Below are 56424 nucleotides of genomic sequence, written 5' to 3'. Positions count from 1 at the left end.
GCCAAGCCGTTCTGCACCAGCTACTGGGGCGGCCGTCCGACCCAGGACCAGATGTTCACCACCGCCTACCTGTCCACCGCGGACTGGAACGACACCCGCTTCAACAACGAGCAGTTCGACCAGATGCTGGTGGCGGCCCGCGGCGAGCTGGACGTGGCCAAGCGGACGCAGATGTATGCCGACATGTCGACCATCCTGCGTGACGAAGGCGGCCTGATCTGCCCGATGTTCAACGACTTCGTTGAAGCGACCACCGACAATGTCGACGGCTTTGTCGAAGGCATCCCGGGCCAGGTCCTGATGAACGGCTATGCGGCCAGCAAGATGTGGGTCAAAGCCTAAAATGTCTCCGATCGTAAAACTCCTGGCTCAGCGCATTGCGCTGAGCCTCCTTCTTTTGCTGCTCATCTCAGTCGTGATCTTCGCTGGCACCATCGTTCTGCCGGGCGACGTCGCACAGTCAATCCTGGGTCAGTCGGCAACACCGGAGGCACTGGCCAACCTTAGGGCTGAGCTGGGTGTGAACGATCCTCCCGTACAACGCTATTTTGCCTGGCTCTTCGGCGCCATGCAGGGCGATCTTGGCACCGCGCTTACCAGCGGCCAGGACATTGCCCAGGCTCTCAGCAGCCGTTTCTGGAATACCCTTTTCCTCGCCTTCTGGGCTGCCGTGGTTGCGGTTCCGCTGGCGATCTTCCTGGGCCTGCTGGCCGTCCGTTTCAAGGACCGCTGGCCCGACAAGATGATCTCTGCCGTCACCCTGGCCTCGATCTCGATCCCCGAGTTCCTGATCGGTTACGTTCTGATGTACTTCATCGCGGTGAAGCTGCGCTGGTTCCCCTCCGTGGCCATGGTCAACGACTCCATGGGCCTTTTTGACAAGCTGAACGCTATCGCGCTGCCGATTGCCGTGCTGACGCTGGTTGTTCTGGCGCACATGATGCGGATGACCCGCGCTGCGATCCTGAACGTGATGCAGTCGGCCTATATCGAAACTGCGGAACTCAAGGGCCTCAACGCCTTTCAGGTGATCTACCGCCATGCTTTCCCCAACGCGATCGCGCCGATTGTGAACGTGGTGATGCTGAACCTCGCCTATCTGGTGGTCGGCGTCGTGGTGATCGAGGTGGTCTTTGTCTACCCCGGCATGGGCCAGTATCTGGTTGACCACGTGTCCAAGCGAGACGTGCCTGTTGTGCAGGCCTGCGGCCTGATCTTTGCCGCCGTCTATATCGGCCTCAACATGATTGCCGATATCGTCGCCATTCTGAGCAACCCGCGCCTGAGGCATCCGAAATGAAGAATATCCCCATTTCCGCACTCATCGGGCTGTTCTTCACCGCCCTCTACTTCCTTGGTGCCATCTTTGCGCCGCTGCTGGCCCCCTATGGCGTCGGCGAAGTGGTCGGCGATGTGTGGGAGCCCTCCAGCGCAGATTATCTGCTGGGCACCGACAACATCGGCCGCGACCTTCTCAGCCGGATGATTTATGGCGGCCGCACCACCATCTTCATCGCCACCGCTGCGACCGTCCTGTCCTTCACCCTGGGCTCCGTCCTCGGCTTCTTTGCCGCGGTGATGGGCGGCTGGATCGACCAGGCCCTGTCGCGCTTCGTCGATCTGGTGATGTCGATCCCGACCCTGATCTTTGCGCTGGTGGTGCTGTCGGTTGCGCCGGTCACCATTCCGATGCTGATCATTGTGATGGGCCTTCTGGACGCCACCCGCGTCTACCGCCTGGCCCGTGCCGTTGCCGTTGATATCGAAGTGATGGACTACGTCGAGGCTGCCCGCCTGCGCGGCGAGAAGACCGCCTGGATCATCTTCCGCGAGATCCTGCCCAACGCGCTGTCGCCGCTGATCGCGGAGATGGGCCTGCGCTTCATCTTTGCAGTTCTGTTTGTCTCCACCCTGTCCTTCCTGGGCCTGGGCGTGCAGCCGCCAGAAGCTGACTGGGGCGGCATCGTGAAGGAGAACAAGGAAGGCATCGTCTACGGCATTCCGGCGGCCCTGATCCCGGCCTTTGCCATCGCCACCCTGGCGATCTCGGTCAACCTGGTGGCTGACTGGGTGCTGAACCGGACCACATCGCTGAAAGGAGGCCGCGGATGAGCGATACCCTGTTGAAAGTCCGCGACCTGAAAATCGGCGCGACCATCTACCCGCCGGGCGAACGCCCCCGCGACATCGAGATCGTGCACGGGGTCAGCTTTGACCTCGCGCCCGGCAAGGTCCTCGGCCTGATCGGTGAATCCGGCGCCGGCAAATCGACCATCGGGCTTGCTTCCATGGCCTACGGGCGGGGCGGCGTGAAAATCACCGGCGGCGAGGTTTGGGTCAACGGCCGCAATATCCTCAAGGGCGGCCACAAGGACATCCGCAAACTGCGCGGTGCCGAGGTGACCTATGTGTCGCAATCGGCGGCAGCCTCCTTCAACCCGGCCAAGAAGATCATGGACCAGGTGGTCGAGGCCGCGGTGGAGCAGAAAAAGTTCTCCCGCAAGGACGCCGAGGCCCGCGCCCGGGTGCTGTTTGCCAAGCTGGGCCTGCCGGATCCGGACAATATCGGCGAACGCTACCCGCACCAGGTGTCGGGCGGCCAGCTGCAGCGCTGCATGACCGCGCTGGCGCTGTGCCCGGAGCCGGATCTGGTGGTGTTCGACGAGCCTACAACGGCGCTCGACGTGACCACCCAGATCGACGTGCTGATGGCGATCAAGGAAGCGATCCGCGACACCGGCGTTGCCGCGCTCTACATCACCCACGACCTCGCAGTTGTGGCACAGGTGAGCGACGACATCATGGTTCTGCGGATGGGCAACACCGTCGAATACGGCAACGTCGACCAGATCATCAACAACCCGCAGGAGGAGTACACCAAGGCGCTCGTCTCGGTCCGCTCCATCGAGCATGAGGAGAAGGCCCCCACCGAGGAGCCGGTGCTGAGCGTGCGCAACATCACCGCGCGCTACAAGGGCACCCAGTTCGACGTGCTGCACAACGTGAACGTTGATCTGTATCCCGGTCAGACGCTGGCGGTGGTGGGCGAATCCGGATCCGGTAAATCCACCCTTGCCCGCGTGATCACCGGCCTTCTGCCGCCGCGCGAGGGTGAGATCGAATTTGCCGGCCGCACCCTCTCGCCAGACCTCAAGGGCCGCACCCGCGAAGACCTGCGCGAGCTGCAGATGATCTACCAGATGGCAGACGTGGCGATGAACCCGCGCCAGACCGTCGGCACCATCATCGGCCGCCCGCTGGAGTTCTACTTCGGCATGCGCGGTTCGGAGAAGAAGAAGCGGATTATCGAACTCTTGGACGAGATCGAGCTGGGCGAGAAGTTCATGGACCGCTATCCGGCGGAGCTGTCGGGCGGCCAGAAGCAGCGCGTCTGCATCGCCCGCTCGCTGGCGGCCAAGCCCAAGATGATCATCTGCGACGAGGTCACCTCGGCGCTGGACCCGCTGGTGGCGGACGGCATCCTGAAGCTGCTGCTGGATCTGCAAAAGATCGAGGATGTTGCCTATCTCTTCATCACGCACGATCTGGCGACCGTGCGCGCCATCTCCGACAACATCGCGGTAATGTACCAGGGCAAGGTGCAGCGCTACGGCGGCAAGTCCAAGGTACTGAGCCCGCCGTTTGACGACTACACCGATCTGCTGCTCAGTTCCGTTCCGGAAATGAAGCTGGGCTGGCTGGAAGAGGTGATCGCACACCGCAAGATGGAAAGCGCCGGCAACTGAATCCACGAATGGATGCAAAGCCCCTGCTGTTGTCAGCGGGGGCTTTTTCTTTTTCAAAAATCACAGTTTTGTGATAGTTTATTGAATCAGGGAGAAAGCAGCGAAACGCGCTGCAAACAATATAAAAAGCACTGAGCGTGGCTAAGGTGAGGCAAGCCAACCCGAATTACCGGGCAGTATTATTGTGACTGCAGGGATGGGGAGGAACCTTCATGACAGACTGGGCAATTCACGGATTCGAAATCGCCAATTGCAACTGCGTCCCCGGGTGTCCCTGCCAGTTTTCGCAGCTCCCCAATGACGGCACCTGCGAAGCGATGCTGACCTTCCGCATCGATACCGGCCATTACGGCGACACCAAGCTGGACGGGTTGCTCGCTGCAGCGATCTACAAATGGCCGGGCCCCATTCACGAGGGCAACGGCGAGATGCAGATCATCATCGACGAACGCGCCACGGCTGAGCAGAAGTCCGCGCTGGAGGCGATCATGACCGGCCAGGACACCGAAGAATTTGCAACGATGTTCTTTGTCTTCAATGCCATGTGCACCACCAGGCACGAAACTCTCAGCGCCCCGGTATCGCTGAGTTTTGACGCGGAAACCGGCATTGGCCATGGCAAGGCCGGCAGTATCGGGGAAACCAGGGTCGAACCAATTGCACATATCGTGTCCGGCGCGCCGCATTCGGTCCAGATCAAGCTGCCCAATGGCTTTGAATATTCCGAGGCCTCCGTCTGCCAGGGCACGACCCGGACGCCAGGATCGGCCATCAGCCTGGAAAAGAACAGCGGAACCCACGCCCATGTCGCCGAGTTGCATCTGACCGGCAAGGGTATAGAGCGCGCGGCCTGATCCGCCATGGCCCGCATGCAGCCCATACCCGGGACGGCTGAGCGCCTTGCCCGCAACGACCAGCTGGTGGTTTTGGGGGCCGTGGCCTTGGTTGTGCTGCTCAGCGGGCTCTACACCGTCTTTGGCATCGGCATGGACATGACTGCGGTTGAGATGACCCGGATGGCCCGTCCGATCGGCGAACCGATGGCGATGGGTTCAGTCACACCTTGGACTGCGGGCTATGCGATGCTGGTCTTTGTCATGTGGTGGGTGATGATGATCGCCATGATGACCCCCAGCGCAGCCCCTGTGCTGCTGCTCTACACTGCCATCAAGAGGGCTGGTGCCCAGGCCGGCAGCGCTCCGCTGCTCAGCCTGCTGTTCCTCAGCGGCTACCTGCTGGTCTGGGCCTTCTTTTCTGCGATTGCCACCGCTTTACAATGGTGGCTGGAAACAACGGGCCTCTCCGACGGCCCCATGATGTCGCTCAGCAGCCGCGCCCTTGGCGGTGCATTGCTGCTGGCGGCGGGCGCCTATCAGTTTACCCCCTACAAGCACGCCTGCCTCTCCCATTGCCGTTTGCCGGTTCAATTTCTGACCGCGCATAACCGCACAGGCTTGGCTGGTGCTGTACTGATGGGCGCCCACCACGGAATCTTCTGCTTTGGCTGCTGCTGGGCGGTGATGCTGTTGCTGTTTGCCGGAGGTATTATGAACCTCTATTGGATTGCTGGGCTGGCGCTGTTTGTACTGGCCGAAAAGACCTTCCCCTATCCAAGATTCTTCACTGCAGGTGCCGGGGTGCTGCTGCTTCTTGCAGGCAGCTATCTGCTTGTGACTGCCCGCTGAGGCTGCCAACGCCGACCGGCAATTCTGCAACGCCTCTGTGAAAATACCCGTTTGCGGCCGATCCGCCGTTTTTTGAATGGCAATTCAAGAAATGGGCGCAATGATACCCTCCCGAAGCCATCGCAAGGCAAAGGGATTCGGCGAATGGACAACAAACTCCTGCTCATCATTCTGGACGGTGTGCCCTGGCGCAATTTCCGCCGCCTGTTCGGGAACCTCGAAGGCTGGGTCGACAGCGGAGATGCCCGCGTCTGGAAACTGCGCGCGGTGCTGCCGTCGATTTCGGCCAGCTGCTATGCCTCGATCCACACCGGCGTAGCCCCCGCCATCCACGGCTGCACCGGCAATGCCAACGTGTTCCGCCTGAAGGAAAAAGACATATTCAGCCAGGTCCGCGAAGCCGGCGGCGTCACCGGTGCCGTGGCGCACAGCTACTGGTCGTCCTTCTTCAACCGCCACCCCTTCGACTATGTGCGCGACATTGAATACGACGAGCCGGAAAGCAAGACCATCAACCACGGCCGTTTCCACACCATGACCGGCTATGGCAAGGACAACCAGATGACCCCTTCGGATGTCGATCTGTTTGCCACCCTGACCAACCTCTGCCTGCGCTTCGGGCTGGACTACGGCATGCTGCACGCCTGCACCTTGGACAGCATGGGTCATCGCTTTTTTCACGACTGCCAGGAAATGGACCACGCCTGTTTCGTGATGGATGAGATGCTGGCCCCCTTCATCACCCGCTGGCGCGATCTGGGTTATGAGGTGATCGTCACCGCCGACCACGGCCAGGACGAGCGCGGCCATCATGGCGGACGCAGCCCGTTGCAGCAGGAAACCGCGCTCTACTACTTCGGTGAGGCCGACGGGCCGGATCATGGCGACGTGATCGACCAGCGCCAGCTGGCCCCCACCATCCTCAAACGGCTGGGCGCGCCGGTTGCGGACACCATGAAGGCAGAACCGTTCCTGAAATAATCTGAATCCGGCGGCTCTGTGCTAGGATACAGTTCAGCCGCCGTTTTCCGATGTCAGGACTTTGCCATGAAACCCCTTGTTGCCGCCTTTTCGCTGCTGGCCGCCCCCGCGATGGCCAGTGACGGATGCCATGACCTTTGGTTCACCCGCAACGCAGTCATCGACCGGGCCGGTTACTGCTTCGGCTCCCCACTTGGGCAAGCGGTGTTCGACAACGGCGATTGCACCGGCCAATCCGTGTCCCTGCAGCCTCAGGCAGAACGCCTGGTTGCTGAGGTGAAGCAGATGGAGGCCCGCTTTGGCTGCCGGGTCAACAACAAGCAGACTCATCTGGATCTCGACGATCTGTTCATTCGTTACCAATTGCGGGATCTGCCGGTGCGGGATGAATTCGAAAGCGCCTGCCTGGGCTGGCTGGGGCCGGTCATCGGCCTGCGGGCGGGCCACAGGCCCGATGCGCCACTGGTCGGGCAGATCGATCCGGGCGATTATGTCAAATATTCCCACATCCCTGTGGGCAGCTGGACCTATGTCACAACCTCGGGCCCGGACTAGCAGGTCACCAGCGGCGGCTGGCTGGACACATCACTGTTTCAGGAGCAGTGCCGGGATATTGCCGGCTAGAGACCCCTAGTCGTCGTCATAGGGCCAAATCCCCTGCCCCAGCGCCTCGATCGCAACCGATATCCGCTCGAAACTGTCGCGCGCGCGTCCCACGCTGTGGCGCGCGCGCAGGTAGCCGTGGATCAGCCCGGGTTCATTGATCCAATGCGCCTTGCCACCAGCTGCTAAGATACGGTCACGGTAATCGCGTGAATCATCCCGCACCGGATCGCAATCCGCGGTCACCAGCACCGTGGGCGGCAGGCCCGAGAAGTCGCGGTCAGCAAGCGGTGCAAACAGCGGATCATCCTTGGGCACCTCGCCATCTGTGCGGATATCCATGTAATACAGAACGTCCTCACGGGTCAGCATCGGCGCCTGCGCGTGTTCAATATAGGACCCCTGGTTCACGTCACCGCCAAAGGTGCCATAAATCAGCACCTGGCCCAGAATCGTCTCGCAGCGGCCGCGCGCATGATGCGCTACTGCGGCACAAATGTTGGCCCCGGCGCTGTCCCCCATCAGAACAACGCCTTTGCCGTAGCCCGCCTCGACCCAGCCCAGCACCACCCAGGCATCCTCAAAAGCCGCCGGATGCTTGTGCTCCGGCGCCAGCCGGTAATCCACTGCAACCACCCGGTAGCCGGTCTGGGCGCAAATCTCGGCGCAGACATCATCGTGGCTGTCCAGGCCCCCGACGACAAAGCCGCCGCCATGGCAGAACAGAACCGTCCTTGTCGGATCGCCCGCCGTATAGACCCGCACCGGCACACCGTTGGCTGACAGCTCCTCAACAGCAACGACATCCGGGCGCGGCACCCGGAACTCCAGGGCCATCGAATTGTAGATGCGGCGCTGCTCGTCGATGCTCATGTCAACGGCATCATCAGGATAAAGCTCCCCGGTCTTCTGGATGAAGTCCCAGGTCTCCTCGTCGATCAGCCGTTCGTAATCCATCTGCGAGCCTCCCTGCACGCCGCTGTCCCGGAGAGCCTAGGCACAGTTTCCCGCAAATGGAATGCCTGAAAGAAAAAGCGCCCCGAAGGGCGCTTCTTATCCCACACTGTCCGGCAGGGTCACGCAGCCGCGGCAGGTTCCCAGGGACGGGTGAAATTGTTCAGAACTCCATTGATGTCCGCGTCCGAGCTGCCATTGGCCGCTACCTGTGCCACCAGCCCGCGTTTCTTGTCATCGGTCACGCTGACAACACGCGCGGACACGCCGGCCTGCTCCAGCGCGCCGTTGTAGACGCGGGTGATCGCCATCTTGCGCAGATCCGGCTTGAACACCTTGCCCACTGCGGTTTTCGGCAGCTCATCCAGCACCGTCAGATGCTTGGGGATCGCCGCCCGTTCATGCACATGCACCTTGCAGTATTCCAGCAGTTCCGCCTCGCTGACAGAGGCACCGGCCACCAGTTCGACAAAGGCACAGGGCAGCTCGCCCGAATGCGCGTCCGGCTGGCCGATCGCACCGGCAAAGGCCACCGCATCATGGCCCAAGAGCGCCTCCTCGATCTCTGCCGGATCAATGTTGTGGCCGCCGCGGATGATCAGATCCTTGGCGCGCCCGGTGATCCACAAATAGCCATCCTCGTCGATCCGGCCCAGATCGCCGGTGCGCAGGTATTTTCCCTGGTAGTAGAGGTCCACGTTCTTGTCGGCCTCGGTATAGGTGTTGCCAGCATAAACGCCCGGGTTCGACACGCAGATCTCCCCCACCTCGTCGCGGCCGCATTCCAGCGCCCCGTCGTTGGTCTGCTTGACGATCCGCACATCCGTATAGGGGAACGGGATGCCCACCGATCCCACCTTTTTCTCGCCGCCCGGCGGATTGCAGCTGACCAGGCAGGTGGCCTCGGTCAGGCCGTAACCCTCGACGATGGCCACGCCGCAGGCGCTTTCAAACCGCTTGAACAGCTCCATCGGCATCGGCGCAGAACCGGAGAAAGCGGTCTTCACGGAGGAGATATCCGCATCCACCGGCCGCTGCATCAGCGCCGACACCGCGGTGGGCACAGTGATGATAAAGGTGATCTTCCAGCGCTCGATCAGCTTCCAGAAATTGTCGAACACGCCCTCGCCCCGGTAGCCCTGCGGCGTCGGGAACACCACATGCGCGCCAGAGGCGATCGCCGCCATCATGATCACATGCACCGCAAAGACATGGAACAGCGGCAGCGGGCACATGATGTTGTCTTCTTCGGTGAACAGCAGGGTGCTGCCCAGCCAGCCGTTATAGACCAGCCCAGAATACTTATGCTGCGCCACCTTGGGCATGCCGGTAGTGCCGCCGGTGTGGAAATAGCACGCCACCCGGTCGCCCGCACTGTCGGCAAAATTCAGCGTCCTGGGCTGTTTCGCCATCTCTTTGGAGAAGTTCAGATAGTCCGCATGGCTGGGGCGGCCGTCCATCTTGGGCCGGATCAGCGGCACAATCCACGACTTAGGCGGCGTCAGGTAGCGGTTCAGATCCACCTCCAGCACCGTGTTCACGCCCGGCGCATGGCGCACCGCCTCGGCCACTTTCTGGGCCACATCCGTTTTAGGGAACGGCCGCAGGGTGACAACCACCTTGGCCTTGGTCTCCCGCAGGATGGAGGCGATCTGCTCCGGCTCCAACAGCGGGTTGATCGGGTTCACGATCCCCGCCACCGCGCCGCCCAGCATGGTGACCAGCGTCTCGTTGCAGTTGGGCAGTACATAGGCCACCACGTCGCTTTCACCGATCCCCAGCGCACGGAACATGTTGGCCGCCTGGCTTACCTGCTCCTTCAGCGTGCTCCAGGTCAGCGTCTCCGCCTTGTCCTGCGGCCCGGAGAATATCTGATAGCTGACCGCCTTGCTGTTTGGAAACTTGTCCGCGGTGCGCGACAGCAGCCCGTACAACGTGGCCGGCAGGTCCCGCGCCTCATAAGGCATTTCATTCTGCAGCGCATCGCGGTCCGCGATTCCGGAAAAACCCATAATTCTCCTCCCCGTTCCTCCGCTGCACATCCGGTGTACAGGGGGTGTACAGGCGGTGCACGGAGTGTGTCTCTGTTTTTGCCCAGATTATTGCAATCGCCTGATTGCGCAAGCGCCGCGGCAGGGTCACGTCAAGGCAGCTTGGGCCGTGACGTCGCGCCAATTCGCGGCAACAGGCTGTTTTCAACAAAAAACGCCCCGGATCGGCTCCGGGGCGCTTGTCATGTTAAGCTGCGCAGCGCTTACTCCGCCGCCAGCCCTTCGGTGAACTGTAGCTTGGCCAGGCGTGCATAAAGCCCGCCCTGCCCGACCAGCTCATCATGGGTGCCGGTGGCGACGATCCGGCCCTGATCCATCACCACGATACGGTCAGCCTTCTTCACAGTCGCCAGCCGGTGCGCCACGATCAGCGTGGTGCGGCCCTGGCTCAGCTCATCCACCGCGGCCTGCACCAGGCGTTCGCTTTCCGCATCCAGCGCCGAGGTCGCCTCGTCCAGCAGCAGCACCGGAGCATCACGCAGAATGGCGCGGGCAATGGCGATCCGCTGTTTCTGGCCGCCCGACAGCATCACGCCGCGTTCACCGACAAAACTGTCATAGCCGTCCGGCAGCTTCGAAATGAAGTCATGCGCCGCAGCGGCCGCAGCAGCAGCCTCAACCTCGGCATCGGAGGCCTCCGGCCGGCCGAACCGGATGTTCTCGCGCGCCGAGGCGGCAAAGATCACCGGATCCTGCGGCACCAGCGCAATATGCCGGCGGAACTCATCCCGCTGCAATTGCGTCAGCGCCACGCCGTCCAGCTTTACCGCGCCTTGATTGGGGTCATAGAACCGCTGCAGCATCTGGATAATGGTGGTCTTGCCTGCACCCGACGGGCCGACAAACGCCACCGTCTCACCCGGTTTCACCGTCAGCGACACCTCATCCAGCGCCGAAACATCGGGACGCGAGGGGTAGCGGAAAGAGACATTGTCGAACGCGATCTCACCCTTGACCGGTACCGGCAGCACCTGCGCCGCAACCGGGTCCAGCACCGTGTCTTCGGCGTTCAAAAGCTCCACCAGCCGTTCGGTTGCCCCGGCGGCGCGCTGCAGCTCGCTCCAGATCTCCGACAACGCCGCCACGGAGCCTGCGACCAGCACCGCATAGATCACGAACTGGATCAGCGTGCCTTCGGACATAACACCCGCACGCACGTCGTTGGCGCCCATCCACAGAACGCCCACTATGCCGGAAAACACCAGGAAGATCACGATCACAGTCAGATAGGCGCGGGTCTGGATACGGCGGCGGGACACATCATAGGAGGTTTCGGTCAGCTCGGAAAACTTCAGTCGGCTGGCACTTTCATGCGTGAAGGCCTGCACCGTCTGCACCGCGCCCAGCGCCTCGCCCGCGTTGCCGGAGGAGGCAGCGATCCAGTCCTGGTTTTCCTTGCTGATCGCGCGCAGGCGGCGGCCCAGCACCAGGATCGGCACGATCACCGCCGGCACGATCAGCAGCACCATCATTGTCAGCTTGGCTGAGGTCAGCAGCATCAGAACCATGCCACCCAGGAAAATCAGCAGGTTGCGCAGCGCAATTGACACCGAGGAGCCCAGTACCGACTGGATAAGCGTGGTGTCGGTGGTGATCCGGCTCAGCACCTCGCCCGTCATGACACGCTCATAAAACTCGGGGCTCATGCCGATCACCCGATCGAACACCGCCTTGCGGATATCGGCCACGACACGCTCGCCCAACCGTGTCACCAGCGCATAGCGCACGCCAGTACCCGCCGCCAGAAGTGCCGCAATAACCAGCGCACCGCTGAAATAGAGGTTCAGGAGTTCGGAATCAGAAACCCGGAAATTGTCCACCACCCGCCGCACCGCCAGGGGCAATGTCAGCGACAGCCCTGCAGTCAGCACCAGCGCGCAGGTGGCAGCCAGCATCAGCAAGCGGTAAGGGCGCATGAACGGCCAAAGGGCCGACAGCACACCGATCTTCCGTGATTTCTCACGCTCTTGCTCCGCATTCGGGGCTGCTTGTCTCCGCGCCATTCCGGATCCTTCTGCACTTTAGTCCCGCGGGTCTCAAACCCGCACAGTCGCCAAGGTTCATGGCCCCGCAGACCCGGCGCGTCAAGCACTGAGCTGTTTTAGGACGAGCGTGAAAACCGCTTCGGCCTGCGTCACAGCGTATCAATCCAAGGTTCCGGGAAGGTCTGGAGCGGGTAGCGGGAATCGAACCCGCACCTTAAGCTTGGAAGGCTCTTATGATACCATTTCACCATACCCGCTCAGGACATTTGCTGATTTAGGTGAAGCGCCGGGGAACGTCAACCACCTTGTTTTCGTTTACCTTTGCGGTGGCGGAAATTTCACCGCGCCCCTTGCGAAAGCCCCGCCAAGCTCTCCAAATAACAGAACATTCCATTCGCCATGCCGCCCGACCCTAACACCGGAAAACCACAGTGACCCAAGATCCGCAAACCGCCGTTATCACCGCCCATGGCCAACCCTCGGCACCCGCTCCGGCAGAGGCGGATCTGGCAGCCACTGCCAGGGCCGTTGCCGCACATCTTCCGGGCTGGGATGTCAGGTCCGCCACCCTTGCAGATACCGGCCGGCTGGAGGCGGTGGTGGAGGACGGCGCCGTAGTCTATCCGTTTTTCATGTCGCGCGGCTATTTCACCAGCAAGGTGCTGCCGGGCCGTTTGCAGGGCCGGGCCATCCGCATGGCCACGCCCTTCGGGCTGGATAGGGGCCTGCCGGATCTCGCGGCAAATGCAGTGCAACAGGCGGCATCGCAACGAGGCTGGCCGCTGGAAAGCCTGAATCTGCTGCTGGCCGCCCACGGCTCTGCCCGCGGACCCCGCGCGGCAGAAGCCGCAGAGGATTTCGCCGCCCGGCTCACCCCACTGCTGCCGGGCTGCACCCTGTCGCTCGGTTATGTTGAGCAGGACCCGCGGCTCGCCTCTGCTGCTGCCCCCCTGCCTGCTCAGTCCATCTGCCTTCCGTTTTTTGCCCAGGCAGGCGATCACGTGAAGGAAGATCTCCCCGAAGCCCTGGACACCGCAGGTTTCGGCGGCACAGTACTGCCTGTGGCCGGCGCCCTGCCCGGAGCCCCGGCCCTGATTGCCGCAGCCATCCGCCACGCAAGCCTTGACCCTAGCGCGTCTCAGTGAAATTCCAGCCTTCCGGAAAGAAATCAATTTTTGGCTCAAGCAATGGCATTTGGCCTCTTGCACCAGCCCCTGGCATGTGATTAATCACGCCTTACACCACGGATGGCGAGTTGGCGGAGTGGTGACGCAGCGGATTGCAAATCCGTGTACACCGGTTCGATTCCGGTACTCGCCTCCACCCTCACCCGGCAGTTAACCCGTATCTTGTCAAAAGGTCAGATTTGGCACTGCCGCGCACGGTTCAGGCCCGAAAGTATTTCTCCATTCTCTGACGGCCATGCAGCCGCCAGCCTTATCCCGCCCGGTCAGCCGGAACAGCTAGCCTTTCAGTTTGAACCGCTGAATCTTACCTGTCTCGGTCTTCGGCAACGCCTCGGTGAACACCACTGACCGCGGGTATTTATAGGGCGCGATGGCCGCCTTCACATGGTCCTGCAGCAGCTTGACCAGCGCTTCAGAGGGCGCATTCCCTCCGGCCAGCACCACATGCGCCTGCACAATCTCGCCGCGTGCCTCATCCGGCACCCCGATGACCGCGCATTCCGCCACCGCCTCATGCGCCAGCAGCGCAGCCTCCACCTCCGGACCCGCAATGTTGTAGCCGGAGGAGACAATCATGTCGTCGTTGCGGGCAGCAAAATGCAGGTAGCCGTCCGCGTCCCGGATGAAACTGTCGCCGGTGATGTTCCAGCCGTCCTGCACGTATTCCCCTTGCCGCTCATCCGCCAGATAGCGGCAGCCGGTCGGCCCCTTGACTGCCAGCCGCCCCGCCTCGCCGCGGGGCGCTTCGTTGCCATCACCGTCAAGCACCTTCACCTGGTAGCCAGTGACCGGCTTGCCAGTGCAGGCCGGCCGGTGGTCGCTGAACCGGTTGGTGATGAAGATATGCAAGAGCTCCGTCGCGCCGATCCCGTCCAGCATCGGCTTGCCTGTCTTATCCATCCATTCCTGATAGACCGGCGCTGGCAGGGTTTCCCCCGCTGAAACCGCGGCACGCAGCGAGGACAGATCCGCCCCCTCCTCCATCGCCCGCAGCATCACCCGGTAAGCCGTGGGCGCGGTGAAGCAGACCGTGGCCTTGTACTTCTCGATGATCTCGATGAGGTTCGGCGGTGTGGCATTTTCCAAGAGCGTCGCCGCTGCGCCAAAGCGCAACGGGAAGATCGCCAGCCCGCCCAGGCCGAAAGTAAAGGCCAGCGGCGGTGAGCCAACAAACACATCCTCCGGCTGCACATCCAGCACTTCGCGCGCATAGCCATCGGCAATGATCAGCAAATCGCGATGGAAGTGCATCGTCGCCTTGGGCGACCCGGTTGTGCCAGAGGTGAACCCAAGCAAGGCCACATCGTCCCGCCCCGTCTTTACCGCCTCGTAGGCAACAGGTTTCTCCAGCGCCAGCCGGTCCAGTTCCGCGTCGTGGTTGGAGGTGCCGTCGAAACCCACAACCGTTTTCAGGAATTTCGATTCCTTGGCGCAGGCGACCAGTTCATCCTTCAGCCTTGTGTCGCACAGCGCGTGGGAGATCTCCGCCTTGTCGACGATCTTGGCCAGCTCGCCCTTGCGCAACAGCGGCATCGTGTTGACCACCACCGCGCCCGCTTTGGTCGCAGCCAGCCAGCAGGCCACCATCGCCGGGTTGTTGGCAGACCGGATCAGCACCCTGTTGCCGGGCTTCACGCCCAAGTCCTCTGTCAGCACATGCGCCAGCCGGTTGGTCCAGTCGGCCAGCTCCTTATAGGTGCGGTAGCGGCCGTTTCCGATCAGTGCCGTATGGTCGCCGAACCCCTTCTCCACCATCGCATCGGTCAGTTCGACCGCAGCGTTCAGGTGTTCCGGGTACTGAAACCCATCCAGCAGGAACTCCGGCCATTGATCGGCGGGCGGCAGGTTATCCCGGGCGAATGTATCTGCATGCGCGCTTGGTCCCAGCATCTTATTTCCCTCCCTGAAAGGCGCCAAGAGCCTGCCGCGCAATCACCACCCGCTGCACGTCCGAGGCACCCTCGTAGATGCGCAAGGCCCGGATATCGCGGTAAAGCTCCTCTACCTTCTGGCCGCGCCGCACACCGTCACCGCCATGCAGCTGCACAGCCTTGTCGATGACGGCTTGTGCCTGATCCGTGGAAAACAGCTTGGCCATCGCCGCCTCGCGTGTCACGCGCGGCGCTCCGGAATCCTTGGCCCAGGCGGCGCGGTAGACCAGCAGTGCTGATGCATCCACATCCAGCGCCATGTCGGCGATATGCCCCTGCACCATCTGCAGATCGAACAGCGGCGCGCCCTGCACCTGCCGCTCTGTCACACGCTGCAGCGACTCGTCCAGCGCCCGGCGGGCAAAGCCCAGGGCGGCAGCCGCCACGGTGGAGCGGAACACATCCAGCACCGACATCGCAATCTTGAAGCCCGCGCCCGGCTGCCCCAGCAGCGCCGATTTCGGGATCCGGCAATCTGTGAACCGCAGCGTCGCCAGCGGATGCGGCGCAATAGTTTCCAGCCGCTCAGCAACCTCGAACCCCGGCAGGCCCGCGGGCACCACAAAGGCGCTCAGCCCTTTCGCCCCCGGTGCCTCACCGGTGCGAGCAAACAGTGTATAGACATCTGCAATCCCGCCGTTGGAGATCCAGGTCTTCTCGCCGTTCAGCACGTAAGCGTCGCCGTCCAGCGTGGCGGTCATAGTGGAGTTCGCCACATCCGACCCTGACTGCGGCTCGGTCAGCGCAAAGGCAGAAATCGCCTTGCCCGCGCGTGTCAGCGGCAGCCACTCCTGTTGCTGTGCCTCAGTGCCAAACAGCGAGATCGCCCCGGTGCCCAGCCCCTGCATGGCAAAGGCAAAATCCGCCAGCCCGTCATGGCGCGCCAGCGTCTCGCGGATCAGGCACAGGCTGCGCACATCCAGCTGTTCACCCGCCATCGCGCCGGAATGCAGCGTCCAGCCGCCCTCGCCCAAGGCTGAGACCAGCGCCCGGCAGGCGGCATCGATGTCGGAATGATCAATGCCCGCCAGCTGCGCCGCAGCCCAGGCCTCCAGTTCTTCGGCCAGCTCCCGGTGCCGGTCCTCGAAAAACGGCCAGTTCAGAAACGTCCTGTCCGCCATGATGCGGCCCTCCCAGTTTCATCTTTCCCAAATACTCCCGTCCCGCTGCCCGGCAGGCGTCTTTGCCGCCGAGAGGGGAGGCTCCCGCGCCCTCCTCCGGCGCGGGCTCCAGCGGAGTCACACTTCAGTCGCCCTCAAACAGCGGCTTTTCCTTGTTCACAAAGGCACGGTAGGCGCGCTCGAAATCCGCCGTCTGCATGCAGATCGCCTGCGCCTGCGCCTCGGCCTCAATCGCCTGCTCAATCGACATCGACCATTCCTGCGCCAGCATGGTCTTGGTCATCATATGGCCGAAGTTCGGACCCGAAGCGATCCGCGCGGCCCAGCTCTGTGCCTCCGCTTCCAGCTCGTCCGCGGCCACCAGCTTGTTGTGAAAGCCCCAGGCGTGGCCCTCTTCGGCGGTCATTGACCGGCCCGTGTACAAGAGCTCCGCCGCCCGGCCCTGGCCGATGATCCGCGGCAGGATTGCGCAGGCGCCCATGTCGCAGCCCGCCAGCCCGACCCGGGTGAACAGGAACGCGGTCTTGGCCTCCGGCGTGGCGATGCGGATGTCGGAGGCCATGGCAATGATCGCGCCTGCGCCGACACAGATGCCGTCAATCGCCGCAATCACCGGCTTGCCGCAATTCACCATCGCCTTGACCAGATCGCCGGTCATCCGGGTGAAGGCCAGAAGCTCCTTCATGCTCATGCCAACCAGCGGCCCGATGATGTCATGCACATCGCCGCCGGAGCAGAAGTTGCCGCCGTTGGAGGCAAAGACCACCGCCCTGATGCTGTCGTCATAGTGCAGGTCGCGGAACCAGTCGCGCAGCTCCGCATAGCTGTCGAACGTCAACGGGTTCTTCCGCTCCGGCCGGTCCAAGGAAATCCTGGCAATGCCATCCTCGATCCGGCACAGGAAATGCTTTGGCTCCCGGTTCACCTTCATGGCTTGCTCCCCTCATCCAGCCGCCGCGCCACCGCGTCCAGGCTCTCGGCAATTCCTTGGGCCTCATCTGCGGTCAGCCCGTCAAAGGCTGCGTTGATCCAACCTTCATGCGCCTCCGCCTGGCGGGAGAACTCAATCCGCCCAGCCTCTGTCAGCCGCACCAGATTGGCGCGGCGGTCGCCCTCGACCTTCTCGCGCTGCACATGGCCGTCCTCGACCAGCCGCTCGACAATGCCGGTCACATTGCCGTTGGAGACTTTCAGAACCCCCGACAACTCACTCATCTTGAGGCCTTTTTCGTGCTGCATCAGAGCCGCCATCACATCGAACCTGGGCAGCGTGGTTGCAAACTCCCGCCGCAGGTTCTCGCGCACGTCGCTCTCTACCGCCTTGGTGGCCTTCAGCACCTTCAGCCACAGCCGCAGCCGGTCTTTTGATGTCGTGCTCAAATTTCCCCTCCCGACACGCTCATCGCGTGCCCATTGACCGAGGCCGCGCCTTCGGACGCCAGAAACACCGCCGTGGCCGCCACTTCCTCAGGCGCGATCAGCCGCTGCATCGGATTGCCGCCAACCACCATCTTAAGCGCCTTTTCGCGCGGTATGTCATGCCGGGCCATCAGCCCGGTGATCGCGCTCTCCGCCATTTCGGTATCGACAAACCCGGGACAGACCGCATTGCAGGTGATCCCGCGCTTGGCCACGCTTTGCGCGACCGAGCGCACCAGCCCCAGTACCCCGTGTTTGGAGGCCGCATAGGCCGGGATCTGCGCCCCGCCCTGCAGGGACGCGGTGGAGGCGATGGCAATCAGCCGCCCGCCCGGCCCCATACCCGCTCGCAAGGCCGCCCGGAAGGTCAGGAAAGTGCCGGTCATGTTGACCGTCAGGGTCCGCTGCCAATCCTCCAGTTCAACATCCTCGATCCGCGCCGCAACGCCGGTTCCGGCATTGGCAACAACCACATCGTAGGGCGTGGCGAACAACGCCTCCACCTGCGCCTCATCCGTCACATCGGCCACGCGGATCTCCAGCCCCAGCCCCTCAGCCGCCGCCTCCAGCGGTTCCCGGCGGCGCCCAGTGATGGTGACATGGCAGCCGTCTGCTGCAAAAGCATGGGCAATCGCCTTGCCGATCCCCGTGCCGCCGCCAGTGACCAGTACCCTGCGTGTCATGCCCGGATCACCTCCGCCTCGCGGTCCGCCAGACGCCAGGCCTGATCGCGGCCCGCGTGATAGGGCAGCGGCCAATCGCCGTGGCGGTCGCCGATCCGTGCGGCCTCGTGCAACGTCCAATAGGGATCAGCCAGATGCGGCCGGCCCACACAAACCAGATCGGCCCGCCCTGCCATCAGGATCGAATTCGCATGATCGGCCTCATAGATATTGCCCACCGCCATGGTGGCAATTCCGGTCTCGTTGCGGATGCGGTCGGAGAACGGCGTCTGGAACATGCGCCCGTAGACCGGCTGGGCGTCCGTGGATGTCTGCCCGGCGGAGACATCGATTATATCCGCACCCGCCGCGGTGAAGGCTTTGGCGATTTCCACCGCTTCCTCGGGCGTCACACCCTCATCGCCCACCCAATCGTTTGCGGAGATCCGTACAGACATCGGTTTCCCCTCCGGCCAGACTGCACGCATGGCCCGGAACACCTCCAGCGGATAGCGCAGGCGGTTTTGCAAGGAGCCGCCATACTCATCGTCCCGAATGTTCGATTTTGGCGAGATGAAGGACGAAATCAGATAGCCATGCGCGGCATGAAGTTCGATCATGTCAAACCCCGCGCGCTCCGCCATCTGCGCCGATGCAGCAAATTCGTCGCGAATTTGATCCATTTCACCCCGGGTGATCTCCCGCGGCGCCGGGTTGTTTGCCGACCAAGGGATCGCGGAGGCCGAAACCGTCTCCCAGTTCCCCTCGGGCAGCGGCGCGTCCATTTCCTCCCAACCCAGCTGGGTAGAACCCTTGCGGCCTGAGTGACCGATCTGGCAACAGATCTTCGCGCTGGTCTCACCGTGGGCGAAATCCGTCAGCCGCTTCCACGCCGCTTCATGCTCCGGCGCATAAAGCCCCGGGCAGCCCGGCGAGATCCGGCCCTCCGCCGACACACAGGTCATCTCGGTATAGACCAGTCCAGCCCCGCCCTTGGCGCGCTCGCCGTAATGGATCAGGTGCCAGTCGGTCGGACAGCCCTCCACCGCCTTGTATTGCGCCATGGGGGAGACCACGATGCGGTTCTTCAGCTCCATCCCGCGCAATTTGTACGGTGCAAACATTGGCGGCCGCACCGGCGCATCGGCAGGCGCACCCGCCTTGTCCTGAAACCACTTCTCGGCGCTTTGCAGCCACTCCGCATCGCGCAGGCGCAGGTTCTCATGGGAAATCCGCTGCGAGCGGGTCAGCAGCGAGTAATTGAACTGCACCGGATCCATATCCAGGTAGCGCTCGACCTCCTCGAACCACTCCAGCGAGTTGCGCGCCGCCGATTGCAGCCGCAGAACGTCCAGCCGCCGCTCCTCCTGATAGCGCTCAAAGGCACGCTCCAGCGTCGGCTCAGTGCTAACCAGCTCCGCCAGCGCAATGGCACTGTCAAACGCCAGCCGCGACCCCGACCCGATTGAGAAATGCGCCGTGGCAGAGGCATCGCCCAGCAGCACAACGTTCTCGTGATGCCACTTCCCGCACAGCACCCGCGGGAAGTTGATCCACACCGCCGCCCCGCGCAGATGCGCCGCGTTCGACATCAGCGCGTGGCCATCCAGATGATCGGCAAAGATCTCCTCGCAAGTGCGGATGATCTCTTCCTTGCTCATCCCTTCAAAACCCCAGCCCTCCCAGGTCTCGGCAGAGCATTCGACGATCACCGTCGCGGTGTCCGCGTCGAACTGATAGGCGTGGATCCACATCCAGCCGTGCTTGGTCTTCTCGAAGATGAAGGTGAAAGCATCATCGAATTTCTGATGCGTGCCCAGCCAGATGAACTTGCAGGGCCGCACATCGATTTCCGGTTTGAAATGTTCTGCGAACTCATTGCGAACACTGGAATTCAGCCCGTCGCAGCCGACCACTAGGTCATAGTCTTTCTGATACTCCGACGCAGGCTTCGCGGCGGTTTCGAACTGCAGGTCCACGCCCAGCTCCCGGGCCCGGTCCTGCAGCAACAGCAGCATCTGCTTGCGCCCGATCCCGGCGAACCCGTGCCCGCCCGACACCGTGCGGGTGCCGTCATGCACCACCGCAATCTCATCCCAATAGGCAAAACTCTCCCGGATCGCTTCTGCGCTTTTCGGGTCATTGGCGCCCAGGTTCTCCAGCGCGTCATCCGACAGCACCACGCCCCAGCCAAAGGTATCATCAGGCTTGTTGCGCTCGACCACCGTGACCTCGGCCTCCGGCTGGCGCAGCTTCATCGAGATGGCAAAGTAAAGGCCCGCAGGCCCTCCTCCCAGACAGACGACTTTCATGATCATCCCTTCCCGCTCAGCGCACGTCTCTGGAATCAGGATAAGCAGGTCCGAAAAAACTTCAAGCATAAAGTTTTAAGCTTGAAGCAATTGATCGCAGCAAAGCCTCTGCACCCCCTCAGGCGCAGGTGCCGCCTCCCAGACCCACCCGCGGGTTATAGCCCCCGCAGGTATTCCATTACGGCTGGGCGTACCGCCTGGTCGCCGCGGTGGCGAGCGTCGGAGATGATCTTGCGCAGCTCGCCCAGATCCACCCGCAAGAGCAGCGACTTAACCGGACCGATGGAGGCCGGGCGCATCGACAGCGTGCGGATGCCCATCGCCGCCAGGCAAACCGCCTCGACCGGGCGGCCCGCATCCTCGCCGCAGAAGCTCAAGGGCGTGCCGGAGATCGCACAACGTTCCACAATGCGCTCAATGAAGCTCAGGAAGCTGACGTTCAGCGTGTCATAGCGCCGCCGCACCCGCTCGTTCTCGCGGTCAGCCGCAAAGAAGAACTGCTTGAGGTCATTGCCGCCGATAGAGATGAAGGCCACTTCGTCAAAGAATTTCTGCGGCGCATAGGCCAGCGACGGCGTCTCCAGCATCGCGCCGATCTTCAGGTCAGCGGGCAGCACATGGCCCAGGATGCGCTCGCGCTCGATGGTCTTTTCCACTTCTGCCCGGGCAGAACGGTATTCCTCGAACTGCGCGACAAAAGGGAACATGATCGACAGCGGCCGCCCCTCGGCAGAGCGCAGCAGCGCCTGCAGCTGCATCCGCATCACGCCCGGCTTGTCCAGGCCCACCCGGATTGCCCGCCAGCCCAGCGCCGGATTCGGCTCATCCGTGGGCTTCATGTAGGGCAGCACCTTGTCGGAGCCGATATCCAGCGTGCGGAACACCACCGGCTTGCCGTGGGCGGCATCCAGCACCCGCTTGTAAAGCGCCACCAGCTCCGACCGTTTGGGCATCTGGTTGCGCACCAGGAACTGCAGCTCGGTGCGGAACAGCCCCACTCCCTCAGCGCCGGAACCATCCAGCGACGGCAGATCCGCCATCAGGCCTGCGTTCATCACCATGTTGATACGCTGCCCGTCCGTGGTGACAGCGGGCTTGTCGCGGATCGAGGCATAACGCTCCTGCGCCTTGGCCTGCATCGCGATCTTGTCGCGGAAAGCGCCGACCACGGTCTCGTCCGGGCGCAGATGCACGACCCCCTGATCGCCATCCACCATGATGTGGTCGCCGTTCAGCGCCTCGGTGGTGACCCGCTTTGCATTGACCACCAGCGGAATCGCCAGCGCCCGCGCCACGATCGCCGCGTGAGAGCCGACTGAGCCCTCCTCCAGCACGATCCCGCGCAAAGAACGCCCGTATTCCAGCAGGTCGCCGGGGCCGATGTTGCGGGCAATCAGGATCGGGTTTTCCGGCAGCTCCGCCCCGGTGTTGGCGCCCTGCCCGGTCAGAATGCGCAGCAGCCGGTTCGACAGGTCGTCCAGATCGCTCAGCCGTTCGCGCAAGTAAGCGTCCTGCACCTGGCTCATCCGGGCCCGGGCCTGGGACTGCTCCTTTTCCACTGCCGCCTCGGCGCTGAGGCCCCGGGCAATGTCTTCTTCCATCCGCCGCATCCAGCCCTTGGAGTTGGCAAACATCCTATAGGCCTCAAGGACCTGCAGCTGCTCCTTGTCGCCGTTACGCGACACTTCCAGCATCTTGTCGACGCCGACCCGCAGCTCCTCCACGGCCTCGTTCAGCCGCTCCAGCTCCTTGTGCGGATCATCGGCAATCGGGTTGGTCACGATCACCCGCGGCTCATGCAGCCACACATGACCCTCTGCAGCGCCTTCTTGCGCCGAAACCCCGTGAACCAGAACCGCCTGCTGGTGCAGCGGCGACAGCGCCGCACCCTCGCCGACAAAGGCACCCAGTTCGGTCATCTCGGCGATCACCATCGCCACCACTTCCAGCGCATAAACCGCATCCGCCGAAAACTCGCGCGCTTCTCTGGATTGCACAACCAGCACGCCCAGCATCTCGCCCAGCCGCTGCACCGGCACGCCCAGAAAGGAGGAAAACCGCTCTTCCCCGGTTTCCGGCATATAGCGGAAACCCTTGGCATTGGGCGCATCCGGCGTGTTCACCACCTTGCCGTATCTGGCAACGCGGCCCACCAGGCCCTCCCCGATCCGCATCCGGGTCTGGTGCACCGATTCGGTGTTCAGGCCCTCTGTCGCGCACAGCTCCAGCGTCTCATCATCGCGGAACAGATAGACCGAGCACACCTCGGTCCCCATGCTGTCGGCAATCAGATGGGTGATCTTGTCGAGCCGCGCCTGGCCGGCATCATCGCCCGCCATCGCCTCGCGCAAACGAACCAGAAGCTTCCTGCTTTCGGATTCCGTGGTATCGGCCATTCTCACCCTCTCCCGAGGTTTCTTCCCCGCACGCTGCCGCCCAGATTGCTCTCTGGAAACGGACACCGCCCAGAGTAGTACGCCAGCGTTCTCTCCTCCACCCACTTGTCCCACCCCGGCGGAAAAAGTCCAAGTGTTTTTGCAGCATTGCCTGCAATCAAAGCATTCTGTCCGGCCCAAAGGCCAGACACCGCCTGCCACCGGCCAGACATGACAAAGGCGCCTGAACGGCGCCTTTGCGTGTCTCGTGATACTGTTTTTAAAAGAAGCGCTTAGCTTGCTTTCTCCAGTTCGAACGCATCATGCAGCGCCTGCACGGCCAGCTCCATGTACTTGCGGTCGATCAGCACCGAGATTTTGATCTCGGAGGTGGTGATCACCTTGATGTTGATGCCCTCATCCGACAGCACCTTGAACATCTTGGCCGCCACGCCCGACTGCGAACGCATGCCGATGCCGACCACCGAGACCTTGGCGACATCCTGATCAGCCAGCAGTTCCGCATAATTCAGCTCGCCCTGCTCCTTGATTGCCAGCAGCGCCTTTTCGGCACGCGCCACCTGATCGGTCGGGCAGGAGAAGGTCATGTCGGTGCGGCCATCTTCCGAGACGTCCTGCACGATCATATCGACATTCACACCCGCCTCGGACAGCGTGGTGAAGATCGTCGCTGCGATCCCCGGGCGGTCGGCCACCGACTGCACGGTCAGCTTGGCCTCATCGCGGGAGTAGGCAACGCCGTTTACAACATTGGATTCCATGATTTCCTCCTCGTCGCAGACCAGGGTTCCGGCCTCGTCGGACTGTTCCTCAAAGCTCGACAGCACGCGCAGCTTCACATTGTAGCGCATTGCCAGTTCAACGGAGCGTGTTTGCAGCACCTTGGCCCCCAGCGAGGCCAGCTCCAGCATTTCCTCGAACGCAATCTTGTCCAGCTTGCGCGCCTTGCCGCAGATCCGCGGGTCGGTGGTATAAACACCGTCCACATCGGTATAAATATCGCAGCGCTCAGCTTCAAACGCGGCGGCAAAGGCCACCGCGGTGGTGTCGGAACCGCCCCGGCCCAGGGTGGTAATGCGGCCCTCAGGGCTGATGCCCTGGAAACCGGCAACAACCGCCACCTTCATGCCCTCGGCAAACTTGGCATTGATGTTTTCCGGCGGGATTTCCTCGATCCGCGCCTGGCTGTGCGCCGAGGTGGTCATCAGCGGCACCTGCCAGCCCTGCCAGCTGCGCGCCGGGATATCCATCTCCTGCAGCGTCAGCGCCATCAGGCCCGCGGTCACATTCTCACCAGAGGACACCACGGCGTCATATTCCCGCGCGTCATACAGCGGCGAGGTCTCACCGACCCAGCCCACCAGCTCGTTGGTCTTGCCGGACATCGCCGACACGATGACGATCACGTCATAGCCCTTGGCCACCTCAACACCGACGCGTTTGGCGGCGCGGCGGATGCGGTCCAGGTTGGCGACAGACGTGCCGCCGAATTTCATCACAAGTACGGGCATATGGAACGGGTCTCCCTGCGCTTGCGGGTTTCGGTCCCGTGCCTCATATGCGAGCCGCCCCCCAAGGGCAAGGGCGCGCGGGCCATCCGGGCAAGGAAGCTGCGGCCTGCCTCCGGATTTCAGCGCGGCAAAGCGCCACAAGGCTCTGGCTGCGCAATTTCTGGTATCCCGGCAGCATCCCGTCCCGGGATTTCCGCCAGCACGCCGTCAGGCGCGCCAGAACCGAACTGTCAGGATCGCGTATACAGCCATCAGTTCCAGCCGCCCGATCAGCATCGCCACGCTCAGGATCCACTTGGCCGGATCATTGAGGGTCGAAAAATTGCCCGCAGGCCCGATGATATCGCCCAGCCCCGGCCCGATATTGGCCACCGCCGTCGCAGCGCCGGACACCGCTGTCACGAAATCCAGCCCGGTCAGCGCCAGCATCCAGGCGATAATGCCCAGCGTCACCACAAAGAACATGAAGAAGGAAATCACCGAACTCAGCACATCAGCATCCACCGGCCGCCCCTCGTATCGGGTCTGGAACACCCCGTGCGGCGATCGGATGCGCTGGATCTGCACCTTGATCGAGGCAAACAGAAGCTGATAGCGGAATATTTTTACCGAACAGGCCGTGGATCCCGCGCAGCCGCCAATCAGGCCGGTGAAGAAGAAGATCATCACCAGGAAGCTGCCCCATTGCATGTAATCCGCGCTGGCATAGCCGGTCCCGGACATGATCGAGGTGATGTTGAACAGGGCGGAGCGCAGCGCTTCTTCGCCGCCATGCGGACGCGCGTAGTACAGAACCCCTGCTGCCACCGCGACCAGGAGCCCCAGCGTCATCATGAAACCGCGGATCTGACTGTCGCGCAGCAGCGGGGTCCCGTGGCCATTGATCAGCTGCACATAGCGCACGAACGGCAATGCCGCCAAAATCATGAAGACAGAGGCTGCGTATTCCACCGGCCCGGCAAAGGCCCCGAAAGAGGCATCGTAATTGGCAAATCCGCCGGTCGCGATTGTGGTCATCGAATGCACCAGTGCATCAAACGGCCCCATGCCCATCATCATGTAGACCAGCATGCAGGCCCCGGTCAGCGAAACATAGATCAGCGATATCTGCTTGGCGATCGCCTGCGCCCGCGGCAGGATCTTCCCGAAGGTGTCAAAGCTCTCGGATTTGAAGATCTGCATGCCGCCGACCCGCAGCTCGGGCAGGAACACCATTGCAACCACAATGATGCCGATGCCGCCCAGCCATTGCAGGATGCCGCGCCAGAGCAGCAGCCCGCGCGGCAGATCATCCAGACCGGAAATGACGGTTGAGCCGGTAGTGGTCAGCCCCGACATCGCCTCGAAAAAAGCATCGACAAACCGCAGTTCGGTTGCCCCCAGCATCAAGGGCACGGCCCCGAACAGCGGCAGCGCCACCCAGACCAGCGTGGTCAGCAGGAAGGTCTGGCGGATGCTCAGCCCCTCCTTAACCCCGTTGGCACAGCTGAGCGACAAAAGCCCGCCCACCAGGACGGTGAACACGGCGCTCTCCAGGAACACGGGCCACTCGCCCCGGCCATCATAAAGATCGACCAGCAGCGGGAACACCATCATGGCTCCCAGAATGACGACCAGCAGGCCGATGACATACCCAACCGGGCGGAGATCCAACATGCGGCGCAGCGTTGGCCCCCTGCGCAGTCAGTGTCAAGTGGGCGGCGTCAGTCGCCGCTGCCGCCGGTGCCCGCAGCGTTGCGCTGCGGCATCTGCGGCGGGGTGGACGGCTTGCGCGGGCGTTTGGACGGCGCGGCTTGCGGCGCTTGAGCATTGCCCCCCGCAACAGGTTCTTCCGCAAGCGCCTTGGGCGCAGCGTCTGCGGCTGCCGGGGCCTTAGCGCCGCTTGCCGCAGGCTGAGCCCCGCCGCGGCGGGCAGAGGAACTGCGGAACATTGCAGATTGTTCCCTTGCCTTCTCCCCGGCCTTTGAACCATTTTGATTTGCAGGCTTATTCGCAGAGGGCGCCGCCGGCGGAGCCGCCTTTGCAGCTTCCCTGACCGGCTCCGGCTTGGCAGGTTCTGCCTTAACAGGTTCCGGTTTCACTGGCACCGCCTTAGCACTGGCTTGCAGGGCGGCTTCGGTCTTGGCTGCCGCAGGAACTGCCGGCTTGGCAGCTGCCGCCTTGGGTGCAGCGGTTTTGCGCACAGGCGCCTTGCGGACCGCAGCCTTACGGCCTGCGGATTTGCGCGCCGCAGGCTTCCGGGCCGCGGGCTTCTTGGTTTTGGCCTTTGCTTCGGCCGGCATTTCGACCGGCGCCGCCGCTGCAGCATCCGCTTTCGGCGCCGCCGCTGCGGCCTCCTTCTCCGGAGCCGCCTTGGCTGCCTCACCGGCATCCCCTGCCAATGCCGGCACGCCTGCCTGCAACAGGCGCCGCTGGGCTTCCAGCATCGTCTGCGCCAGCTGCATCTGCGCCAGCGGCGCCTTCAGCGCAGCCTCTGCCGCTTGGCGCCACAGCTTCAGTTGCAGCCCGGCCGCATAGCCCGCCCATTCATGCGTCTTGACCGTCAGGCCCGGGATATTTTGAAAGCTCGTCATTTGTTACTCCTAAAGTCCAGCACTGCACTTGCTCCGGAACGGCGCTGCTGCATCCGGGCAAAGAAAAACGGGAGCGGCGGCCGGGGGCGTCCCGGGCCTGATGCAGCGGAAAACGGGCCGTCAAATACAGACACCTGCGCACAAGCTCCCCTGGCCCCCGGCAGGACGGCCGGGGGGATTCGCATTGACGCTAGCATGAAGCGCTGCGTTGCGGCGTAAAAAATGCGGCAATGCAGAAATTACCAGGAGGCCAACCGGATGACCTAGCGGAAACCCGCCTGAAAATCAGGCAGGCCGGCCCGTTTCAGCCCTGGTGGATAAGGGTTGCGAACAGTTTCGGGTCCAGGCTCATCGCCTTGAACAGGTCGCCTTGCGTCAGCACGCTGACCGCATCATGGCTGTGCAGGCTTTCCTGGTGGCTCGCCACCACCCGGAAATCTCCAATCCGGTCATCCGCCTGCAGCGCCTCACAGAACAGCCGCGCCGCATCCTCGACAAAGATCGGGTTGGCGGCATTGAGCTCGGCAAAGGCCTGTTCGTCCTCGCGCTTGACCATCACCTGGGTTTCGGTCGGCACCGCCTTGCGGCACAGCTCGATCAGCTCCTCGAACCACAGGCAATCGCTGCCGGGCACCGACTGCACCGAAATCCGTGCCACCGAGCGCTGCGAATGCGGCGTCGCCAATTGCCCCCGCGCCTGGCGGGCGTGCTCCGACAGTTCCAGCGAGCACGGGCAGGTCGAGGAGTAGACATAGTCCAGATGCATGATCTTCTCACGCACCCCGTCGTGATCCACCAGTTCCAGTGCAAAGTCGTAGTACTGATAGCCGCTCAGGCCCGAGCGCAGGCTGCTGACCCGCGCAGGGAAGGAGAACCGCATCTGGATGCGCGCATCCGGGCTGTCCAGATCGCTCAGGTAGTCATCCAGCGCGCTTGCCATCACCTCGAAACTGAAGGTGCTTTCCGCGTGCTTGTAGAAGGTCCGCATGATCCGGGACATGTTGATGCCCTTCTTGCCCGCATCCAGGGACACGGTGCCGGTCACGCTGGTCTCCAGCGTCAGATCGCCATCATCACGGGTGTGGAAGCGGATCGGCAGGCGGAAGTTCGAAATCCCCACATGCTGGATCTGCTCCTTGGCGCCGCGGATCAGGCTGGTCGGCCCGTTCTGCAGGTCAGGCAGCGTCGCGCGGTAGGCTTCGTCGGATTTGAACTCCTCAGGGTACTGACGCGACAGTTCCGGGTAGTTGCCAACCTCGCGGCCCGGCAGCAGCCGTGCCACCGCCGGGTCCAGCTCGGCGATCTCGGTCTCAGTCACGGTGCCGGCCCAGGCCCGCAGCACATCCAGCGCGGCAGCAGCGGCCTCGCGGTCCGGCGCCCCGGCAGCGTCGCGGTTATGAATGTTCATCGGCGTTTCCCCCAGTGATACGGGCCCCATATAGGGTGCGGCAGGCCACTCTCATATACTGTTACGCGGCAATTTTCAAAACGGATCCGCCATTTGCGGCAGAACCGGCGCCTTAACGGACCCCCAGCACCTCCGCAAGGGTCCGCAAGCGGCGCGAGCGCGACTTGTAATGCGCGGTAACCAGCACATAGGGCCGCGGCATCTCCAGCACCGGCCCCTGCAGCCGGTGCAGCCTGCCCGCGCGGATTTCCCCGCCCACAACCTGCTCCGGCAGCAGCGCAATGCCCAGCCCCGCCTGCACCAGCGCCACCACCGAGGGCACCGACTGCCCGATGACTGCCGTGGCCAAATCCTGCCGTTCGACTGCATGCTGAACAAAATACTGCCGCCAGCCCGGCACCGAGGAAATGGTCTCGCCCCAGCTGACCTCCACCAGTGGCGCCGTCCGGATATCCATATGCGGGTCCTTGCCAACCGGCACCAACCGGTCCGTGAACAGGGGCTGTGTCCGGTGCTCGGGATGTTCACCGCCATAGGTCAGCCGCGCATCAATACCCTCCGCCTCCAAATCAATCCGGTCATCCTCGATCCTGAGCCGCACAGGCACATCCGGCCGTACCTCCGCAAATGCCTTCAGCCGCTCCGGCAGCCACAGCTGCGCCAGCGCAGGCGTGGCCGAAATCACCAGCGGCCGCCGGGTGCCGCCTTCGGTCAGCGCCTCGGTGAAACTGGCAATCTCCGCCAGCGACATCGCCGCCTTCTGATAATAATCCCGCCCGGCATCGGTCAGCCGCACCTGATTGGCACGGCGGGTGAACAGCTTCAGCCCCAGCCACTCCTCCAGATTTTTCACCTGCATCGACACCGCCGCGGAACTCACGCCCAGCTCTGCCCCGGCAGCTGAGAAGCTCCCGGTCCGGGCAGCGCATTCAAAGGCGCGCAGGGCGTTCAAGGGCGGCAGCTTCATGATGGCACAGTGCAAGAAATTCTTATGCTCTCCAAGATATTTTATAGTGGTCAGATCCCCGCCCGGCGCGCAGGCTTGGGAAAACACGAAAGCCCCCAAGGAACACCCCATGCGCGATATTCTTGATCTCGACCGTTACCCGCTCGACCGCCCCGGCACGCCGGAATGGCAGGCGCTGGTGGACCGCTGCCGTGCTGAGCTGGCCGCCGACGGCATGTTCAGCCTCGAGGGCCTGATGAAACCGGAGGTGGCCCAGGGGGCCGCCGATGCGCTTCAGGGCAAGTTCGAGACCGAAAGTTTTCACCACAAGCGCTGGCACAACATCTACTTCAAGGACGCGGTCGACGGCCTGGCCCCGGACCACCCGGCACTGCAAAAGGTTGAGACCTCGAATTTCACCCTGTGCGCCGACCAGTTTCCGGACTCGCCCGTGCTGCGCCTGTATGATTGGCCGCCCTTTGCGCAATTCCTTGCCGCCACCATGGACAAGCCTGCGCTTTACACCATGGACGACCCGCTGGCGCGGCTGAACATCATGTCCTACGGCGCAAGCCAGGCGCTGAACTGGCATTTCGACCGCTCTGAATTCACCACCACCATGCTGCTGCAAGCGCCCGAGGAAGGCGGCGAGTTCATCTACAGCCCCGAACTGCGCACGGATGACGACCCGAATTACGAAGGCGTCGAACGGCTGCTGGCGGGCCAAGACCCCAACATGCGCACAATCACCCTTGATCCCGGCACGCTGAACATACTCCGCGGCAAGAACTCCCCCCACCGGGTCGGCACTGTCAAAGGCGGCAAAACACGGGTGATCGCAGTCTTCACCTTCTACGAAAACCCGGGCGTGCGGTTCACTGACGAGGAAAACATCGGCTTCTACGGCCGCGCCTCATGACCGAACTGGCCGTTTTCAAGGATGAGCGCAAACGCACCTTCCTGAATGCAGAAGGCTCAGACAAGCCGCTGAAATCGCCGTTGGGACAGGATGTTCTGGACCGCGCCCGCACCTACCGCCTGCAACGGCTGCGGGACGAAATGGCGCGGCAGGACGTGGCGGGCCTCCTGCTCTATGACCCGGTCAACATCCGCTATGCGTTTGACTGCTCAAACATGTCAATCTGGACCGCCCACAACCCGATCCGCTACGCGCTGATCCTGAACGGCGGCCCCGGCATCATGTTCGAATTCAAGAGCTGCGAGCATTTGAACAATGGGCTGCCCGGCATTGACGAGGTCAGGAATGCCATCGGCTGGATGTTCATGTGCGCGGGCGACAAGGCCGCGGACCGGCTGGCGCCCTGGGCGGCGGAGATCGCGGATATGGTCAAGCAATACGGCGGCGGCAACCTGCGCCTCGGCGTTGACCGGATGGAGCCGGGGGGTGTGCACGCCCTGTCAGAACACGGCCTGCAGATCATCGACGGCGGCCAGATCACGGAAACCGCCCGTGCCATCAAATCGGCGGACGAAATCGAACTGATGCGCTGGACCATCCGCGTCTGCGAGGCCGGCATGGCGCGGATCTATGAGCACTCGGTGCCCGGCGTCACCGAGCAGGAGCTCTGGGCGCATCTGCATTTCGAGAATGCCCGCTCCGGCGGCGAATGGCTGGAAACCAAGCTGCTCACTTGCGGACCCAACACAAACCCGTGGTACAAGGAATGCTCCGCCCGCGAATGCCGCGCGGGTGAGATGATCTCCTTTGACACCGACATGATCGGCCCCTACGGCTATTGCGCCGACCTCTCGCGCAGCTGGACCTGCGGTTTTGTCCCGATGAATGACACACAAAAGCGTCTGTATCAGGCTGCGCGGGAGCAGATTGAACACAACATGGCGCTCTTGCGGCCCGGCCTCAGCTTTTCCGAATTCAACGCCAAAAGCTGGCAGATCCCGGAACCCTACCAGCCCTACCGCTATTCTTTGGCGGCGCATGGCGTGGGCATGGCCGATGAATGGCCGGTGGTGCCGCTGCATGCGGATTTTGAGGGTGCCCACGGCGGCCGGTTCGAGGAGAACATGGTGATCTGCATCGAAAGCCTGATCGGCGAGAAAGGCTCCGAGTCGGTCAAGCTGGAAACCCAGGTGCTGGTCACTGCGGACGGCCCGCAGCGGCTCGACAGTTTTCCCTGGGAGATGTGACGCGGCAAAAAAGAGAGGGGGCTGTCTGCCCCCTCTTGAGCCTGCGGCTCAATTCACCCCCGAGAGTATTTCAGGAAAGATGAAACCCTGCCCGGCCTCAGGCCTGCGAAGCCTCCAGCGCGGCCTTCAGATCGGCGATCAGATCATCGGCATCTTCCAGCCCGACCGAGAAGCGCACCAGGCCCGGAGTGATGCCCAGCTCGTCTTTCAATTCGTCAGTCAGCCGCTGGTGGGTCGTGGTCGCCGGATGGGTAGCGATGGATTTTGCGTCGCCCAGGTTGTTGGAGATCACCGGGATGGTCATCGCGTTCAGGAACTTGAACGCCGCCGCCTTGCCGCCCTTCAGGTCCAGCGACAAGACGGTGCCGCCCTTGCCGCCCAGCTGGGTCTGCACCAGCGCGTTCTGCGCGTGGTCCTTCAGCCCCGGGTAAATGGTGCGCTCCAGCGCCGGATGGCCGCTCAGCGCTTCCGCGATCTTCAGCGCGGTTTCGGCCTGGGCATTCACACGCAGCGAAATGGTTTCCAGCCCCTTCAGCATCACCCAGGCATTGAACGGGCTGAGCGATCCGCCGGTGTGCTTCATATAGGGTTCCAGCGTGCCGCGGATGTAGTCCTTGGTGCCCAGCACCACCCCGCCCAGCGCCCGGCCCTGGCCGTCGATGTGCTTGGTCGCGGAATAGATCACCACATCGGCGCCCTGCGCGATGGCGTTCGAGAACACCGGAGTGGAGAACACGTTGTCCACCACCACGGTGGCGCCGACCGAATGCGCGATCCCGGCAACGCCTGCGATGTCGATCACCTCCAGCGTCGGGTTCGACATGCTCTCGAAGAACACTGCCTTGGTGTCCGGGCGCACAGCTGCCTTCCAGGCGTCCAGGTCGGTGCCGTCGATGAAGGTCACCTCAACCCCGAAGCGGCCCAGCACATCCGCCAGGATATAGTTGCAGGAACCGAACAGCGCCTTCGCGGACACGATGTGGTCGCCGGCCTTCACCAGCGAGGTCAGCGCGCCATTGACTGCCGCCATGCCTGATGCGGTGGCAAAGGCGTCCTCGGCCCCTTCCAGCGCCGCGATGCGCTTTTCGAACATGTCGACGGTCGGGTTGCCGTAACGGGCATAGATGAACTCATCCGGGCCGGTCTCGATGAACCGCGCCTCAGCCTGCTCGGCGCTGTCGTAGACGAACCCTTGCGTCAGGAAAATCGCCTCGCTCACCTCGTTGTACTGGCTGCGGCGGGTGCCGCCATGCACCAGCGTGGTGCGCTTGCTCCAGTTGTCGCTCATCTCTTCTGTCTCCTCGCGCCCATAGCGCACAAAAAACCCCCAATCGGCCAAGCGAAAGGGGGTCCTTCACGTCCTGACCTCTTTAGCGGGATTGTTTAACGTGGCCCGCAATCCGGTAACAAATCGCCACGATGTGATGCAGGGGCTTTACGCATCTTGCGAGATTCGGTCAAGCCGCAGCATGTCCGGCAATCACGGCGATGTGAGGCGCCCCGCCCCTTGCTTCACCGCCGCCGCCCGTGCTCCTGTGGCCCCGCACACAGACGGAGGCGCACGATGCAGGATCCCATCCAGCTGTTCTACTGGCCCACCCCCAATGGCTGGAAAACCTCCATCGCGCTGGAGGAGATGGGCCTGCCCTTTGAGGTCACCCTGATCGACATCGGCAAAGGCGGCCAGTTTGCGCCCGGGTTCCTGAAGATCTCCCCCAACAACCGGATGCCTGCAATCGTGGATCCGGACGGGCCGGACGGCGCGCCGGTCTCGCTGTTTGAAAGCGGTGCCATCCTGCAGTACCTCGCCCGCAAGACCGGGCAGTTCTACGGCGCGGATGAGCGCACGCGGCTCAAGGTGGATCAATGGCTGATGTGGCAGATGGGCGGCGTCGGCCCGATGGCGGGCCAGGCGCATCATTTTCTGAAATACGCTCCCGAGGATCTGCCCTACGCCAAGGACCGCTACCGCAGCGAGGTTACCCGCCTCTATGGCGTGCTGGACCGGCAGCTGGCAGAAAATGAGTTTGTGGCGGGCTCAGATGTCACGATTGCCGACATGGCAATCTGGCCCTGGGCCTCGCTCTGGGAAGGCCAGCAGCAGACTTTGGACGACAAGCCGCATCTGGCCCGCTGGCTGGGTCTGATGTGGTCGCGCCCCGGCGTCGTGGCCGGCCGGGCGCTGCACGCGGACCTGCGCGCGGACCGGTCCGATACAAGGGCCCAAGAGGTGATTTTCGGACAAACCCGGTAGCGCGCGCAACCGCAGCGCACCGCAGGTGCGCTGCCCGGCCCAAGGCTTCAAGCTTCATCATTGATGATGTACGAAGGCGCGGGAGCCTGCCTCTGCCCGCCGGTTGTTACTCCGCCGGGCCCGCCTCCTCCTCGTCGCCGTATTTCTGCAGCAGCTGGCCTTGGAACATAAAGAAGGCAAACATCGCCACCGGCAGGCCGAAGGTCTTGAAATAAACCCATGTCTCGGTGCTCTGCGTGCGCCAGATCAGCTCGTTTGCCACCGCCAGGCCAAAGAAGAACGCGCACAGCCGACGGGTCAGGATCATCCAGCCCTCCTGCTGCAGCGGCATCAGCTCTTCCATCACCACTTTGAGCCAGCTTTGCCCGCGCATCAGGCCGATGCCCAGCAATCCGCCAAACAGCAGATACAGCATCGTCGGCTTCATCTTGATGAAACGGTCATCATTGAACCACACCGACATGCCGCCGAACAGCACCACCAGAATGAGCGTCGCAAATTGCATCCGCGACAGATGGCCCGTCAGCTTCCACAAAGCGAGCGTGGAGGCCACCATCAGCGGGATGAACGCCGCTGTGATGACGATGAAGCCCTTGTACTCGCTGCCCCCGATCAGAAACACCTCATCCTTCAGCTTCAGATAGCCGATGAAGAACAGGACAATCGGGCCCAGTTCCAGCAGCATCTTCAAAGTCGGGTTGATCTTCTTCACGGCCATGTGGCCTCCTGTCTGCTCTGCTTGCGGGCTTTAGCCGCCCATTTCCACTATCACGGCGCCCAGGGCGATCAAAGCCATCAGGGCAATCCGCCGCGGCCCCACGGTTTCCTTCAGCACCAGCCAGCCGATGAGGGCGGCAAACACCGTCGAGGTCTCGCGCAGCACCGCCGCCTCCCCCACCTTGTCCAGCCGCGTCGCCAGCATGATCGCGCCAAAGGACGCAAAGGCCACCAGCCCGCCGAAGAAGCCCTTGGCCATCAGCGGCCCGGGTGCAGGCGGTACCGCCATACTGCGCCAGCGGCTGAAGGCAATCACCGGAAACACCAGCCCGTCGATCATGAAAAACCACGCGAGGAAGGTGAACGGATCCGCCGTCGCCCGGATGCCATAGGCGTCATATGTGGTGTAAGCGGCCACAAACAACCCGGTCACCACCGCCAGCCCCAGCGCAATCCCCAGCGTGTCGCGGTTCACCGTCAGGTAGCGGTAGTTATACCCCGCTAGGCCAAAAATCCCCGCCAATAGCACAGCCACCCCCAGCCATTGCACCGGGGTGAACACTTCGCCGAACAGAAAGAAGGAGCCAATGACCGTGAACAGCGGCCCGGTACCGCGCACCACCGGGTAGACCACGGTATAGCTGCCCTTGGTATAGGCCAGCGCCTGGAACAGCTTGTAGAAGACGTGGATCACCCAGGCGACGAAGAAAATCACCCACATATGCGGCTCCGGCCAGGGCACCACAAACAGCGCAAAAGGCGCCGCCATCACGCAGTAGGAAAAGTCGATCGCGCCGCGCGACAGCCAGGGATCATGCCGCCCCTTTTGCAACGCACCAAAGACTGCGTGCAGAAAAGCTGCCCAGATAGCCAGAAACAGGGCTGCCTGATGCCCCGCCTCGGTGCCTTCCAGGGAGATCAGCCAATCGCTCAAGGTGCTTCTGTCCAGCGGACCGTGATGCTGACGTCCTTCAATAGCGCCAGAAAATCCTCTGAGTCCGGAATGGTCCCCGCTGCATCCATCGCCATGGCAAAGGGCATGAAACGCGCCACCCCCAGCCCCTCTGCAGACACCACGCTGACTTCCAGCGTGCCTGACGGATGCGGCATAGTGCTAATCATCTGCTGAAGCGCAGCTATGGAGCCTTCCGTGTAAAGGCTTTCCGGCAGCTGCGACACAAACCGGTCCGCTTCCAATTTCAATGCCTGAACCTGTTCTTCCACCGGGGTATCCTGCGACAAAAGCGCGTTGCCGATGGGCAGCAAAGCCACGTCTTCGAACATGCCATGCGAAGCAATCCGCAGGTCCAAGCGGGACATGGCTGCCGTTCCGGCACTCATCTGCAGCTTGGCAAGGCTGCTTGCATCCACTCCGCTAAGCTGTCCAGAAACCGCAATCTCATTGTCTCCGGGATAGTCGATCCAGGCGCGGTCCAGTAGCAGGCTATCCCCGGTCAACCGGTAGCGCACGCCGCCGCTGATCCCCTTGCGGCCCCTGGCCTGCTCCCGCAACAGATATGCAGTAACCGGATCCCCCGGAATAACCGGCACGAACCGCAGCCCTTCAAAGGTCATGTCGAGCGTCTCCGGCGGCAGTCCGGCAGCCAAGCGCCCAAGGCCGGCGCCAGCCCAGCTGATGCGCTCCACCTCGGCGGCCAGATATTGCGAGGACTGCACTGCAAGCCCTTGCACCAGACAACGGCCGTCCTCTGCGGTTTCGGCCACTGGCAGATGTTCCGCCAGCGGAGCAAATTGCGCTGCCGCTATGCTCCAGCTTAAGCTGCACTCCTCCGCATCCGCGCCAGCCGCAGCAGGCAGGCAAAGCACGGCAAGCGGCGCGAGAGCAAAAAGGCGCATTACTTGTTCCCGATTCCGGTCAGCGCTGCCGCGAATTCTTCCGGATCAAACGGCGCCAGATCGTCGATTTGCTCGCCCACGCCGATGGCGTGGATCGGCAGGCCGAACTTGTCCGCAAGCGCCACCAACACGCCGCCCTTGGCGGTGCCGTCGAGCTTGGTCATCACCAGGCCCGACACATCCGCCAGCTGCTGGAAAGTGCCGACCTGGCTCAGCGCGTTCTGGCCGGTGGTGGCGTCCAGCACCAGCAGGGTGTTGTGCGGCGCGGTCTCGTCCTTTTTGCGGATCACACGGACGATCTTTGCCAGTTCCTCCATCAGGTCGGCGCGGTTCTGCAACCGTCCGGCGGTATCGATCATCAGCAGGTCAGCACCGTCTTCCTGGGCCTTGGTCATCGCATCAAACGCCAAGGAGGCCGGGTCAGAACCTTCGGGCGCGGTCAGTACCGGCACGCCTGCACGGTCGCCCCAGACCTGAAGCTGTTCGACAGCGGCGGCGCGGAATGTGTCGCCCGCGGCGATCACCACCTTCTTGCCAGCGCCCTTGAACTGGCTGGCCAGCTTGCCGATGGTGGTGGTCTTGCCGGAGCCGTTGACGCCCACCACCAGCACCACCTGCGGGCGCTTGGCGTAGATCGGCAAGGGCTTGGCCACCGGTTCCATGATACGCGCGACTTCCTGCGCCAGCAGTTCCTTGATCTCGCGGCTGGAAACCTTCTTGCCCATCCGCCCCTCGGCCAGGTTGGCGGTGACACGCAGTGCGGTGTCCACCCCCATGTCGGCGGCGATCAGCAGCTCTTCCAGCTGCTCCAGCATGTCGTCATCCAGCGCCCGGCGCGGCTCCGCCGCAGCAGAGCGGCCCATCAGGCGGCCCAGCAGGCCCGGTGATTTCTTCTCAGGTTCTGGCGCAGGCTGCGGGGCCGGTGCGGGCTCGGGGGCCGCAACGGGTTGCGGTTCAGGTTCGGGTACGGGCTCCGGCGCGGCCACGGGTTCCGGCTGCGGAACCGGCGCAGGCGCAGGCTGCTCCGGTGTCACTGCCGGAGACTCCGCCAGGGCCTGAACAGCCTCATCCGCAGCGCTCTCCGCACCTTCCTCGACAATCGCATCGAGCCCCTGCTCGAGCTTGGAGGAGGATTTGAACAGCCGCTCCTTGAGCTTTGAGAAAAACGCCATCTTGGTCTCCGCAAAAGGGTCTGCCCCTCACCTAATGCGGATTTCGGCGGAGTGCAAAGCGCTAGGCGTTGCAGAAATCAGGAAAATGCCGCCAGAAAGCCCGCTTGCGCCCCCCAATAAAGCGGCCAGACCGCAAAGGGCGTGATCCGGCGCAGCGCGTGATCCTCCGGCAGCACAAAGGTTTCCGCCGCCAGCACCATATCCGAAAGCATGAAGGCGCAGGCCGCGGCAAAGACCCACGAGCCAAACGGCAGCGTCAGCGCTGCCGCCCCCATGCCGAGGATGATCGGGATATAGGCAAGAACCGGCCTCTTCAGCGCCCCGGCGCGCGGCGCCAGGATCTTCGCCATCACAACACCCAGCACCAGCAGAACCGCCGCAATGGCGGCCCCGGGCATCTGCAACACCCGCACCGGGTCGCTGTCCCCGCGCGTCAGGAACAGCACCGCATAGTCCAGGTGGCCGGCGGCAAAGGCCCCGACACCGGCCATGAACGCCCCCTCGCCATCGCGCGACAGGAACAGATCGCCCAGCCCGCAGAGGCCCAGCGCCACGGCCAGCAGCCAGGGCGCGCCCGTCAGCAGCGCCGCCAGCGCCAGCAATGCAACAGAAGCGGTCTTCAGCACGCTGCGCGCCAGCCCCGGCGGCTGCGCAGCCATCGGCAGGTAGATCAGCGCGCAGGCTGCGGCGCCTGCCCACAGTGCCAATTCCGTTGTCATACTCTGCCCCCCCTTGGTTTTCCGCTACTCTGTCCGCGCAAAATGCGCGCGGTCAAAGGTGACCCCGCGGGAGCCTGTTCAGAAAACGCAAGGCTTGGAGCATCCGCTGCTCCTGAGGCACAATGGCCTCATGCGTTTCTTGATGATTCTCCTGCTGGCCGCCCTGCCCGCCCCGCTGGCGGCGGGTGAAACGCTGAGCGCTGGCGAGTTTGACCGCTACACCCAGGGCCGCACGTTGTTTTACGGCTTCGGCGGCGCCTTGTACGGGGTTGAGCGCTATCTGCCGAACCGCCGGGTGATCTGGTCCTTTCTCGATGGCAAATGCCAGGACGGCAGCTGGTACGAGGAGGCAGGCCGGATCTGTTTCATCTATGAAAACCGCGACGATCCGCAGTGCTGGACCTTTGAACTGACACCGCGCGGACTGACCGCGCGGTTCGAGGACGATCCTTCCGCCACCGAACTGTATGAAGCCGAAGACATCGGCGAGGAGATGCTGTGCTACGGCCCCGAGGTCGGCGCCTGAGGCCCCTGCAAATGCCCCGCTAGAACAGCGAGCCCTGGCCGCCGCCCTGTGCCGGAGGTTTCGGCGTTTCCTTCTTCGGCGCCTGTGCGGTGCCCCCCTCCAGATCCAGCGTGCCATCTGCAAATTCGATCTGCAGGGCGTCTGCCTTGGCGGCGGCAGACCGGGTGGTCAGGATCTCATCGCCAGACCGCACCACCGCATAGCCGCGCTCCAGCGTTGCCTTGTAGCTGAGGATCTCCAGCTGCCGCCCGGCGGCGGTCAGGGCCTGGCGCTGGCGGTCAATACGCGCGGCCTGCACCGCATCCAGCCGCTGCGCCAAGCGGGTCAAGGCGTCTTTCTGCGCCGCAACCTCCCGCTGGATCGGCCGCAGGCTGAGACGCGAGGACAGGTTCTGCAGCCGGTTGAGCCGCCCTTCCACCAGCTGGCGCAGAGTGGCGGGGCGCAAGGACGCCGCGGTTTCGCTCAGATGCAGCCGCCGCCGCTGCACGCCGTTGATCAGCGCACCAGGCAGCCGGTCGGAAATCCGGTCCAGCCGCTGGCGCGGGGTTTCCAGCAAGGTATCGGGCTTGGGCAGCGCCCGGGCCAGATCATTCAGCCGCTGGCGCCTGAGCTGCACTGCCTGGCCGGCGGCGCGGGTCAGCCGCGCGCCTTGGTTCTCGCTCCACGCCATCAGCTCCAGCCGCACCGGCACCGCCAGCTCCGCCGCCGCGGTCGGGGTCGGCGCCCGGCGGTCGGAGACAAAATCGATCAGCGTGGTGTCCGTCTCATGCCCGACAGCCGAGATCAGCGGGATCTGCGAGGCGGCGGCGGCACGCGCCACGACCTCCTCGTTGAAGCCCCACAGATCCTCGATCGAGCCGCCGCCGCGGGCGACGATGATCAGATCGGGCCGCGGCAGAGCACCTCCCGGTGTCAGACGGTTGAAACCGTCGATGGCGCGGGCCACTTCGCCTGCGCAATTCTGCCCTTGGACAGCCACGGGCCAGACCAGCACCTTGCGCGGGAAACGGTCGCGCAAGCGATGCAGGATATCGCGGATCACCGCGCCCGAGGGCGAGGTCACCACCCCGATGATCTGCGGCAGATAGGGCAGCGGTTGTTTCCGCTCCGGCGCAAACAGGCCCTCGGCCTCCAGCTGCTTCTTGCGCTTTTCCAAGAGCGCCATCAGCGCGCCCTGGCCGGCAACCGCGACCTCATCCACGTTCATGTTGTACTTGGACTGCGCGCCAAAGGCCGTCAGCCGGCCGGTGACAACCACCTCCAGCCCTTCCTCCGGCACCACCGACAAGCCGCTGATCTGCCCCTTCCAGGTGGTGCAGGCCAGCACCGAGCGGTCATCTTTGATGTCATAGTACAAATGCCCGGAACGCGCTTTGAACACGCGGCCCACTTCGCCCTTCACCCGGATGCGGCCGAAGGTGCCCTCCAGTGTGCGCTTCACCTCGCCGGAAATCTCCGAAACGGTGAATTCCGGGGCGTTCTGGCCCGGCTGCGGGTCGTCAAACAGGTCGGACATCGGGGGCTGCTCTCCTGCGGCCTTTGGCCGGTCTTGTTTTGAAGTCGCGCGCAGCATAGAACGCGCGGCAAGCAAGGCAAGCCCCGGGTGGCACCCCGCGGGCCACAGGGCTCAGGCAGATCGGAGAATGCGCCAATGAACATCCTTATCCTCGGCAGCGGCGGGCGTGAACATGCACTGGCCTGGGCGGTGATGCAGAACCCCAAATGCGACAAGCTGATCGTGGCGCCGGGCAATGCCGGCATCGCCCAGATCGCCGATTGCGCAGCCTTTGACATCGAGGACGGCGGCGCGGTGGTGAATTTTGCCGAGGAAAACGCCATCGACTTCGTGATTGTCGGCCCCGAAGCACCCCTGGCCGCAGGCGTCGCCGACCGGCTGCGCGAGGCTGGCATCCTGGTGTTCGGCCCATCTGAGGCGGCAGCAAAGCTGGAAGCCTCCAAAAGCTTCACCAAGGAAATCTGCGACGCGGCAAACGCCCCCACCGCAGGCTACGGCCATTTCACCGACGCAGAGGCCGCCAAGGCGCATGTGCGCGCCAACGGCGTTCCAACCGTGGTCAAGGCTGACGGTCTGGCAGCCGGCAAGGGCGTGATCATCGCCATGACTGAGGAAGAAGCCGTGGCAGCCATCGACGATATGTTCGGCGGTGTCTTCGGCGGTGCCGGCGCCGAGGTGGTGATTGAGGAATTCATGGAAGGCGAGGAAGCCTCCCTGTTTGTGCTGGTGGATGGCGAGGACGTGCTGGCAATTGGCTCCGCCCAGGACCACAAGCGCGTCGGCGAGGGCGACACCGGCCTCAACACCGGCGGCATGGGCGCCTACTCACCGGCGCCGGTCTTGTCGGCAGAGATCGAGGCCCGCGCGATGGAAGAGATCGTCAAACCTACAATGCGGGTGATGGCGGAACGCGGCATGCCTTATCAGGGCATTTTGTACGCGGGCCTGATGATCAAGGACGGGCAGCCGCGGCTGGTGGAATACAACGTCCGCTTCGGCGACCCGGAATGCCAGGTGCTGATGATGCGTCTGGGTGCCCAGGCGCTGGATCTGATGCATGCCGCGGCTGAGGGCCGCCTGCGCGATGCACAGGTGAACTGGGCCGATGACCATGCGATCACCGTGGTGATGGCGGCAAAGGGCTATCCGGGATCTTACGAGAAGTTTTCCGAGATCCAGGGCCTAGACGCGCTGCCCGAGGACAGCAGCAACATGGTGTTCCACGCGGGCACCAAGGCGCAGGACGGCAAGGTGCTGGCCGTCGGCGGCCGGGTGCTGAACGTGACCGCCCGCGGCGAAACCCTGCAGGAGGCGCGCGACCGCGCCTATGCGATGGTGGACCGCGTTGACTGGCCGCAGGGCTTCTTCCGCCGCGACATCGGCTGGCGCGCGCTGAAGTAATCCGCCCCCAGGTTCCGGCAGGCCCTCCCGCCTGCTCCGGGCCAATCTGGAGATTGCCCCTCACAGTTGGGCGTGGCCGGGCGCTGCCGCGCCCGGCGGTCGGCGCGCCCCCGCGCCCGCGGTTTGCCAGGGCTGCGGCCCCGGGATATCCTGCCGCGCAGGAAGGAAAACACATGCGCCGACATCCTGCCATCTGCCGCCTGCCCCGATCCCGGTCCCGGATGCCTGCCCGCGGACCAGCACAATGACCGCACCCCGGCGGCTTTCTCCCGATGATCCCTGCCTTCTGGATGTGCTGGATCTGATCCAGCGCAGCTTTGCCTTTATGGACGGGCGCATCGACCCGCCCTCCTCCATGCACCAATTGACGCTGGCCGCCCTGCAGGACCAAAGCCGCGGCGGCGAAATCTGGACCATTGGCACACCGCCTGCGGCTTGCGTGTTCCTGACGCCCCGCCCCGATTGCCTGTACCTGGGCAAGCTTGCGGTAGACGGCAACCATCGCGGCACCGGGCTGGCGCGGGCGCTGGTGGAGCTGGCCGCAACCCGTGCTGCGGCACTTGGCCTGCCGGTGCTGCGGCTGCAGGCGAGAATTGAACTGACGGAAAACCACGCGGCCTTTGCCAGGATGGGGTTCCGCAAGACGGGCGAGACCGCGCACCCCGGCTTCGCCAGGCCGACCTCAGTCACCATGGAAAGAGCCGTGCCGGGCAGCCGGGCCCAAAACTGAGCAACGGACTGACGTTCAATGGCACAAAGCGGAACCGCAGCTGAACGGGCTGGCCAGGTTGCACAGAAACAATGCCTGCGACCTGCATCCCGGCCTGAAGGCTGGCCTCCATTAGGTACCTCTTGTCCGCCGGTGAAAGGCGCGGTTCGGCAGACCGCAAATGCGGCGCCCTTCCGCGGCGGACTGCCCGCGCCGCAAAGGCAGAGCGGCAGCAGCGCTCAGGCTCGCCTCGGATCATCCTGCCTCTTTGGGTTGGGTTCAACGAACCTGAACCCCGCCTCAGAAACCGCCCAGATCCGTCATCAGCAGGAACCGCCTGCGGAACTGATCCAGCATGTCCGGCTCCAGTAGATCAGCAGGATGAGAGGTGCCAAAGGCGGAAAAGGCCCGGTCCTTCATCTCTACCAACTGGCGTTCGATATCCAGCTGGCCAAAGCTTGACGGCAGTGCCAAAGCGGTCTCGAACACGGTGCGCAGCGGTGGTGAACCCATGATATTGTACCAATGGGCGTTCTCGCTGCCGCCCTCATCTGCAACCGCCTGCAGCTCCCGCTCCAGCGCCAGTGCCAGGCGCATGTTGGGATCGGAGTTGCCGATCTCGATCTCGAACTGGCGGGTTGTGTACAGATCCGCCAGCTCCTCGGCAAAGCCGTCCGGATAGTCCTTTGCGACCTCACCCTTGTTGAAGGAGAAGGCATAAGCCATTGCTTTCATGTTGTTGTCATGGTGCAGATTGGCATAGGAGATTTCCGAGGACAAATCCGAGTCCAGCGTCTTGATCATGACATTGAAATCGCTGTCCCGGTGGCTCAGCCCGAAGATGTCCAGCGAGGCTTCGAACAGGTTGAGGTCAAAGACCACGTCCCTGGCCTGGGTCATGGTGTCGAGCTTGTCGGTGATCTCATCGGAGAACACCTGCATCTTGCTGACATGATCCGGCCAGGTCCCCTGGAACGCCTCGGCAAAATCGTAATAGGCGATGTTGGCCGGCTGGTTCACAAAGGAGTTCGGGTCGCTCAGGTCGGACTCCAGCACCTGGCGCAGGAAGGTCTCCCCCCGGTCGCTGAGGTTGAACTGGTCCAGCGCATCCGCCAGCAGCTCCGGGTTCAGCAGCAGCTCATCCGGGTCGGTCATCGCGTCGATGTCCGGGTAGCCGAAGCCGAACGCGCGCGAAACATTCAGATAGCGCGTGTCCTCAAGCTGGTTCACAAAGGAGTCCGGATCGGTGGTGTCCGAGTTCAGCACCCGGCGCAGGAAATCCTTGCTGGTGCGCTCCAGATCGAAGGTCTCGATCACCGCCTGAAGCAGCTCCTCGTCCTCTAGCAGGTCATCGGCGCTGGCCAGCCCGTCGGTGTGCTGATTAAACTCCGACACCAGCGCCTGGATGCTGCTATCATATTCCGGCGGCTTGTTGAATTCGAACTGTTTGGCAAAGTCGGCGAACCGGGTGTCGGTCAGCTTGTTGGCAAAGGACTCCGGATCGGTGAGGTCCGATTCCAGCACTTTCTGCAGGAAGAACTGATTGTTCTCCATCCCCTTCAGCCCGACGTTGTCCAGCGCCTTGCTCAGCAGGGTTGAGTTGGACAGGAGGTCATCCGCGGTGGTAATTCCCGCAAATTCGCTGCCGCCCTTCGCACTGGGCAGCTGCGGGCCCTCCGGGCTGTTGAACCCAAAGGTTTTTGCCAGCGCCAGATAGCGGCTGTCATTGAGGCGGTTCACAAAGGACTTGGAATCACTCAGGTCGGAATCCAGCACTTTCTGGATAAAGGCACGGTTGTTGATGTCCTCATCCAGGCCAAAGGCGCCCAGCGTCACCTGCAGGAGATTGTAATCGTCCAGCAGCTGGTCCGAGTTCTGGATACTGGTGATACGCTCTTTGAAATCCTGCACCTGGCGGTCCAGAACGGGCGATTTTTCATAGACTTCCTGCTGTTGGGCCTGGGTCCGCTGCAGGAAGGTCCAGCCGGCGATACCGGTGCCGAAAACATAGGGTGTAAAACTCACGCGCGTGTCTCCTGTGAAAACATGCCCCGGCCGGCGCCGCCGGCACTTTCCCATTTGCCGCAGGCTATCCAAAGGGAGTGAATATTTCGGTAACGCCCGTGCAGACCCGCCGGAGAACGCAGGCAAGGATCACACCCAAGGCGGAAACGCGGCTCTCCCGCCTGCTTCAGCCCATCCGGGGATGGGCCGCGCCGTTGGGCCGGGCGCCGCGCAAGGCGCGGCGCGGGCCGGTTGCGCCCGCTTGCGTTCAGCGGCAGGCCAGTGCGCCCGCTAGCCTGGTGTCAGGATCAAAGGGACCGATGTCCCGGGCAGTGATTTCACCATCCTGCAGCCGCGCGGTCATGATCCGGCGCCAGCCGCCGCTCACCATCACCAGTTCCACCCCCTCACCGCAGTCACGGAGGCCGGAAGTGATGAAGTCCTCGCCGATGCGGTGATTGGTCAGCCCGGGTTTGCTGGCGACCTCATGCAGCGCGCCGTCCCGGAACCGCCAGATGCGCAGGGTTTTCGCAAGATGCGGCCGGTCGACATAGGCGATTTCGACATGGCCGTCGCCATCCAGATCCGCGGCGCCGATGGGCGCCAGCCAGCGGTTGCGGGTGCCGATATGCGGGGTCTCGGCAATTTTTTCACCGTGCGCGCCATAAATGGCCAACTGGGCGCCCTGCGCCACATCGGTTTCCACCACCAGTGCCTCGGGGCTGCCATCGCCGGTCACATCCGCCAGCCGCGGCGCGATGTCTTCGAACACATGATCCAGCGGCAGGCGGATCAGAATGCCAGATTTTTGGTAGACGGCTTTGGCAGAACAGCAGCCCGCACCGTTGTTGTCCACCGACAGCTCCAGTGCGCCGTATTCCACATCATCGCCCAGCACCGCATGGCCATAACGGGTGGTGGGTTCGCTGTAGCGGGCCGAGACGATCCTGTCTTCAGCCGCCAGCGCAGAGGGGCCGGCCAGGGCCAGCCCCAAGCACAACGCCCGCCAGGCGCGGCGGGCAAAACGGGGCCGGCAGCGCAACGGATGACGCCGCGCTGCCGGCCCCGCAGTCATCAGATCTGCTTCTCGGGCATATGCACAACCAGGCCGTCCAGCGCGTCGCTCACCTTGATCTGGCAGGTCAGGCGTGAGCGGGCCGGGTCGGGCTCATAGGCGAAATCCAGCATGTCCTCTTCCATGTCATCCTTGGCGGGCAGCTTCTCAACCCAGTCCGGCGCGATGTAGACGTGGCAGGTGGAGCAGGCGCAGGCGCCGCCGCAATCGGCCTCGATGCCCGGAATGTTGTTGTCGCGCGCGCCTTCCATCACGGTCAGCCCGCTGGCCACGTCCACCACGTGCTCGGTGCCGTTGTGCTCGATATAAGTGATCTTTGCCATTCGTCAGCTCTCTTCCCTTTTCCGGTACTTGCGCGACTGTGTAGCCAAGCGCCCGCGCCGGTGCCACCCCCAATTGCGACGCCGCCCTGCCGCTGCTGGACTTTACCGCCCCATGTTCTATATTTGTTCACACTCAAATATTCTCAACCCCAGGGGTGATTTCCTCATGCCAGCCCCCGCGCGCCCTCCCGTGCCGGCCCGTGCAGCCGCCGGGCCCGATCTGCAAACCGGCCCGCGAACCGGCCGGCAGACCAGCCCGCCCCCTTGGCCGCGCCCGCCCCATTGCCTGCCCGCCGCCCGGCTGCAGGAGCCGCCGGAAAACGCCCGCATCACCGTCGCGGGCCTGGTGATCCTGCGCCAGCGCCCCGGCACCGCCAAGGGGGTGATCTTCGTCACGCTCGAGGATGAGACCGGCGTGGTCAATGTGATCGTCTGGCGCAAGATCTACGAGGCCTTCCGCCGCGCGGTGATCTCCGGGCGGATGCTGCGGGTCACCGGGCGGCTGCAGCGGGCCCATTCCGTCACCCATGTGATCGCCGAAGACGTGGAGGACATCTCGCCCATGCTGGACCTCCTGCTGGCCGATCAGGGGCGCCGGGACGATCCGGCCTTTGCGCCGCCCCCCGAACTCGGCTAGGCTGCCGCCAAAGCAACGGCGCCCCGCCCCGCCAGCGGGACAGACAGAGGCGCCGGCATGAGGCAACCGGGCATGATGCCATCCAACCTGACTTTCGCGCGGCGCCTGGCGCCTGCCCTGCTGCTGGCGGCCCTGGCGGCGCTGCCTGCCTGCGTTCAGCCGCAGCCCGGCAGTCCCGGCAGCGAAACCTCCCGAACAGGCCGCTATGCGCCGCCCGGCGCAGCCCCCGGCACCTGCTGGAGCAAGCATACCTCGCCGGCCGTCATAGAAACCGTCACCAGCCAGGTCCTGGCCGAACCGGCGCAGCTGGACGCAAGCGGCCGGGTCCTCCGCCCCGCTACCTTCCGCACCGAGACCAGCCAGCAGATCGTGCGGCCACGGCAGGAGCAGTGGATCGAAATCCCCTGCCCCGAAATGATGACCCCGGACTTCATCCGAACCATCCAGCGGGCGCTGGCCGCCCGCGGCCTCTACCGCGGCCCCGTGCATGGCCAGATGGACGCCGCCACCCGCGCGGCAGTGCAGCGCTACCAGGCGCCGCTGGGGCTGGACAGCGGCACACTGACGCTGGCCTCCGCCCGCAGGCTGGGGCTGATCGCCGTCGCCGGCTGAACCGCCCGGTTCAGCTGCCCGGTTCCCAGCCGCCCAACCCTCTGCTAAGGTCAAGGCACCGGGCCACAGACATCAATGAGACAAACACCATGCTGACCACCCGCCTGCCGGACACCGGCTTTCTCTCCGGTGCCTCCGGCCCTCTGCGCCGGATGCTGGAGAGCCAGGCCACCGAAGTGCGCCTGCGCCAGGGCGAGGTGCTGTTCGAGCAGGGCGACGCAGGCGATGCGCTTTATGCGATTGCCGAAGGCGCGCTGGAGTTTTCGGTGCTCTCTGCCTCCGGCCGCAAACTGTCGCTCGACATGATGCGCCCCGGCGCGGTGTTCGGCGAAATCACCCTGTTCGATCCCGGCGAGCGCACCGCAACCGCCATCGCCGCCGAACCCAGCCGGGTCTTGCGCCTGCGCAGCGGCGACGTGCTGGCGCAGATCCGCCAATACCCCGATCTCGCCGCCGACCTGCTGCGGCTGGCCGGGCAGCGGATGCGCTGGATGAACACCCAATTGAACGAGCAGGTGTTCCTGCCGATGCCGGTGCGTCTGGCGCGCAAGCTCCTGTATCTCGCGCCTGAGGCTGGCGACGGCCGCGTGGCCCTGTCGCAGGCGGAACTGGCTGAATTTGTCGGCGCCACCCGCGAGGCGGTGTCCAAGACACTCGCCGCCTGGAAACGCAGCGGCCTCGTCGGCATCAGCCGCGGCGGCGTGCAGATCCTCGACCGCAGCGAACTCGCGGTTCTGGCCGAGCCGGATTCAATCTGATCGCGCGGCAGGAAATTCCGCACCAAAATCCGCCCTCTGTAATCCCGGTCACAGAAGCCGGTCCGGCACTGCGCCATAAGTGATTCATAGACGGCCGTTATCCGTTCCATCCCAACGGCTGCCTGTCCAACAAGAGCCATGTGCCCGCCAGCACATGGCTCTTCCCCTTTTGCGCATTAGCTGTGCCGCCCGCCCCCGGAATTCTGCGAGAATTCCGGCTCGGAAAACACGTGTTTTCCGAACCGTTTCCCGCGCCGGGAAACGTTATCTCCGGCATCCCTCCAGTTCAAAAAATATTCACTTAGCCAATCCACGCCCCCGCCGCTACGGTGCCGCGCATGGCTTACGACTACGACAAACTCTACCGTGAAACCCCTGACGCGCTCGGGGTACCCGCACCCGCATTCACTACCTTTTTTGAGGGGCTGGGCGCGCAAAGTCTGGACGTGCTGGATGCAGGCTGCGGCCAAGGCCGCGATGCGCTGTTCATCGCCCGGCTGGGGCACCGTGTCACCGGCATCGACCTCTCCCCGCACGGCATCCGGGACATGCTGGCTGCAGCGCAGCGGCAAAACCTCGCGGTGACCGGAATCGCTGCTGACCTCACCAGCTGGGAGCCGGACAGTGATCACGATATCCTGCTGTTCGACCGCACCCTGCATATGCTGGCTGCGCCGCAGCGGCGGGCGCTGCTGAACCGCTGCCTGCCCTATGTGCGGCCCGGCGGCTGGGTGCTGATTTCGGATGAAAAACGCAATCTCGAAGATTTCCGCCAGATCTTCGCCGCACAGCCCCGTGCCTGGCACACCGAAAAGGACAGCCGCGGGCTCCTGTTCATGCGGCGCCGATGAAAAAGTCCCGTAAAAAAGGAAAAGGCCGGGCAGATGCCCGGCCTTTGCCATTTCAAGCAGTTCACGCTGCGGCTGTCACTCCGACAGGTTCAGCGCCACAAAGCGCGGCTCGCCGCCGCGGCGCACCAGCAGCAGAAGCGACTTGCGGCCGGCCTCCTTGGCTTCGCTGACACGCGCTTCCAGATCGCTGATCGACGCAACCTTCTGCTGGCCCGCTTCGGTGATCACGTCACCCGCACGCAGCCCCTTCTCCCAGGCTTCCGAAGTCTCATCCACCGACAGAACCGCCAGGCCCTCGACATCCTCAGCCACATTCAGCTCAGAGCGCATCTGCTCAGTCAGCACGCCAACCGAAAGCCCCAGCAGTTCCTTCTCGGTGCTGCCCGGCGCCTCGCCGCTGCCGCCTTCGCTGGCAGGCGCACGCTCTGCATCCTCACGGCGGCCCAGGGTGATCCGCAGGGTTTCGGTCTTGCCTTCACGGTAAACAACCACGCGCACGGTCTTGCCGACCTCTGCATTGCCGACCTGGCGCACCAGGCCGCGGGTGTCCTTCACGTCGGCGCCGTCAAAGCTGACGATCACGTCGCCGGCAAGCACGCCGCCGTCCTTGGCGGGCCCATCCGGCACGTCAGTCACCAGCGCGCCGCGGGCCTTCTCCAGACCCATCGCTTCAGCCAGATCCGAATCCACATCCTGGATCTTCACGCCCAGCCAGCCGCGGCGGGTCTCGCCGAATTGCTTCAGCTGATCCACCACCTTGACCACCACGTTCGAAGCCATCGAGAACCCGATGCCGATGGAGCCGCCGTTGGGCGACAGAATCGCAGTGTTCACGCCAACCACATCGCCATCCATGTTGAACAGCGGCCCGCCGGAGTTGCCCCGGTTGATCGCCGCATCGGTCTGGATGTAGTCGTCATAGGAGCCCGAGAGCTCGCGGTTGCGGGCCGACACGATGCCTGCGGACACAGAGAACCCCTGCCCCAGCGGGTTGCCCATCGCCACCACCCAGTCGCCGACACGGGCGGTGTCGCTGTTGCCGAACTTGACGTATTTCAGCGCCGCCGGCGCCTCGACCTTCAGCAGCGCGATATCGGTGTTGGGGTCGGTGCCGATCACCTTGGCGGGCAGCAATTCCTTGGGCTGGCCCTCGCCGGGGAAGAACTCGATCTCGATCTCGTCGGCGCCGTCGATCACGTGATTGTTGGTGACGATATAGCCATCCTCGGAAATCACGAAACCGGAGCCCAGCGCAGAGGACCGGCGCGGCCGGTTGCCATTGCCGTTGCCGTTGCGGTCCTGGAATTCACGGAAGAAATCCTCAAAGGGCGAGCCCTCCGGCACGATTCCCTGCGGCCCGGTGCGCCCCTCAACGACAGTGCTGGTGGTGATGTTGACGACCGCCGGACTAACCTTGTCGGCCAGCGGCGCCAGGCTTTCGGGCCGGGCCATTGCGGATACCGCCTGCATCAGCAGGACTGCTGCGGTCAGCACCGCAAGCCAGGCCAGCCGGATCATCGCGCCGCTGCCGCCTGCCCGGCCGGAAATTGCAATTGCCTGTGGCTGCACGGATCTACTCCTTGTCATTTTCAATTCTTCTCCCCAGCCCGGGAGGGCGCAAACGCCGCAGATGCCGGGCAAAGTCTTATGGACCCAATGTAGGCACTCTCCCCCATCCCGCAACAAATGTTGCACGGAATAAAGCCGCTGTGATCCGGTTTTCCCCCTGGAAAGGCGGGGGAGGCCCCGCTGAAACCATTCTAACAGGGAAAGATTACGGTTTCGCTGAAAAATTGGGGGGAAAGCACCGCTTTAAATCCCCAGACGGAACGCCAGCCAGACCAGGATCAGGCCCAGCGCCAGCGCCGCCAGCCCCGCATTGCGGCGCTGTTCCTCCGTCAGGGCGCGCAGCATTTCCAGCAGCCGCTCCACAAGCGAAGGGGCCAGTGCGTACACCAGCCCCTCTGCAATCAGTACCAGCCCGAGAGCCAGCAGGACGAATCCCATTACTGCACCGCCGGCTTGCCGCCAGACGATTTCAGGTAGTTGAAGAAATCGGAATCCGGCGACAGCACCATCGAGGAGTTGCTCCCCTGCAGGGCGCCGACATAGGCGTTGAGGCTGCGGTAGAACTCAAAGAATTCCGGGTCCGCCCCATAAGCCGTGGCAAAAATCCCGTTCCGCTCGGCATCCGCTTCACCGCGGATCACCTCGGCCTCGCGTTCGGCTTCCGACACCAGCTCGACCTCGGTCCGGTCGGCCTGGGCGCGGACGCGCTGCGCCGCCTCTTCACCGCGGGCGATCTCATCCGCCGCTTCCCGCTCGCGCTCAGCGCGCATCCGGGCAAAGGTGGCTTCCAGGTTGGCCTGCGGCAGGTCGGTGCGCTTCAGCCGCACGTCGATCACCTCAAGGCCCAGCTGGCGCGCCTGGGTGATGGCGCCATTGCGGATCCGCAGCATCAGCGCGAAACGGTCCGAGGACAGGATGTCGTTGGAGCTGACGGAACCCAGCACCTCACGGGTCTGCGCCCGCATGATCTTGTCCAGGCGCAGTTCCGCAGCACCAATGCCGCCGCCGCCGACGGCCTGACGGAAGGTATCCACATTGGCAATCCGGTAGCGCGAGAAGGCGTCCACGATCAGGCGGCGGTCATCCAGCGGAGTGACTTCCAGCGGGCCGACTTCCAGGCTCAGGATGCGGTCGTCATAGCGCACCACATTGTCGATGACCGGCAGCTTGAACGCCAGGCCCGGGGCTTCCTTGATGTCCACCACCCGGCCAAAACGCAGCACTAGCGCCTTTTCCCGCTCGTCAACGATGAAGATCGAGGACAGCACAGCAATCGCCGCGACCACCAGAACGGGCAGAAGAAGTGTAGATTTCCGCATCAGTTGCCCTCCTGCGATTTGCGCAGCTCATTCAGCGGCAGATAGGGCACGACGCCTTGGCCTTCGCCGCCTGCAGTGTCATCCAGGATGATCTTGTCGACCCGGCTCAGAACCTCTTCCATGGTTTCCAGGTACAGGCGCTTGCGGGTCACTTCCGGCGCTTTCTGGTATTCCTCCAGAACAGCCGTGAAGCGGCTCGCCTCACCCTGCGCCTCGTTCACAACCTGCGCACGGTAGGCCTCGGCCTCTTCCAGCGTCTGCGCGGCCTGGCCGCGGGCGCCAGCCAGCTTGCGGTTGGCATAGGCATCCGCCTGTTTCTCCAGCCGGTCGCGTTCCTGGCCTGCGGACTGCACTTCGCGGAAGGCGTCCTTCACCGGCTCTGGCGGGTCGGCGCCGTCAAAGTTCACCCGCACGATGTTCACACCGCTGTCGTAGCTGTCCAGCGTCTCCTGGATCAGCTCTTCCAGCCGGGCGGTGATGGCGCCGCGGTCGCGGTTCAGGATTGGTGCCAGCTCGGACTGTGCGATGATCTCGCGCATCGCCGATTCCGACACCGCGTTGATGGTCGAGCGCGGATCGCGCAGGTTGAACAGGAACCGGGCCGGATCGGAAATGTTCCAGACCACCTGGAAGTCCACGTCGATGATGTTCTCGTCACCGGTCAGCATCAGCCCGGCCTCCGAGCCGCGGGCGCCGGAACCGATGTTCTCGGTCTGCTCGACGCGCACCGGGATCACCTCCTTGGTGACCAGCGGCCAGGGCGCAAAGTTCAGGCCCGGCTGCCCGGTCGAGGAATACTCGCCCAGGAACAGTTCAACCGACTGCTCTTCCGGCTTGACGGTATAAACACTGGCAAAGCCCCACAGCACCGCGCCGGCAATCACCGCCAGCCCCAGGGTGCCCTTGGTGAACAGCGGCGCACCGCCGCCGGCACCGCCGCCGCGTCCGCCGCGCCCGCCAGAGCCGCCGCGCCCGCCCATCAGGACGCGCAGCTGTTCCTGGCCTTTCTTGACCAGCTCATCAATTTCGGGGATCTGGGGATCTTCCGGCTTACGGCCGCCGCCGTTGTTGCCGCCGTTGTTGCCCCGGTTGCCTCCGCCGCCGGAGGAGCCACCGCCCCCCCATGGGCCACCGCTATTGCCCGCCATTTGTCTCCTATCCGTTTGCTGCCGCCCTTCCCTTCTTCAGAAAGGGCCGCATGTGAGGTTTGTTCTTGCCGGTTTGCCCGTTCAGGCCGAGCGCACCGGACTTTTCAAAGTTACCAACTCTTCCGACATTGTCGGGTGCACCGCAACCGTACGGTCGAAATCTTCCTTGGTTGCACCCATTTTTACGGCAATTCCGGCCAGCTGGATCATCTCACCCGCGCCAGGTGCGACGATATGGCAGCCCAGCACCTTGCGGGTGGCCTTCGAAACGATCAGTTTCATCAGCACCCGCTGCGCCCGGCCGGCAAAGGCCTGCTGCATGGGTTTGAACGACGTCGCATAAACCTCAACCGGTTCCTGCTCGCGCGCCTCTTCTTCGCTGAGGCCAACGGTGCCCATCTCCGGCTGGGTGAAAATCGCGGTCGGGATCAGCTCATGGTCGGGGCTGGTGGGATTGCCCTTGAACACGGTCTCGACAAAAGCCATCGCCTCGCGGATCGCCACCGGCGTCAGCGCCACCCGGTCCGTCACATCACCGATCGCATAGACAGACGGCACCGAGGTCTGGCTGTATTCATCGACGATGATCTCGCCCTTGCGGCCACGCTCCACGCCGATCTCCTCAAGGCCGAGGTTGTCGGCATTGGGGTGGCGCCCGGTGGCATACATCACCTTGTCGAACAGACGTTCCTGACCGTTGGTGGACTTGACCAGGATCTTTTCGCCTTCCTTGCGCATCTCCAGCACATTGGTGCCCAGATGCACGTCGATGCCCGCCTGGCACATCTCCTCGCTGATCAGCCCACGCGCTTCATCATCGAAGCCGCGCAGAATCTGCGCACCGCGGTAAAACTGCGTGGTCTTGACGCCCAATCCGTTCATGATGCCCGCAAACTCGCTGGCGATGTAGCCGCCGCCGACGATCAGCAGGCTTTCCGGCAGTTTGTCCAGGTGGAACATCTCGTTTGAGGTGATCGCCAGTTCAGAACCCGGAAACTCCGGCACAGTGGGCCAGCCGCCGGTGGCGATCAGGATGTGCTTGGCAGTCTTGCGGGTGCCGTCGGCCAGCTCCACCGTATGGGCATCGGCAAGCTTCGCCCGGCTGTCGAAGCTCTCGACGCCGTTATTCTTCAGGATGTTGCGGTAGATACCTTCCAGCCGGTCCAGCTCGCCATGCAGCTTGCCCTTGAAGGCGTCCCAGTCAAATCCGCCTGCGGTGATGTCCCATCCATAGGCCTTCGCATCCTCGACCATGCCGGAATATTCAGACGCGAAAACCATCAGCTTTTTCGGCACGCAGCCGCGGATCACGCAGGTGCCGCCATAGCGGTCCTCTTCGGCCAGCGCCACCTTGGCGCCCTCCTGTGCCGCCACGCGCGCCGCACGCACCCCGCCGGAGCCGCCGCCGATGACAAACAGATCGTAATCAAAGCTCATGAAGTTCCGCCCTTTGCAATTCTTGATCAGGTGTATCCCATAACGGACCACCAAACGCCATATGCCCAAGTGGGCGTTTGCGCGCTGCATTCAACCTTTTGCATTGAATTTGCACCGTGTTGTGAGACGGAATTCCGGTTTTCCGGCCACTTATGGGCGGTACATCCGCAGAAAACGGAATTCGGCGCGAATTCCGTCCCGAAATCCTGCGAGGATTTCAGGCCCGTCTCTGCGGCCCGTCTTCAGTGCCGCCGCCCCCGGTTTCCGCGCCGGAAACCGGGCCGAATTCCTCGCAGGAATCCGGCGTGCAAACGTGGAACGCAACCGCGCTCAGTCCATCAGGTCGGTGAACAGGTTGTCAGCCTCGACAAAATCCAGTTTGTCCTTCTCGACCGTGCCCTCGTTTATGTCACGCACCTCGACGCGCCCGTCGCCATAGCCGATCACCACCGTGTCGCAGATGTCGATGAACAGCCCGTTCTCGATCACGCCGGGGATCTGGTTCAAGACCAGCGCCAGCTGGCGCGCATTGCCGATCCGTTTCAGGTGCAGGTCCAGAATGTAATTCCCCTCATCGGTCATGAACGGCGCCCCGCCGTTCATCCGCAGGGTGGAGCGGCGCCCCATCACATCCATCGACACCAGCGTCTCCTCGATCAGGGCCTGGCTGCTCTGCCAGCCGAACGGCAGCACCTCCACCGGCAGCGGGAAGGCCCCCAGCGTGTCCACCATCTTGCTGGCATCCGCAATCACCACCATCTGGTCCGACGCTGTGGCGACAATCTTCTCCTGCAGATGCGCACCGCCGCCGCCCTTGATCAGGTTCAAATCCGGATCAACCTCATCGGCGCCGTCGATGGTCAGATCCAGCCACTTGGCCTCATCCAGCGAAACCACATGAATGCCCGCATCCCGCGCCAGCGCCGCGGTGCGGCTGGAGGTCGGCACCGCGGTGATCCGCAGGCCTTCGTTCTGCACCAGATCGCCCAGGCAGCGCACCAGCCAGGCCGCGGTGGATCCTGTGCCCAGCCCCACCCGCATACCATCTTCGATCATCTCCGCCGCCCGCTTGGCGGCCACGAATTTTGCCTTGTCGATGGGGGACAGCTCGCCGGTCATCTCAGGTCTCCATGCACGTGTATTGCACACCGTTATAGGCGGACGCCCCCTCGCGCGCGAGGGGGCTTTTGCCTTCCCTGCCCGCCGCCCGGCTGGAAATCCCGGCCTATCGCCCTAATCCTCAGACATGCAGGGAGGGACAGGTATGCTGCAATTCGATGAAGAAACCACCCGCGTTCTGGAAGATGCCTATCAGGGCGCCGACGTAACACGGCGGCGGCGCGCCAGCTTCGATGCTCTGGCCCCGGTGCCGGGCGACCGTATTCTGGATCTGGGCTGCGGCAATGGCTTGCTGACAGAGGAACTGGCCCGCGCGGTCGGCCCCTTGGGCCATGTGACCGGACTGGACGCCAGCCCCGACATGCTGTCCGCGGCCCGCCAGCGGCTAATGGGGCGCGAAAATACCTCTCTAACGGAAAGTGACGCCGCCAGCCTGCCGTTTGACCCGGAAAGCTTCACCAAGGCCGTTTCGGTGCAAGTGTTTGAATATATAACCAGCCGCCGCCCAGTGCTGCGTGCCGTGCACAAGGTACTGAAACCAGGCGGCCGCCTGGTCATCGGCGACATGCATTTTGACACATTTGCCTGGCACAGCGACAACACTGCCCGGATGCAGCGCTTCCTGGAAATCTGGGACAACCACCTGGCCGAACGCGCGGTCCCTGCCAGGCTGCCCGAGGAACTGCCCGATTGCGGCTTCGAAGTGGTTTCAATGCGCCCTGTCACCATCTGCGACACCAGCTTGCGCCCGGACGGGCTGGCTGCAGTGATGATCCGCCTGATCCGCGCCTATGCGGTTCAGACAGGCGCCACCGACGAAGACGACGCCGCCGCCTGGGCCCAGGAACAGGAGGAACTGGCGGCAGAGGGGCGGTTCTTCTTCTCCCTCACCCACTTCGTCTGCACCGCCCGGCGGGTCTGAACGGGCAGCTGTCCTCTGCGCAAGGGGCAGGAACTCCTGTCTCGAACCGGCTGTTTTGTGCGGCAATTCAGAACGCACGCTGAGCGGGACAAACCTGACCTTTGTGGACAACTTGTGAATGACCGATACTAATTAGGATCAT

General features: G+C 63.5%; 51 protein-coding genes, 2 tRNA genes and 1 riboswitch (1 of these 54 only partly in view). Of the genes, 21 read left to right on the top strand and 32 right to left on the bottom strand.

The window, feature by feature from the left end:
• The 8 genes from N6L27_RS17325 to N6L27_RS17290 form a co-directional block, all read left to right on the top strand.
• On the top strand, positions 1-342 hold the 3' end of the coding sequence (locus N6L27_RS17325) for an ABC transporter substrate-binding protein (protein ID WP_271908594.1). 1242 nt of this gene lie to the left of the window's left edge; 342 of the gene's 1584 nt are visible here — the last part of the coding sequence; the start codon falls outside the window, past its left edge; it ends in the stop codon at positions 340-342.
• A gap of 1 nt (position 343) precedes the next feature.
• Positions 344-1300 (top strand): ABC transporter permease, encoded by a 957-nt coding sequence (locus N6L27_RS17320; RefSeq protein ID WP_039186904.1) that lies wholly within the window; start codon positions 344-346, stop codon positions 1298-1300.
• A complete protein-coding gene (locus tag N6L27_RS17315) occupies positions 1297-2112 on the top strand; it encodes an ABC transporter permease (RefSeq protein WP_271908593.1) in 816 nt (271 codons plus the stop codon). Before N6L27_RS17320 ends, N6L27_RS17315 begins: the two co-directional genes overlap by 4 nt.
• Positions 2109-3746 (top strand): ABC transporter ATP-binding protein, encoded by a 1638-nt coding sequence (locus N6L27_RS17310; protein WP_271908592.1) that lies wholly within the window; start codon positions 2109-2111, stop codon positions 3744-3746. The genes N6L27_RS17315 and N6L27_RS17310 overlap by 4 nt, the downstream gene beginning before the upstream one ends.
• A gap of 212 nt (positions 3747-3958) precedes the next feature.
• Entirely contained in the window at positions 3959-4600 is a 642-nt protein-coding gene (locus N6L27_RS17305; protein ID WP_271908591.1) for a DUF1326 domain-containing protein, read from the top strand.
• A 15-nt stretch (positions 4601-4615) separates the two neighbouring features.
• Complete coding sequence (locus N6L27_RS17300) at positions 4616-5431, top strand: DUF2182 domain-containing protein (RefSeq protein WP_271908590.1); 816 nt, start codon at positions 4616-4618, stop codon at positions 5429-5431.
• Between the two features lie 144 nt (positions 5432-5575).
• Positions 5576-6412, top strand: a complete 837-nt coding sequence (locus N6L27_RS17295; protein WP_271908589.1) for an alkaline phosphatase family protein — start codon at positions 5576-5578, stop codon at positions 6410-6412.
• Between the two features lie 66 nt (positions 6413-6478).
• Positions 6479-6967: a DUF4453 domain-containing protein gene (locus tag N6L27_RS17290; protein WP_271908588.1), complete on the top strand. Its 489-nt coding sequence runs from the start codon at positions 6479-6481 to the stop codon at positions 6965-6967.
• 75 nt (positions 6968-7042) lie between these two features.
• Here N6L27_RS17290 and N6L27_RS17285 read toward each other — a convergent pair whose 3' ends face one another.
• The 4 genes from N6L27_RS17285 to N6L27_RS17270 form a co-directional block, all read right to left on the bottom strand.
• Positions 7043-7972, bottom strand: a complete 930-nt coding sequence (locus N6L27_RS17285) for an alpha/beta hydrolase (protein WP_271908586.1) — start codon at positions 7970-7972, stop codon at positions 7043-7045.
• A 119-nt stretch (positions 7973-8091) separates the two neighbouring features.
• Positions 8092-9981 carry an acyl-CoA synthetase gene (locus tag N6L27_RS17280; RefSeq protein WP_271908584.1) on the bottom strand — a complete coding sequence of 630 codons (1890 nt, stop codon included), beginning with the start codon at positions 9979-9981 and terminating at the stop codon, positions 8092-8094.
• A gap of 242 nt (positions 9982-10223) precedes the next feature.
• Positions 10224-12023 carry an ABC transporter transmembrane domain-containing protein gene (locus N6L27_RS17275; protein ID WP_271908583.1) on the bottom strand — a complete coding sequence of 600 codons (1800 nt, stop codon included), beginning with the start codon at positions 12021-12023 and terminating at the stop codon, positions 10224-10226.
• 165 nt (positions 12024-12188) lie between these two features.
• A tRNA-Gly gene (locus N6L27_RS17270) sits at positions 12189-12262 on the bottom strand.
• Positions 12263-12436: 174 nt separating this feature from the next.
• On the opposite strand from N6L27_RS17270, the gene N6L27_RS17265 reads away from it, so the two are divergent.
• Both N6L27_RS17265 and N6L27_RS17260 read left to right on the top strand, forming a co-directional pair.
• Positions 12437-13150, top strand: a complete 714-nt coding sequence (locus tag N6L27_RS17265; RefSeq protein WP_271908582.1) for a CbiX/SirB N-terminal domain-containing protein — start codon at positions 12437-12439, stop codon at positions 13148-13150.
• Positions 13151-13254: 104 nt separating this feature from the next.
• Positions 13255-13328 (top strand) — tRNA-Cys (locus N6L27_RS17260).
• Between the two features lie 140 nt (positions 13329-13468).
• On the opposite strand, the gene N6L27_RS17255 is transcribed toward N6L27_RS17260, so the two are convergent.
• From N6L27_RS17255 to N6L27_RS17200, 12 genes are all read right to left on the bottom strand, one after another.
• A complete protein-coding gene (locus N6L27_RS17255) occupies positions 13469-15082 on the bottom strand; it encodes an AMP-binding protein (protein ID WP_271908581.1) in 1614 nt (537 codons plus the stop codon).
• A 1-nt stretch (position 15083) separates the two neighbouring features.
• Entirely contained in the window at positions 15084-16244 is a 1161-nt protein-coding gene (locus N6L27_RS17250) for an acyl-CoA dehydrogenase family protein (protein WP_271908580.1), read from the bottom strand.
• 124 nt (positions 16245-16368) lie between these two features.
• Entirely contained in the window at positions 16369-17175 is an 807-nt protein-coding gene (locus tag N6L27_RS17245) for an enoyl-CoA hydratase family protein (protein ID WP_271908579.1), read from the bottom strand.
• Complete coding sequence (locus tag N6L27_RS17240) at positions 17172-17624, bottom strand: MarR family winged helix-turn-helix transcriptional regulator (protein ID WP_271908578.1); 453 nt, start codon at positions 17622-17624, stop codon at positions 17172-17174. The genes N6L27_RS17245 and N6L27_RS17240 overlap by 4 nt, the downstream gene beginning before the upstream one ends.
• A complete protein-coding gene (locus tag N6L27_RS17235) occupies positions 17621-18346 on the bottom strand; it encodes an SDR family NAD(P)-dependent oxidoreductase (RefSeq protein ID WP_271908577.1) in 726 nt (241 codons plus the stop codon). The genes N6L27_RS17240 and N6L27_RS17235 overlap by 4 nt, the downstream gene beginning before the upstream one ends.
• Positions 18343-20637, bottom strand: a complete 2295-nt coding sequence (locus N6L27_RS17230; protein WP_271908576.1) for a bifunctional salicylyl-CoA 5-hydroxylase/oxidoreductase — start codon at positions 20635-20637, stop codon at positions 18343-18345. Before N6L27_RS17230 ends, N6L27_RS17235 begins: the two co-directional genes overlap by 4 nt.
• 155 nt (positions 20638-20792) lie before the next feature.
• The gene (ptsP, locus tag N6L27_RS17225) at positions 20793-23033 is read right to left on the bottom strand and encodes a phosphoenolpyruvate--protein phosphotransferase (protein WP_271908575.1); all 2241 of its coding nucleotides are present in this window, start codon (positions 23031-23033) and stop codon (positions 20793-20795) included.
• Between the two features lie 272 nt (positions 23034-23305).
• A complete protein-coding gene (locus N6L27_RS17220) occupies positions 23306-24544 on the bottom strand; it encodes an aspartate kinase (protein ID WP_271908574.1) in 1239 nt (412 codons plus the stop codon).
• Between the two features lie 207 nt (positions 24545-24751).
• Entirely contained in the window at positions 24752-26200 is a 1449-nt protein-coding gene (locus N6L27_RS17215; RefSeq protein WP_271908573.1) for a TrkH family potassium uptake protein, read from the bottom strand.
• Positions 26201-26247: 47 nt separating this feature from the next.
• Positions 26248-27117, bottom strand: a complete 870-nt coding sequence (locus N6L27_RS17210; protein ID WP_271908572.1) for a hypothetical protein — start codon at positions 27115-27117, stop codon at positions 26248-26250.
• Positions 27118-27421: 304 nt separating this feature from the next.
• The gene (gene folE2 / locus N6L27_RS17205) at positions 27422-28525 is read right to left on the bottom strand and encodes a GTP cyclohydrolase FolE2 (protein WP_271908571.1); all 1104 of its coding nucleotides are present in this window, start codon (positions 28523-28525) and stop codon (positions 27422-27424) included.
• 112 nt (positions 28526-28637) lie between these two features.
• Entirely contained in the window at positions 28638-29492 is an 855-nt protein-coding gene (locus tag N6L27_RS17200; protein WP_271908570.1) for a LysR substrate-binding domain-containing protein, read from the bottom strand.
• Positions 29493-29601: 109 nt separating this feature from the next.
• Between N6L27_RS17200 and N6L27_RS17195 the strand changes: the two genes are divergently transcribed.
• A complete protein-coding gene (locus tag N6L27_RS17195) occupies positions 29602-30390 on the top strand; it encodes a HalD/BesD family halogenase (RefSeq protein ID WP_271908569.1) in 789 nt (262 codons plus the stop codon).
• Positions 30387-31637, top strand: coding sequence for a M24 family metallopeptidase (locus N6L27_RS17190; RefSeq protein WP_271908568.1), 1251 nt, complete (start codon positions 30387-30389; stop codon positions 31635-31637). The genes N6L27_RS17195 and N6L27_RS17190 overlap by 4 nt, the downstream gene beginning before the upstream one ends.
• Before the next feature lie 97 nt (positions 31638-31734).
• Here N6L27_RS17190 and metZ read toward each other — a convergent pair whose 3' ends face one another.
• Positions 31735-32925: an O-succinylhomoserine sulfhydrylase gene (metZ, locus tag N6L27_RS17185; protein WP_271908567.1), complete on the bottom strand. Its 1191-nt coding sequence runs from the start codon at positions 32923-32925 to the stop codon at positions 31735-31737.
• Between the two features lie 61 nt (positions 32926-32986).
• Positions 32987-33065: riboswitch (SAM riboswitch) on the bottom strand.
• 136 nt (positions 33066-33201) lie between these two features.
• Between metZ and N6L27_RS17180 the strand changes: the two genes are divergently transcribed.
• Positions 33202-33891 carry a glutathione S-transferase N-terminal domain-containing protein gene (locus tag N6L27_RS17180; RefSeq protein WP_271908566.1) on the top strand — a complete coding sequence of 230 codons (690 nt, stop codon included), beginning with the start codon at positions 33202-33204 and terminating at the stop codon, positions 33889-33891.
• 106 nt (positions 33892-33997) lie between these two features.
• Here the strand turns inward: N6L27_RS17180 and N6L27_RS17175 are convergent, their stop codons facing one another.
• From N6L27_RS17175 to N6L27_RS17155, 5 genes are all read right to left on the bottom strand, one after another.
• On the bottom strand, positions 33998-34609 hold the full coding sequence (locus tag N6L27_RS17175; protein WP_271908565.1) for an inner membrane-spanning protein YciB: 612 nt from the start codon (positions 34607-34609) through the stop codon (positions 33998-34000).
• A gap of 30 nt (positions 34610-34639) precedes the next feature.
• Complete coding sequence (locus N6L27_RS17170; RefSeq protein WP_271908564.1) at positions 34640-35542, bottom strand: DMT family transporter; 903 nt, start codon at positions 35540-35542, stop codon at positions 34640-34642.
• The gene (locus N6L27_RS17165) at positions 35539-36465 is read right to left on the bottom strand and encodes a hypothetical protein (RefSeq protein WP_271908563.1); all 927 of its coding nucleotides are present in this window, start codon (positions 36463-36465) and stop codon (positions 35539-35541) included. Before N6L27_RS17165 ends, N6L27_RS17170 begins: the two co-directional genes overlap by 4 nt.
• Entirely contained in the window at positions 36465-37637 is a 1173-nt protein-coding gene (gene ftsY, locus N6L27_RS17160; RefSeq protein ID WP_271908562.1) for a signal recognition particle-docking protein FtsY, read from the bottom strand. Before ftsY ends, N6L27_RS17165 begins: the two co-directional genes overlap by 1 nt.
• A 77-nt stretch (positions 37638-37714) precedes the next feature.
• On the bottom strand, positions 37715-38356 hold the full coding sequence (locus tag N6L27_RS17155; protein ID WP_271908561.1) for a lysoplasmalogenase: 642 nt from the start codon (positions 38354-38356) through the stop codon (positions 37715-37717).
• Positions 38357-38486: 130 nt separating this feature from the next.
• Here N6L27_RS17155 and N6L27_RS17150 point away from each other — a divergent pair, with 130 nt between their 5' ends.
• Positions 38487-38882, top strand: a complete 396-nt coding sequence (locus N6L27_RS17150; protein WP_271908560.1) for a hypothetical protein — start codon at positions 38487-38489, stop codon at positions 38880-38882.
• 19 nt (positions 38883-38901) lie between these two features.
• Here the strand turns inward: N6L27_RS17150 and xseA are convergent, their stop codons facing one another.
• Positions 38902-40398 (bottom strand): exodeoxyribonuclease VII large subunit, encoded by a 1497-nt coding sequence (xseA, locus tag N6L27_RS17145; protein ID WP_271908558.1) that lies wholly within the window; start codon positions 40396-40398, stop codon positions 38902-38904.
• A 135-nt stretch (positions 40399-40533) separates the two neighbouring features.
• Between xseA and purD the strand changes: the two genes are divergently transcribed.
• Positions 40534-41799 (top strand): phosphoribosylamine--glycine ligase, encoded by a 1266-nt coding sequence (gene purD, locus N6L27_RS17140; protein ID WP_271908557.1) that lies wholly within the window; start codon positions 40534-40536, stop codon positions 41797-41799.
• A 244-nt stretch (positions 41800-42043) separates the two neighbouring features.
• On the top strand, positions 42044-42529 hold the full coding sequence (locus N6L27_RS17135) for a GNAT family N-acetyltransferase (protein WP_271908556.1): 486 nt from the start codon (positions 42044-42046) through the stop codon (positions 42527-42529).
• 279 nt (positions 42530-42808) lie between these two features.
• Here the strand turns inward: N6L27_RS17135 and N6L27_RS17130 are convergent, their stop codons facing one another.
• The 3 genes from N6L27_RS17130 to N6L27_RS17120 all read right to left on the bottom strand — a co-directional run bounded on the left by N6L27_RS17130 (position 42809) and on the right by N6L27_RS17120 (position 45910).
• Positions 42809-44533 (bottom strand): DUF1217 domain-containing protein, encoded by a 1725-nt coding sequence (locus N6L27_RS17130; RefSeq protein ID WP_271908555.1) that lies wholly within the window; start codon positions 44531-44533, stop codon positions 42809-42811.
• Positions 44534-44780: 247 nt separating this feature from the next.
• Positions 44781-45587, bottom strand: coding sequence for an FG-GAP repeat domain-containing protein (locus tag N6L27_RS17125; protein ID WP_442915791.1), 807 nt, complete (start codon positions 45585-45587; stop codon positions 44781-44783).
• Complete coding sequence (locus tag N6L27_RS17120; protein WP_039187507.1) at positions 45587-45910, bottom strand: 2Fe-2S iron-sulfur cluster-binding protein; 324 nt, start codon at positions 45908-45910, stop codon at positions 45587-45589. Before N6L27_RS17120 ends, N6L27_RS17125 begins: the two co-directional genes overlap by 1 nt.
• Positions 45911-46076: 166 nt before the next feature.
• On the opposite strand from N6L27_RS17120, the gene N6L27_RS17115 reads away from it, so the two are divergent.
• The 4 genes from N6L27_RS17115 (at position 46077) to N6L27_RS17100 (ending at position 48768) form a co-directional block, all read left to right on the top strand.
• Positions 46077-46547 carry an OB-fold nucleic acid binding domain-containing protein gene (locus N6L27_RS17115; protein ID WP_271908552.1) on the top strand — a complete coding sequence of 157 codons (471 nt, stop codon included), beginning with the start codon at positions 46077-46079 and terminating at the stop codon, positions 46545-46547.
• 72 nt (positions 46548-46619) lie between these two features.
• Complete coding sequence (locus N6L27_RS17110) at positions 46620-47159, top strand: peptidoglycan-binding domain-containing protein (protein WP_271908551.1); 540 nt, start codon at positions 46620-46622, stop codon at positions 47157-47159.
• 89 nt (positions 47160-47248) lie between these two features.
• Positions 47249-47917: a Crp/Fnr family transcriptional regulator gene (locus N6L27_RS17105; RefSeq protein WP_271908550.1), complete on the top strand. Its 669-nt coding sequence runs from the start codon at positions 47249-47251 to the stop codon at positions 47915-47917.
• 338 nt (positions 47918-48255) lie between these two features.
• Positions 48256-48768 (top strand): class I SAM-dependent methyltransferase, encoded by a 513-nt coding sequence (locus tag N6L27_RS17100; protein ID WP_271908549.1) that lies wholly within the window; start codon positions 48256-48258, stop codon positions 48766-48768.
• A 75-nt stretch (positions 48769-48843) separates the two neighbouring features.
• On the opposite strand, the gene N6L27_RS17095 is transcribed toward N6L27_RS17100, so the two are convergent.
• The 6 genes from N6L27_RS17095 to rpiA all read right to left on the bottom strand — a co-directional run bounded on the left by N6L27_RS17095 (position 48844) and on the right by rpiA (position 55360).
• Positions 48844-50337: a Do family serine endopeptidase gene (locus N6L27_RS17095; protein WP_442915790.1), complete on the bottom strand. Its 1494-nt coding sequence runs from the start codon at positions 50335-50337 to the stop codon at positions 48844-48846.
• A 243-nt stretch (positions 50338-50580) separates the two neighbouring features.
• On the bottom strand, positions 50581-50775 hold the full coding sequence (locus N6L27_RS17090; protein ID WP_271908548.1) for a DUF2065 family protein: 195 nt from the start codon (positions 50773-50775) through the stop codon (positions 50581-50583).
• Positions 50775-51656 carry a protease modulator HflC gene (gene hflC, locus N6L27_RS17085; RefSeq protein WP_271908547.1) on the bottom strand — a complete coding sequence of 294 codons (882 nt, stop codon included), beginning with the start codon at positions 51654-51656 and terminating at the stop codon, positions 50775-50777. Before hflC ends, N6L27_RS17090 begins: the two co-directional genes overlap by 1 nt.
• The gene (gene hflK / locus N6L27_RS17080) at positions 51656-52804 is read right to left on the bottom strand and encodes an FtsH protease activity modulator HflK (protein ID WP_271908546.1); all 1149 of its coding nucleotides are present in this window, start codon (positions 52802-52804) and stop codon (positions 51656-51658) included. The genes hflC and hflK overlap by 1 nt, the downstream gene beginning before the upstream one ends.
• An 81-nt stretch (positions 52805-52885) precedes the next feature.
• On the bottom strand, positions 52886-54241 hold the full coding sequence (gene gor / locus N6L27_RS17075) for a glutathione-disulfide reductase (RefSeq protein ID WP_271908544.1): 1356 nt from the start codon (positions 54239-54241) through the stop codon (positions 52886-52888).
• A 330-nt stretch (positions 54242-54571) separates the two neighbouring features.
• On the bottom strand, positions 54572-55360 hold the full coding sequence (gene rpiA / locus N6L27_RS17070) for a ribose-5-phosphate isomerase RpiA (RefSeq protein WP_271908543.1): 789 nt from the start codon (positions 55358-55360) through the stop codon (positions 54572-54574).
• Between the two features lie 145 nt (positions 55361-55505).
• Between rpiA and N6L27_RS17065 the strand changes: the two genes are divergently transcribed.
• On the top strand, positions 55506-56282 hold the full coding sequence (locus tag N6L27_RS17065) for a methyltransferase domain-containing protein (protein ID WP_271908542.1): 777 nt from the start codon (positions 55506-55508) through the stop codon (positions 56280-56282).
• Positions 56283-56424: the final 142 nt, after the last annotated feature.

The organism is Leisingera sp. SS27 (assembly GCF_028368855.1).
Taxonomy (GTDB): domain Bacteria; phylum Pseudomonadota; class Alphaproteobacteria; order Rhodobacterales; family Rhodobacteraceae; genus Leisingera.
This window is presented reverse-complemented; position numbering and strand designations above follow the sequence as displayed.

Excerpts from the sequence above, each read along its gene's own strand:
- N6L27_RS17320 (WP_039186904.1), top strand. The coding sequence starts at position 344 with ATGTCTCCGATCGTAAAACTCCTGGCTCAGCGCATTGCGCTGAGCCTC.
- N6L27_RS17315 (WP_271908593.1), top strand. The coding sequence starts at position 1,297 with ATGAAGAATATCCCCATTTCCGCACTCATCGGGCTGTTCTTCACCGCC.
- N6L27_RS17310 (WP_271908592.1), top strand. The coding sequence starts at position 2,109 with ATGAGCGATACCCTGTTGAAAGTCCGCGACCTGAAAATCGGCGCGACC.
- N6L27_RS17305 (WP_271908591.1), top strand. The coding sequence starts at position 3,959 with ATGACAGACTGGGCAATTCACGGATTCGAAATCGCCAATTGCAACTGC.
- N6L27_RS17300 (WP_271908590.1), top strand. The coding sequence starts at position 4,616 with ATGCAGCCCATACCCGGGACGGCTGAGCGCCTTGCCCGCAACGACCAG.
- N6L27_RS17295 (WP_271908589.1), top strand. The coding sequence starts at position 5,576 with ATGGACAACAAACTCCTGCTCATCATTCTGGACGGTGTGCCCTGGCGC.
- N6L27_RS17290 (WP_271908588.1), top strand. The coding sequence starts at position 6,479 with ATGAAACCCCTTGTTGCCGCCTTTTCGCTGCTGGCCGCCCCCGCGATG.
- N6L27_RS17285 (WP_271908586.1), bottom strand. The coding sequence starts at position 7,972 with ATGGATTACGAACGGCTGATCGACGAGGAGACCTGGGACTTCATCCAG.
- N6L27_RS17280 (WP_271908584.1), bottom strand. The coding sequence starts at position 9,981 with ATGGGTTTTTCCGGAATCGCGGACCGCGATGCGCTGCAGAATGAAATG.
- N6L27_RS17275 (WP_271908583.1), bottom strand. The coding sequence starts at position 12,023 with ATGGCGCGGAGACAAGCAGCCCCGAATGCGGAGCAAGAGCGTGAGAAA.
- N6L27_RS17255 (WP_271908581.1), bottom strand. The coding sequence starts at position 15,082 with ATGCTGGGACCAAGCGCGCATGCAGATACATTCGCCCGGGATAACCTG.
- N6L27_RS17250 (WP_271908580.1), bottom strand. The coding sequence starts at position 16,244 with ATGGCGGACAGGACGTTTCTGAACTGGCCGTTTTTCGAGGACCGGCAC.
- N6L27_RS17245 (WP_271908579.1), bottom strand. The coding sequence starts at position 17,175 with ATGAAGGTGAACCGGGAGCCAAAGCATTTCCTGTGCCGGATCGAGGAT.
- N6L27_RS17235 (WP_271908577.1), bottom strand. The coding sequence starts at position 18,346 with ATGACACGCAGGGTACTGGTCACTGGCGGCGGCACGGGGATCGGCAAG.
- N6L27_RS17230 (WP_271908576.1), bottom strand. The coding sequence starts at position 20,637 with ATGAAAGTCGTCTGTCTGGGAGGAGGGCCTGCGGGCCTTTACTTTGCC.
- ptsP (WP_271908575.1), bottom strand. The coding sequence starts at position 23,033 with ATGGCCGATACCACGGAATCCGAAAGCAGGAAGCTTCTGGTTCGTTTG.
- N6L27_RS17220 (WP_271908574.1), bottom strand. The coding sequence starts at position 24,544 with ATGCCCGTACTTGTGATGAAATTCGGCGGCACGTCTGTCGCCAACCTG.
- N6L27_RS17215 (WP_271908573.1), bottom strand. The coding sequence starts at position 26,200 with ATGTTGGATCTCCGCCCGGTTGGGTATGTCATCGGCCTGCTGGTCGTC.
- N6L27_RS17210 (WP_271908572.1), bottom strand. The coding sequence starts at position 27,117 with ATGACGAGCTTTCAAAATATCCCGGGCCTGACGGTCAAGACGCATGAA.
- folE2 (WP_271908571.1), bottom strand. The coding sequence starts at position 28,525 with ATGAACATTCATAACCGCGACGCTGCCGGGGCGCCGGACCGCGAGGCC.
- N6L27_RS17200 (WP_271908570.1), bottom strand. The coding sequence starts at position 29,492 with ATGAAGCTGCCGCCCTTGAACGCCCTGCGCGCCTTTGAATGCGCTGCC.
- N6L27_RS17195 (WP_271908569.1), top strand. The coding sequence starts at position 29,602 with ATGCGCGATATTCTTGATCTCGACCGTTACCCGCTCGACCGCCCCGGC.
- N6L27_RS17190 (WP_271908568.1), top strand. The coding sequence starts at position 30,387 with ATGACCGAACTGGCCGTTTTCAAGGATGAGCGCAAACGCACCTTCCTG.
- metZ (WP_271908567.1), bottom strand. The coding sequence starts at position 32,925 with ATGAGCGACAACTGGAGCAAGCGCACCACGCTGGTGCATGGCGGCACC.
- N6L27_RS17180 (WP_271908566.1), top strand. The coding sequence starts at position 33,202 with ATGCAGGATCCCATCCAGCTGTTCTACTGGCCCACCCCCAATGGCTGG.
- N6L27_RS17175 (WP_271908565.1), bottom strand. The coding sequence starts at position 34,609 with ATGGCCGTGAAGAAGATCAACCCGACTTTGAAGATGCTGCTGGAACTG.
- N6L27_RS17165 (WP_271908563.1), bottom strand. The coding sequence starts at position 36,465 with ATGCGCCTTTTTGCTCTCGCGCCGCTTGCCGTGCTTTGCCTGCCTGCT.
- ftsY (WP_271908562.1), bottom strand. The coding sequence starts at position 37,637 with ATGGCGTTTTTCTCAAAGCTCAAGGAGCGGCTGTTCAAATCCTCCTCC.
- N6L27_RS17155 (WP_271908561.1), bottom strand. The coding sequence starts at position 38,356 with ATGACAACGGAATTGGCACTGTGGGCAGGCGCCGCAGCCTGCGCGCTG.
- N6L27_RS17150 (WP_271908560.1), top strand. The coding sequence starts at position 38,487 with ATGCGTTTCTTGATGATTCTCCTGCTGGCCGCCCTGCCCGCCCCGCTG.
- xseA (WP_271908558.1), bottom strand. The coding sequence starts at position 40,398 with ATGTCCGACCTGTTTGACGACCCGCAGCCGGGCCAGAACGCCCCGGAA.
- purD (WP_271908557.1), top strand. The coding sequence starts at position 40,534 with ATGAACATCCTTATCCTCGGCAGCGGCGGGCGTGAACATGCACTGGCC.
- N6L27_RS17135 (WP_271908556.1), top strand. The coding sequence starts at position 42,044 with ATGACCGCACCCCGGCGGCTTTCTCCCGATGATCCCTGCCTTCTGGAT.
- N6L27_RS17125 (WP_442915791.1), bottom strand. The coding sequence starts at position 45,587 with ATGACTGCGGGGCCGGCAGCGCGGCGTCATCCGTTGCGCTGCCGGCCC.
- N6L27_RS17120 (WP_039187507.1), bottom strand. The coding sequence starts at position 45,910 with ATGGCAAAGATCACTTATATCGAGCACAACGGCACCGAGCACGTGGTG.
- N6L27_RS17115 (WP_271908552.1), top strand. The coding sequence starts at position 46,077 with ATGCCAGCCCCCGCGCGCCCTCCCGTGCCGGCCCGTGCAGCCGCCGGG.
- N6L27_RS17110 (WP_271908551.1), top strand. The coding sequence starts at position 46,620 with ATGATGCCATCCAACCTGACTTTCGCGCGGCGCCTGGCGCCTGCCCTG.
- N6L27_RS17105 (WP_271908550.1), top strand. The coding sequence starts at position 47,249 with ATGCTGACCACCCGCCTGCCGGACACCGGCTTTCTCTCCGGTGCCTCC.
- N6L27_RS17100 (WP_271908549.1), top strand. The coding sequence starts at position 48,256 with ATGGCTTACGACTACGACAAACTCTACCGTGAAACCCCTGACGCGCTC.
- N6L27_RS17090 (WP_271908548.1), bottom strand. The coding sequence starts at position 50,775 with ATGGGATTCGTCCTGCTGGCTCTCGGGCTGGTACTGATTGCAGAGGGG.
- hflC (WP_271908547.1), bottom strand. The coding sequence starts at position 51,656 with ATGCGGAAATCTACACTTCTTCTGCCCGTTCTGGTGGTCGCGGCGATT.
- hflK (WP_271908546.1), bottom strand. The coding sequence starts at position 52,804 with ATGGCGGGCAATAGCGGTGGCCCATGGGGGGGCGGTGGCTCCTCCGGC.
- gor (WP_271908544.1), bottom strand. The coding sequence starts at position 54,241 with ATGAGCTTTGATTACGATCTGTTTGTCATCGGCGGCGGCTCCGGCGGG.
- rpiA (WP_271908543.1), bottom strand. The coding sequence starts at position 55,360 with ATGACCGGCGAGCTGTCCCCCATCGACAAGGCAAAATTCGTGGCCGCC.
- N6L27_RS17065 (WP_271908542.1), top strand. The coding sequence starts at position 55,506 with ATGCTGCAATTCGATGAAGAAACCACCCGCGTTCTGGAAGATGCCTAT.